Raw genomic sequence first — 57671 nt, 5'->3', positions numbered from 1 at the left:
TCCTCTAGATGCGAGGCCTGTTATGCCACAAGCGAGTAAGTTGAACCGTGTTCGTGATGATTACAATGTCCATTATTGGAGCCAAGGCTTCTATGGCATTGATGATAATGGTGAAGTGGTTGTTTCTCCCCGCAGTGATAAAGCGCATTCAGTAGCATTAAGCGCGATCGTAAAGCAACTGGAGCAGCGCCAGTTAAACCTTCCCTTGTTGGTGCGTTTCCCGCAAATATTACACCAAAGGGTGCATAACTTATGCGATGCGTTCAATCAGGCAATCAACGAATGTGATTACCCAAACAACTATTTATTGGTATACCCGATAAAAGTGAACCAGCAAAAAGAAGTGGTAGAAGAGGTACTGGCAAGCCAAGCCAAACTGGAAACCAAGCAGTTGGGGTTAGAAGCAGGCAGTAAACCTGAGTTGTTAGCTGTACTGGCGTTAGCGCAGCAAGCAAGCTCTGTCATCGTGTGTAACGGTTATAAAGACAGAGAGTACATACGCCTCGCCCTTATTGGTGAAAAGCTGGGCCATTCGGTGTTTATCGTGTTAGAAAAACTGTCGGAGCTGGATTTAGTATTGGCGCAAGCTAAAAGCTTGGGAGTGAAGCCACGTATCGGTTTACGCATTCGTCTTGCTTCTCAGGGGGCCGGGAAATGGCAAGCGAGTGGCGGGGAAAAATCTAAGTTTGGCTTATCTGCGGCGCAAGTTTTAACCGTCATCGACAAGCTGAAGCAGGTAGACCAACTGGATGCATTGCAGTTAGTACACTTTCATTTAGGCTCACAAATGGCCAACATTCGTGACGTACGTAATGGTGTCAACGAAGCGGCTAGATTTTATTGTGAATTGCGTGATATTGGCGCAGGGATCAAATATTTTGATGTTGGCGGCGGCTTAGCGGTAGATTATGACGGTACGCGAAGTCAGTCATCCAACTCAATGAACTATGGCATGATTGAATACGCGCGCAACATTGTCAGCACCTTGAGTGACGTTTGTGAACATTATGGCCAACCTATGCCGGTGATCATTTCTGAATCAGGGCGCTCTACCACGGCCCATCACGCGGTACTGATCACCAACGTGATTGGCACCGAGACGTATTTACCAGAAGAGATCAGCGCGGTGGGTGACAGCGAGCCCATGCTATTGCAAAACATGTGGCGTAACTGGGAAAGTTTGTTGCAAGGCTCTGACGCTAGAGCGCTCATTGAAATTTATAACGATACCCAAAGTGACTTATCTGAAGCTCATGCTCAGTTTTCAACAGGGGTGTTGAATTTACAACAAAGGGCGTGGGTAGAGCAGCTAAGCTTGCGGATTTATCATGAGTTGAGTTTGAAAATGAGTAATAAAAACCGTTTTCATCGACCCATTTTGGATGAATTAAATAGCCGTTTAGCGGACAAGTTTTTCGTGAACTTTTCGTTGTTTCAATCACTGCCTGATGCTTGGGGGATTGAGCAAGTATTTCCGGTGTTGCCTTTGTCTGGCCTTGAGAAAATGGAAGACAGAAGGGCTGTGATGCTCGATATCACTTGTGACTCAGATGGGGTGATTGACCAATACGTTGAAGGGCAGGGCATTGAAACAACCTTACCTGTGCCAGCTTGGAATGCCAATGAACCTTACTTAATGGGTTTTTTCCTGGTGGGTGCTTACCAAGAAATTTTAGGCGCAATGCACAACCTGTTTGGTGATACTCACAGCGCCGTGGTGAACGTGAACGATGCGGGTGATATTGATATTGTCGCGACGAACCAAGGCGACAGCGTGGCGGATATGATGCGTTATGTGCACCTTGACGTGGACGTTATTCGCAGCAACTACCGCCAATTAGTGGAACAACAAGTATCACATGATGAGCAAAGCCAGGTACTGGCCGAATTAGAGCAAGGCTTAGACGGCTATACTTATTTAGAGGATTTTTAGATGAATGATTTGTTTACAAAAAAAGATAACTCTTTGTATTCAAATGCGATGACATTTATGCGATGCCCGCTGGTGACAGATCCTGTGACTAGCAAGGCTGATGTCGCCGTACTCGGGGTGCCATTTGATATGGCGACTTCTGGTCGTTCTGGCGCGCGAATGGGACCTGATGCTATTCGCCGTGCTTCGGTTAACTTGGCATGGGAAGAGAAAAAGTACCCGTGGTCGTTCAGTCTGTTTGAGCACCATAGTGTGATCGACGCCGGCGATCTAGTGTTTGACGCTGGTGATGCCGAAGACTTGTGTCAACGCTTACAAAGCGCAGCAGAGGCGGTTATTGGCAGTGGTAAAACCCTCCTTAGTCTTGGCGGTGATCACTTTATCACTTTGCCTGTATTACGGGCACATGCTAAGCATCACGGTGAAATGGCGTTGGTACATTTTGATGCGCATACCGACACTTATTCGCAAGGCAGCCGATATGACCATGGCACCATGTTTTATCACGCACCTAACGAGGGCCTTATTAGCCTTGAACATTCGATTCAGGTTGGCATTCGCACCGAATATGAGCGAGAAAATCATGGCTTTGAAGTGATTGATGGTACCTTAGGTAATGCCCTGAATGCAGCGCAAATTGCGGCCCAAATCAAAGCCAGGGTGAAAGATAAACCCGTTTACCTGACGTTTGACATTGATTGCCTAGATCCAGCTTTTGCGCCGGGCACAGGTACACCTGTGTGCGGAGGCTTAGACAGCAATAAAATATTAAATATCATTCGTGAACTAAAAGGCCTCAATATGGTGGGCATGGATGTAGTAGAGGTGGCTCCCGCTTATGACAGCGGTGAAGTTACCGCTTTGGCTGGCGCGACGATTGCACTGGAGCTACTGTATTTATGGAGTGAGCGGAATCAAAACTGAGCTAAAAGCAAAAAAACTCAGCCGAGGCTGAGTTTTTTGTCTGCAAACCTTGAGTCTATCAACTAGTGCTCGCATTTGCCGTTCATGCAACGGCCATAAAGATATAAACTGTGGTTGGTCAGTTGAATACCATGGGCTTCTGCAATTTCAATTTGCTTGGCTTCGATTAAGTCATCTGTAAATTCAATCACTTTACCGCAATCCAAACATACAAGGTGGTCATGATGCTCTTGGGTTGACAGTTCAAATACAGATTTTCCGCCTTCAAAATGGTGACGAGTAACGATGCCGGCGTCATCAAATTGGTTGAGTACGCGGTAAACCGTGGCAAGGCCAATTTCTTCGCCTAAGTCGATGAGCTTTTTGTATAAGTCTTCAGCGCTGATATGTTGGCTATCAGGTTGTCTAAGTAGCTCTAGGATTTTGATTCTTGGGAGCGTAACTTTAAGACCTGCTTGTTTTAATGCTTTGTTATTATCGGCCATGGTCGCGGTGATATCCTGAAATTCTTATTTGAGAAACGGCGTAACTACACCGTATTATATAAGCAAATAGCTTACATTGCTTTCCTTAGCAGGCGCAATAGGGATTGTTAACAAAAGTAACATTCCCTTGTGAAAATGTTACAGACAATTCCTATCTATGGCGCAGCAATGACTGAGAAGATTAATCCTCTAGTTCAGCCAGACACATTTCTTCGTAGATTTGCTTAACCCAAGTTTCTACACGCTCTGAGGTAAGTTCGGGTTGACGGTCCTCATCGATCCCTAGGCCCACAAAGTGCTCGTCGTCTACCAAGGCTTTAGAGGCTTCAAACTCGTAACCTTCAGTTGGCCAGTTACCAATAATGGTCGCGCCTTTCGCTTCGATGATGTCTGCTAAGGTGCCCATGGCATCAAGAAAGTACTCAGCGTAATCTTCTTGGTCACCGCAACCAAAAATGGCAACTAATTTCTCACTAAAGTCGATTTCTTCGAGATCAGGAAAAAAGTCATCCCAGTCACATTGGGCTTCACCGTAATACCAAGTGGGAATACCCAATAGTAGAAGGCTAAACTCGTCGATTTCTTCTTTGCTACTTTTAGCGATATCTTTCACTTCAACCAGGTTTTTACCGAGTTGTTTTTGGATCATTTTAGCGACAGCTTCAGTATTGCCTGTGTCACTTCCAAAAAATATCCCTACACTTGCCATATTGAAATTACCTATCTTATATAAATTATTACTGTAAGAGCTGTTGCTCTAACATGGAAACTATGAGTTCGCTACGGCTGACGTTTCGTTTGTCCGCCAATTGATTTAAATGTTCGAACAAATCTTGCTCAACTTTTAATTCAACGCGTCTTAACCCTTTGGCTTTATCTCGTTTAATCTGGTTGCGCTTATTTATTTTAAGCTGCTGCTCACGAGAAAGCGGGTTTGTTTTTGGTCTTCCCGGCCTTTTGTCTTCTGCGAAGAGGTCGCCAGTGGTTCTGTCTGTTAGCTCTTTTGCCATTGTACTGTTTGCCAGTCTGTTAACCCAGTCCGTTGGACTCCCAAAATACTTCAATAATGCCTTTCGACACAAAACCGGCACAGCCTAAGAACAACACCAACCAGACAATGGCGCGGCCAAATGTTGGTACATTGCTGCGTTTTAATACATCTTGAATAGATAATCCGATCAGTAAAAATATGATGACATAAAAGCCATACAAACCCAGGGTTTCTATTTCTTCAACGTATTCGCTTAACATAAACTCTTCTTGCGCCGTATTTTAAACCGCCGGAATATAACACATACGGACCAAACGTGTTAACACCTAGTGTTATAAAAAGTCACTGACTAGCTTGTTAAAAATGGCGGGTTTCTCGGCATGAAGCCAATGCCCCGTGTTGTTGATTATTTTCATTCTCGCGTTAGGAAATTGACGTATGACGGTATCGGTGTACTCAGTGATCAAATAATCAGAGCGCTCGCCTTTAATGAATAAGGTTGGCCCTTGATAACTTTCGTCACTGAACGGCCACTGACTGATGATGTCATACTGCTGCATTAACCCGTGTAAGTTAAATCGCCATTGAAAGCCGGCTTCACTGCGGTACAAAGACTTTAATAAAAATTGCTGCACGCCGACTTCTTCTATACCTTGAGCCAAGATCATGTTCGCTTCATTACGAGAGTTAATCCCGGGCACCGGCACCTTATTTAACGCTGTAAAAACACCTTGATGGCGAGATGGGTAAGTAACTGGCGCCATATCGGCAATAATCAGTTTATCTATATATTGCGGCGCTTGCATGGCGGTTGCCATGGCAATTTTTCCGCCCATTGAATGGCCCACAAGACTGAAGCGCTTAAACCCTAAGCGTGCGGCTAATTGAATGATGTCATTTGCCATCTCGGCGTAAGACATGCTGTCACAATGAGGCGATTCACCGTGGTTTCTGACGTCAACACTGACCACAGTATGGTCGGTTTGCAAATGTTTATGCAGCAGACCAAAATTCGATAAGCTACCAAATAAACCGTGGATCAGGAACACAGCAGGGCCTTGGCCCGTCTTGTTATAATTTAACTGCATTATTACTTTCACTTTGTGTAGGATTTTTACCACTGACGGGCTTTTTTACTTTTAAGTCTAACCTGACTATTGCCTAAAGTCATTGGAGAGTCGGCCTAACTCTGGTTATAATCTGTCGCACGTTTGGTCGAGACTGTTTGTAAAATATGAAAAAAATTGAGTTAGATGATGAGTTGTACCAGTACATAGCGGGACAAACTCAAGATATTGGTGAAAGCGCCTCGCAAATTTTGCGTCGATTATTAAATTTTCCTGCTCAAGGCAGTTCTAACGCCAACCCTGCTCCTTCTTCCAGTGCCAGCTCCGCGATAACGTCAGAGTCAGAGGCATTAGAGACCTCTGCTGTTAATGATAGCGAGGATGATGCTCATATTGCTGACACAAATCTTGATTACGATGACTTACTGGCATTTCTGAACAGTGAGCAATTAGCGAACACTGAGCTATCCGTAGAGCGCTTTTTGCTGATTTTATCACGCATGTATCAAGACAGCAGCGAGCAATTTGCCACCGCTTCTGAAACGGTAAAAGGCCGCAAGCGTTTGTATTTAGCTGACTCTGAAGCAGCGTTAGAAGAGGGCGGTAAGACCTGTAAACCCAGGGCGATTCCTAACAGTCCATTCTGGGTTATCACCAACGCAAACACTGGACGTAAACGTATTATTATCGCCCAATTGATGGCAAGTATGGGGTATGCTCATCAAGTGATAGAAAAAGCCTGTGAAAAAATTTAAAAATTAGATAAGGACACTTATGGCCGTTCATCCTCGTGCTGGGCAAGTCGCTCAGCCGCAAGACTTAGACAACATCCCAGCATTAGTTTCAGCTTATTACACTCTGGCGCCAGACGTCAGTATTCGAGAACAACAGGTGGCGTTTGGCACTTCTGGCCATCGGGGCTGTTCCCTCGACCAAGCTTTCAATGAAGATCATATTTTGGCTATCAGCCAAGCGATTGCTGAATATCGCGCCGAACAAGGTTATGAAGGCCCCTTGTTTATTGGTAAAGATACCCATGCGCTCTCTGAGCCGGCTTTTGCTAGCGCGGTAGAAGTGTTGGTTGCCAATGGCGTTCCTGTCGTCGTGCAAGAAGGGCTAGGTTATACCCCAACACCGGTTATTTCCCATGCGATTTTACGGTTTAACTCCGACTCAGCAGCGCCGCGTGCAGACGGCATAGTGATTACGCCTTCTCACAACCCACCGCGCGATGGCGGTTTCAAATACAACCCGCCAAATGGTGGCCCAGCGGATGGCAATGTCACTAAAATCATTCAAGATAGAGCCAATGAGATTTTGGCCGATGACTTGGTTGATGTAAAACGCATGGATTACCAAACCGCACTGGATTTGGCTCAGCACCATGATTACATCAAACCTTATGTGTCTGACCTAGACCAAGTCATTGACATGAAAGCCATTGCCGATGCAGGTGTGAAAATCGGTGTTGATACACTGGGTGGCTCGGGCGTTGCTTATTGGGCAGTTATTGCCGAGCACTATGGGCTGAATATCGAAGTGGTGAACGATACCGTTGACCCCACCTTCTCATTTATGACGTTAGATAAAGACGGCAAAATTCGCATGGATTGTTCGTCTCCTTTCGCCATGGCGGGGTTAATTGACCTGAAGGATAAATTTGACGTAGCAGTGGGTAATGACCCTGATTATGATCGCCATGGCATCGTGACCCCGTCTGCCGGTTTGATGAATCCAAACCATTATTTAGCAGTGGCTATCCAATACTTGTTCACCCACAGACCGCAGTGGCCTGCTGACGCTAAATTGGGTAAAACGCTGGTATCGAGTTCAATGATTGACCGCGTCGCAGAAAAGCTGGGTAAAGATTTATGCGAAGTACCCGTTGGTTTTAAATGGTTTGTTGACGGCCTGTTTAACGGTGGTTTTGGCTTCGGCGGTGAAGAAAGTGCTGGCGCGTCTTTCCTACGCCATGACGGCAGCGTCTGGAGCACCGACAAAGACGGTATTATTTTAGCGCTGCTTGCGGCTGAAATTATCGCAGTGACCAAGAAAGACCCGGGCGAACATTACCAAGCGCTAGAAGCAGAGTTTGGCCAACCGGTTTATCAGCGCATTGACGCGCCGGCTTCTCCCGAACAAAAAGCGGTGTTGGCAGGCTTAAGCCCTGAACTTGTAGAGGCGGACACGTTAGCAGGCGAGACGATTGTTGCCAAACTTACCAACGCGCCAGGTAACGATGCGGCTATCGGTGGCCTTAAAGTGGTAACTGAAAACGGCTGGTTTGCGGCGAGACCATCTGGCACCGAGAATATTTACAAGATTTATGCGGAGTCTTTTAAAGGCGACAGTCACCTTGCCCAAGTACAAGCAGAGGCAAAAGAGATTGTCTCAGCCGCTTTTGCCAAGGCTGGTTTGTAGACCTCTAGCTCAAAAACCTAACAGATTTTTCAAAAGGAGCCTTCAGGCTCCTTTTTTTGTTAAACATTTCATAAAATTGACATCAAAAACAGCGATATTGTTATCTATTAAGTGGTAAATCAACAAGCTATGGTTTACTTTTATCTCAGCCTATTTATTTGTTTGATAATCTCCAGTTGTGATATTCAAATTTCACTGACTCGTTAAGGAACATGCCATGGCGGCCAAAAAGAAACCTGCTAAGCCTTTCAACCTGACTTCAACCGAACTAAAAAAGAAAATAATCCATCATTTACACACCACTCTAGGTACCCACGAAGATAAAGCGAATGATAAAGCTTGGTGGAATGCAACCTGTGCGGCGGTGAATGAATTAGTGTTTGACCAACTCACTAATACGCAGAAAACGCACGCTAAAAAAGACACGCGAGCGGTCAATTACTTGTCCCTTGAGTTTTTGATGGGACGTTTGTTATCTAACAATTTACATAACTTAGAGTTATTTAAAGAGGCGCAATCTGCGCTTAAGTCGCTCGGTAAAGATATTTACGAGGTCTGTGAAGAAGAGCCAGATATGGCGCTGGGCAATGGCGGCCTTGGCCGACTTGCCGCGTGCTTTATCGACTCGTTAGCCACGCTGGATTACCCTGCGATAGGTTACGGCATTCACTATGAACACGGTTTGTTCCGTCAAGAGTTCAAAGACGGTCATCAAATTGAGCGCCCTGACAGCTGGCGTGAATACGGCAATCCGTGGGAAATCTGTCGTCCAGAGTCGGTACAAGAAGTGCCACTATACGGTTACGTAGAAACCGTGATTGATGATGACGGCTCCATGCGTAAAGTTTGGCACCCAAGTCGTAAGTTGAAAGGGGTTCCTTGGGATATTCCTATCGTGGGTTACGGCGCAAAACTGGTCAACGTACTGCGTCTATGGGAAAGTAAACCGGGTGAAGCATTTGACTGGGACGTATTTAATGCCGGCGGTTATGTGGATGCCCAAGCAGAAAAAGCCCAAGCTGAAACCGTTTCTAAAGTACTTTACCCGAACGACTCTACGCCGCAAGGTAAAGAGTTGCGCTTGATCCAGCAGTATTTCTTTTGCGCTTGTTCGGTGAAAGATATTATTCGCCGCTTTAAACGCGCAAACCAAGATTGGTCTGTGTTCCCGGACAAAGTAGCCATTCAGTTAAATGATACTCACCCAGCCGTTGCCGTGCCAGAACTGATGCGCATCCTAATGGATGAAGAAGGCATGAACTGGCAACAAGCGTGGGAAATCTCCTCTCAGACATTTGCTTACACCAACCATACCTTATTGCCAGAAGCCCTCGAAAACTGGCCTGTGGCGATGTTTGAACACGTTCTACCGCGTCACCTTGAAATCATTTACGAAATAAACCGCCGTTTCTTAGAAAATGAAGTGGAAGCAAAATGGCCTGGTGATGATGCCATGAAGCGTAAGCTTTCTATCATTCAAGAAGGTGACGAGCGCATGGTGCGCATGGCGTATTTAAGCGTGGTTTCCTCATACAAGGTAAACGGTGTGGCAGCCATTCACACGCGCTTAGTGAAAAAAGACCTGTTCCCAGAGTTTAATGACCTATACCCAGAAAAGATTGTTAACGTGACGAACGGGGTAACCCCACGCAGATGGTTAAAAGCGGCGAACCCAGAGCTGGCAGCCTTGTACGATGATACGGTAGGGGTAGATTGGCCAACTAATTTGCACAAGTTAAAAGACGCGTTACCGTTGGCCGATGACGCTAAGTTCCAAAAGAAATTCATGAGTATTAAGCGCAAAAATAAAGAGAAATTGGTAACAGAAATTGCCAAGTTGACCGGTGTTGAAGTCAGCGCTGATGCGATCTTTGACATTCAAATCAAGCGTTTACACGAGTATAAACGGCAACAACTTAACCTTATCCATATTTTGACCTTGTACCGCCGTTTGTTGGAAAATCCTGATTTAGACATGGTTCCTCGGGTATTTATCTTTGGCGCGAAGGCTGCTCCAGGTTACCACATGGCTAAGCAAATTATCTTCGCACTCAACAAGATTGCCGATAAGGTGAACAACGACAATCGTATTCAAGACAAGCTGAAAGTGGTATTTATGCCTAACTATCGTGTGTCTTTGGCTGAAAAACTGATCCCAGCAGCGGATGTGTCGGAACAAATTTCTACGGCTGGTTTAGAAGCTTCTGGTACAGGTAACATGAAGTTGGCGCTAAACGGAGCCCTGACCGTAGGTACTCTAGACGGTGCTAACATAGAAATTGCCGAAGAAGTGGGTGATGATAACATCTTTATCTTTGGCCTTGATGTTGACCAAGTGGAAGCCGTTAAAACCAACGGTTACAACCCGTTTGACTATTACTATTCAAACCCTGAGCTTAAAGCGGTGCTAGATTGGTTAGACACTGACTTCTTTACGCCTGGTCAGCCAGGTGCGCTGTCAGACATTAAGAAGAGCCTGCTAGATTGGGGCGATCAGTACTTATGCTTGGCTGACTACCAAAGTTATTGTGATGCTCAAAATGAAGTGGATGTGACCTATCGTGATAAGAAATTGTGGGCTAAAAAGGCCATCATCAACTCTGCCACTATGGGCAAGTTCAATTCAGACCGCTCAATCCAAGATTATGTGGATACCATTTGGCACCTTGAGAAGTGTCCTGTGAAAGGTTAAACCGGTTAAGCGCTCGCTCGCACTTTGTTAAAGGTCGAGCTGGCGTACCTTGCTATAGTTAAAGGAAGCGCTGTGCTTCCTTTTTTTATGGGCGAGTATCGATACGGGTTGCTGTGCTCTGCTGTTTAGATGGCTTGCCTATCTGATAAACTTTTATGTGCAAATGGCGATGGTGGGGTATAAAACATGAAGCCCATTGATCTAGACCGACTCGCGTTAGAGGTGAAGGTGTCTAACGCATACCGACAAGGTTGGTGCCAAGTGTGGCAGCCGGGTATCTTTTATTTTCAACCCCGCATTAGAGTGGCTGACGCGGCTTTGGTTATCTCTGCCGGCGTTCATGGCGATGAGATAACTCCCATTGCGTTAGCGGGCGCTTTATTACACTGTTGGCTAAAGCAGCCACCACGCCAAGCGTGTTTACTGATATTTGCCCACCCTGCAGCCATTCAAGCGCAGCGGCGCTATATACAAACCAACCTCAATCGATTATTTACCGCTGAGCCGCGTCCAACTCAGGCAAGCCAAGAGCAGGTAAGAGCCATTGAAATTGAAACGGCGCTGGATCATTTTTATCACTTGCACCCAACTAAGCAATATCACCTTGATTTTCATTCAAGTATTCGACCATCTGTGTACCCCAGCTTTGCCTTAGTGCCACATTGTCCGCAACAAGATGAAATTCATCAACTAGAGCCCTGGCTCGGCAGCCTCGGGGTGGAAGCCATTGTTTATACCCACTACATCAATCACACCTTAAGTTATGGCAGCTCATTGCGAGGGGCGTTAGCCATTACCGTTGAACTAGGTCATAACTTGCCTTGGCAAGATGTCGATATGGCCGCTTTATTGCCGTGGCAAAAAGCCATTTTACAATGGTCACAAACGGGAGACATTGAAACATTGACTCCCCAACCTTTGGCAATTAAACGGTTTGATGTTTTGCGGCAAATTTATAAGAGGGATAACGGCTTTCGTTTATCGTCTTTTGCTTGTGGTGCCAATTTCAGCTGTGCGCAACAAGGGCAAATATTGGCTTACACAAAAGATAATCTTATCAAAGTGAACGCGGAGCAAGAGTGGTTGTTGTTTGCCAATGACAAAGTAGAGCTGGGTGCGAGGGCCTTAGTGTGTTTAACGGCCCATAACAAGTGATAAGGGCCGTACATTAAGCGTTGCTTAAGCGTGTGAGTTGGGTTTAGCGGCTTTCTCTGCTGGCTTTAGCTAAATCTCTCAAAAGCAGCTCTGTGTCTTGCCAGTTGATACATGCATCAGTGATGCTCTTACCAAACACTAATTCTTTACCGTCTTCTACCGCTTGATTTCCTTCTTCGATAAAGCTTTCAATCATTACTCCGGCAATCGATTTACTGCCTGCACGCATTTGCGCCATGATGTCGTTGGCGACGTCCAGCTGTTTTTTATACTGCTTTAAGCTGTTGCCATGGCTAAAGTCCACTACCAGTCTAGGTGTCAAGCCGACATCGCTCAGCTGCTGCTCAGCTTGAGCTATATGCTTGGCGCTGTAATTGGGGCTTTTGCCGCCCCGTAAGATGATATGGCCATAAGGGTTTCCCGCCGTTTTGTATATGGTCATGCGACCAATCTTGTCTGGTGAATAAAAAATATGGCGGGCTTTGGCGGCTCGAACGGCATCTAGCGCAATTTGTAAGTTACCGTCGGTACCATTTTTAAAGCCCACAGGGCAAGACAGTGCCGAGGCCATTTCCCGGTGGATTTGACTCTCTGTGGTACGGGCGCCTATCGCTCCCCAAGTAATTAAGTCCGCGACGTATTGCCCTGTTACCATATCGAGAAACTCGGTCGCGGTGGCCAAACCCAGTTCATTGATATCGAGTAATAAATTGCGGGCAAGGGTAATGCCTTTATTGACGTTATTGCTACCATCAAGATCAGGATCGTTGATTAACCCTTTCCAGCCGACTACCGTGCGTGGCTTTTCAAAATAAGTGCGCATGACAATGCACAAGTCATCAGATAGTTCATCTTTCAGTTTAACTAAACGTTTGGCATAGGCCAGTCCCGCTTCTGGATCGTGAATAGAGCAGGGGCCAACAATGACCAATAAACGTTTATCTTCGCCAGACAAAATCGCTTCTGTTTCGCGTCTCGCTCTGGTCACAACACCGGCAGCGGCGTCGGTCAATGGACGATGCTCAGCCAGCTCAGCAGGGGTAATGAGGTAATCGAGTTTTTCCGTTCTCAGTTCATCTGTTTTTAAAGGCATAATATGGGTCATAAATAACTTTAGATGAAGTCACCATAGCGAAAAAGCCGGCAACAGAAAAGTAAAACCCTCATTTAATCTCGTGTTGCTAACAAGCATTAGTAAATATGACTAAAATGTAAAACCCGCAGGTTTTAGCCCTTTTGTACTGGTGAAAATATACGGGGGAGGTAGAATGCTCAACCACGGAGCCGGCGTATTATGGCTGGCTTTAAATAACTAACGGCCATTTTGTATTCTAGGTATTATTTCATTGCATCAGTACACTGACCTTATTCGTATTTTCAATGATTGTTTTTTAGCGTCCCACAATACGATGCTTGTCGCGGGAGAGAGCGAACCCATCTACTTGCCTGCAGACGGCGATTGTAAGGTGCACAGGATTATTTTTGCTCATGGTTTTTTTACCAGTGCGTTGCATGAAATTGCGCATTGGTGCGTAGCGGGCCCGCAGCGGCGGTTGATCGAAGACTATGGCTATTGGTATGCCCCCGATGGCCGTGATGCCGAGCAGCAAAAAGCGTTTGAAAGCGTCGAAGTCAGGCCGCAGGCGTATGAGTGGATATTAAGTCAAAGCTGCGGCCTTGGGTTTAATGTTAGCGCTGATAACCTTTCCGGCATTGCGATAGACAGATTAGCATTTCAGCACCGGGTTCATGATGAAGTCAGCCAAATACTGATTGCGGGCTTAAACCCAAGAATGGCGCAATTGAGTCAAGTCCTCAGACAATTTTATCAGCAGCCCGCGCTGCAATTTTCCCAATTTCAGTACTCAGGAATGTATTTTAACCTGAACTCGGGATAAGCAGCGCCTCACAACACAGCTATTTGGGTCCCTTTCTGCGTTGTCGCCACTGCCAATAGCGGGCTATTGGACATGTGGCTCCGCCTTGACAGGAACCAAACTATCAGTATTGTGGCAAAATTAGGTTATTTCGAGAGTGGTAAGTTTGTACTTAATTAAAGTTTTATTATTTATCATATGATTACGACACTCATCATCCCGAGTTCAGGTTATTTTAAGGAGTCACAGCATGCATGATTTTTATCACGCGATTGAGCAGGTTATCGGCGACATTTTAGACCAAGGTGACGACGACGAGTTATTTGCATCGGGTTACTTATCGGGTCACTTGAGCGTTGCCTTAGCAAAATGTGAGGAGCAAGAGTTGGAAGCCAAGCAAGACTTTATTTCGGAAATGAGCAAGAGCCTACAACAAGCTTATCACGCTAAAGAGCTAGCCCCGCCGGATCAAGCTTTGGTAGAGCAAATGTGGCTAAGGTTACAAAGTGCGGGCGAGCAGTAACAGCCTGCTGGAGGCATTGACGATATTGCAAACCATTTAAGGCGCCAAGCCAAAGCTTAGCGCTTAGTTTAGATTATTTTGCCATGCAAACTTGGTTGCGGCCCGTTTCTTTGGCCTTGTATAAGGCTTGGTCGGCAGCTTCAAGCCACTCCTTGTGGGTTTTCATTGTTTTATTTACTTCTGCTACGCCTAAACTGACCGTGAAGTTAATGGCGGTACCATCATGATGCACCACTAACTGTTCAATGCCTTGGCGTAATCTTTCAGCAAACACCTTGGCATGATCAGCTTGGGTGTCGACCAGGTATACGGTAAATTCTTCTCCGCCATAACGCCCAGCAACGTCAGATTCGCGAAGGTTATCACGCACACATTGAGACACCGCTTGAATAACTTTGTCTCCAGCCTGATGGCCATAAGTATCATTGACCTTTTTAAAGTGGTCGATATCAAATATGACCAAGCTGGTTGCTTGTTCGGTACGCTTGTAGCGGATAAATTCTTGGCTAAATTGGGACTCCCAGTGGCCACGATTAAACAGCTGTGTCAGCGCGTCAATTCGGCTTAAATCTTTTAGCTGATCATTAACGTCTTTAAGTTGCAGTTTATTCACCGCGCTATCGGTTACATCATAGATAATCAAGCTGACGTGAGACACTTCACCGTTGAGGTTAAGCAGCGGTATAATGGTCATGTTTTGATACATGAACTCAGCCGTGCCAGTAATAGGGCGATAGTTTTTAAACTTAAAGATGTGCGGACGCTGTTCCCAAGTGGTAAACGCACGGTTTTTGAGCATAAACACAGATTGAATTTTATGCATCATCCAGTCTGCGGGTAGCTCTTCAAAAGCATCAAACATATTGGCATTTTGAACCTTACTAGCGCCTTTGCCGCTGTGGTTCTCCATAAAGCCATTCCATGCTTGAATTTTATATTCTCGGTCTAATACCACTAAGCCAACATCAATGGTTTGTACCATCTCGACCATCCAGTGGAACTCTTTTAAATCAAATCCAGTATTCATGGCTAGTTCAACAAATAAGTTAGTTTATTATTTAAGGTGGTGATGGAGTCTTCGGTAAACAGCATTAGTAAGTCACAATGAATATTATGGCTCTCAATTAAGTAATTTACCTCAATCGCTAAGGTCTGCTGCCAACGATTGGCGTTTTCACTCATCAACTCCGAGATTTGGCAATGCTGGCCAAGCACTACAGGGTGACCTTGGCTAAAACTCATGTCCAGTTGTTCGGCAAACCCTTTTAAGAAGGCACCAATAAGAATGTTGGATATGTCCATCATGACTTCAATTTCTGAATGGCGATTAAGCGTGCCTTTAAAGCCCATCAAATCTGCCATGTCTTGAAAGCTCGAATCATGGAACAGAATCAATGCTTCCCCAGCGATGCCAGCACCGATATAACCCTGGCAAACCGCTGAAATGGTGTCTTCTTCTTCGGCCGAGGCCAATGCCATAGTAAGTTCGCTGACTTCCAATAAGTTGACGTTGGGAATAGGCAAAGAGATAAAAGCTTCCAACAGCTGACCTAATAGGTCGCCGGCTTGGCCCATCGCAACGTTCGCGACTTCTTGGTAAGCATCGCGAATATTGTTTTCTAACACTATCTTTGGCCCGGTGTAAGGGCTTTCTTTAAATCCAGCTAGATCTGGCTTCGCAGTGCTAATCTCAGGTACCGCTTTTGCCGCTTCCTGAACGGGCGCATCGTTAGCCTCTGGCTTTTCAGTTGGCTGAGGTGTCGCTGCAACGGGTTCATCGGGTGATGTTTGAGAAGTGAGAGGGGGCAGCAAGTCTTTCTCTTGCACAATGCCGTACTTCACTAGTATATCAGCGATTTTTTCTTTGCTTACAGGCTTTTTGATAAAATCGAGAGCCCCAAAACCCATTACCTTTTCATGGGCTTTAGGTTGTACATCGCCGGACACAACAATCACCATGGCCGGTAGATCTTCTTTGCATATCGCTTCTAGCACTTCATAACCGTCCATCACTGGCATATTCAAGTCGAGAAATACCACATCGCCTTTGCCGGCGCGGATCGCTTCGATACCTTCGCCGCCATGAGTCGCAAATGTTATGTCCACATCCCAGTGATCGGGTAAGCTTCGAGCCATTTGTTTGCGAGCAAGGGAGGAGTCGTCGCAAATTAAAATTGGTAAAGACATAGTTTATCCTTAAAACACTTTCGATCATGATAAAAGAGATAACGTCTTAATACTCAGTATGAGTTCAAATTCTCTTTATATATGATTATTTTTTCACTAAAAGCTCTGTTTTTATTTGGCAAAACCTATAATAACTGGTGGAAATATCTAGCGTGCCTATCACTCTGTCTTCATACTTTTGCCATGCTTTCAGGCTTTTGATTCTGGGACAATAACAAAATTGGTATTTTTGCTTTGTCATTACTCAAAACTTTGAACTGCGAACTTGCTCATTTAGGCGCTGAATGTTAGCTTGAGTCCGTTTGAAATATGGGTCTGAATTTAATTCATTTGTGGTCATTCACAGGGAAAATCTTTAATTAAAATGAAACGCTTAACATTGCTCTCATTGTTGTTTTGTAGCTTGTCTTTAGGCTTATCTAATGCGACAGCAAATAGCTGGGAACCGTCCCCAAAACTAAAACAACTTGCTCCAAATGTGAATGTGAACTTTAGGTTTTATGATATTGAAGCTGAAAGTTTATATGAGTTATTCCAAAAAGTTAGACTAGTTGGCCCAGCCGGTCAAGCAGGTAACAAAGCGGCGGGTAAGGCTAGCTACCACATGAACTGGCAGCTGTTATTTGAGAAAAAAACCAATATGTGCCGGATTGGTAACGCCACGGTTGACATTGACATTGAAATTGTTGTGCCGCGTTGGTTAAACGTCGATGACCAGTCAGAGAAGTCGCAGCAAAACTGGCAAATATACTTAGGTGCATTGCTTGATCATGAAACGGGTCATAAAGACATCGTGATTGATGCCGCTGACGAACTGATTGCGGATATTCAACAAGCCGCTGCCAAAGGCAGTTGTGATACTATTCAAAAAGCCATTGACAAACGTGGTTTTAATTTACTTACAAAAGCGCGCAAAGTAAGCGACGAATATGACAGAAAGCGCAAGCTGACTTTCCAATAAGCCAGCTATAATTGCGAAACCTTTAATGACGCGTAAAAAGGAAGACCTAAAAAGGCCTTCCTTTTTTTATGCTCCTCACCCAGTATCGGTTCGGGTTAAGGTTGAACAAACCGTCGAGCCCCACCGGTAAGGGCTCAGCAGTTAATTCAGAGGCCATTAGCTCGGCTAAGAGTGGGGCTGTGCATATTCCGCGTGAGCCTAATGCCGTAAAGGCAAATACATGCTGATAACTCAATGCTTCCGGTATACTTACTTCCTTTTTGTTACTGTTTAATGCCGAAGTAAGGTAGGCCGGTTTATTTGGCAGTTTGCCGACAAAGGGGAGGTTATCGCGGGTGCCACAGCGAACACTCACGCGCCCTTTTAAGGTCGACACATCTACTGTATTTGGCCAGTCTTGTTGTGAAAAAGACGTGACAATTTTTTGTTTGTTTTCTTGCTGCTCTGCTTCACTGAATGCAGTGTCATCTTTGTTTCGGCCATAACTTGCGCCAATACAATGTTGGCCATTGTGCGCAGGGGTTAAGTATCCTTGGTAGCAAAGTACCCGCTTAAGCGGCGCCAGTACTGTATTTGTATCAATATGACTGACTTGACCTCTTACTGGAAAAAGTGGCAACTCGGCGGCCTGCTCAAACTGCAGGATATTGGCGCCATTAGCCAATATGATTGCGCTAGCCTGATAGTTTTTTTGCTCTTGGTCGGTAATGCTCACCCCTTGTTTACTTTCTGAAAAGGCAATGATCTGGCTGTTGAGATGCAAGGTTAACAGCCCACTTTTTTGCGCATCCTCCAGTAATGCTTGTGTTAACTGACGCGGGCTTAACCACGCGCCATCAGGATAACAAAGCCCGGGCAAGTCTATTTCGACGCCTGCAAGTTCTTCACTTTGCTTTGCAGAAGTGTTGTAAACCAGGGCCTTGGGGTATTCGGCAGCCATTACCTTATCGCGCTTGGCGATGGCTTTATCGCGATAGGCTAACTCAAGCACACCGCAAAAATCGTGGTCAACGACTGCTTTGAATGCTTCAATTTGTTGTTGGCTAAATTGAAATGCATGACAATAAAAGTGGCTGTTGGTTGCGTTATCGGGGGTTAATAGCGGATATAAAGCGCCTTGACGATTACCCGACGCGCCTTGGGCTGGCTTGTGATCTTGGCAGTGTAAATGAACTTTAACCCCTTTATTGACCAAAGCAAAAGCCAAACTCGCACTGGCTAAACCGCCGCCGATAATGCAGACATCTTGATAAGGAGCGGTGACCGCTCGCTCGGTGAAATCCCTTTGCAATGGATGGGTATCGCGCTCGAAGCGACCCACGAGCATTTCCCGTTTGTAGCCATAACCTTTGCGCTTAGCCATGGTGAAGCCTGCGTCAATGAGGCCACGGCGAACAAAGCCTGCGGCAGTAAAGGTGGCCAATGTCGCATCATGTTTGGCCAGTCGCGCCATTTGTGAAAATAACTCAGGTGACCACATATCTGGGTTTTTACTTGGCGCAAAGCCATCTAAAAACCATGCGTCTACCAGTCCTTGTGGTGGTACAAACATATTGGGTAAGCTGTCATGAATGTCCCCAAGCCATAAATCAAGAACCACTCGGCCATTGTCGAACATGAGGCGGTGACAACCCGGCGTTGCGTAGGGGTACTTGGCAATTAACTGGGCCGCATATTGTTGTAATTGTGGCCATTGCTGTAATGCTTGTTGCAAATCGCTTTGGCTCAAAGGGTATTTCTCAAAGCTGATAAAATACAATCGCTGCAGTGGCGATTCTTGATCCCCTTGGCGAACTTTAAATTCGTCAAATGCCTGCCAGCTGTTTAAAAAATTCAGCCCAGTACCAAAGCCTGTTTCGGCAATGACAAAATGGCGATGGGAGTGGACTTGCCACCGCTCAGAGAGCTGATTCCCCGCTAAAAATACGTACTGACTTTCTTGCTGGCCATTATTGTTGGAGAAATATACATCATCAAATTGAGTCGATGTGGGTGTCCCTTCTTGGTTCCAACTTAAGTCGGCCTGCTGGAGTTTTTGATTTAACAAAGCAAAAAATTCTTAGTTATGGCATGATGTCACCGATTTTACCTTAAATTGTCGAAATCCGACCAGTTGTCATAAACTAAATGCTATTATGGTCGGCAACAAGAGAACCACAGGGTCTATAAATGAGAAGAGCAGTCATTACAGGTATCGGTGTTATTTCTAGTATTGGTAACAATAAAGAAGAAGTACTCGAATCACTACAACAAGGCAAATCCGGTATCCGTTTTTCTGAGCAGTTTGCTGAAGTAAATATGCGCAGCCACGTATGGGGCGCATTGGGTGTGACCCCAAAAGATCATATTGACCGTAAAGTGATGCGCTTTATGGGTGACGCGGCAGGTTTTGCTTACCTCGCAATGCAGCAAGCCATTGATGATTCCAAGCTAACCGATGAGCAAGTGTCAAATGAACGTACGGGTCTAGTGGTAGGCTCTGGTGGTGGTTCATCAGAAAACCAAGTTGCAGCTGCGGATATCCTTCGCGCAAAAGGCGTTAAACGTGTAGGCCCTTACATGGTGCCAAGAACAATGGCCAGTACTACTTCGGCTTGTTTGGCAACGCCGTTCAAGATTAAAGGCGTGAACTATTCTATTAGTTCGGCGTGTGCGACCAGTGCTCACTGTATTGGTAATGCCCTTGAACTTATTCAACTGGGTAAGCAAGACGTGGTGTTTGCCGGTGGTGGTGAAGAGCTTCACTGGACACTAGCGATGGAATTTGACGCCATGGGCGCACTTTCTACTAAATATAACGAAACTCCAGAAAAAGCATCTCGTACTTACGATGCCAATCGCGACGGCTTTGTTATCTCTGGTGGCGGCGGCATGGTTGTTGTTGAAGAGCTTGAGCATGCACTGGCTCGCGGCGCCAAAATTTACGGTGAAGTAGTCGGTTATGGAGCAACGTCAGATGGCTATGACATGGTTGCGCCTTCTGGTGAAGGTGCCGTGCGCTGTATGAAACAAGCAATGGCTACGGTAGACAGCAAAATTGACTACCTAAACACTCATGGTACTTCGACGCCTGTAGGCGATGTGCGTGAATTAGAAGCTATTCAAGAAGTATTCGGTGGCGATGCACCAAAAATCAGTGCCACTAAATCAATGACGGGTCATGCCTTAGGTGCTGCCGGTGTGCACGAAGCCATATACAGTCTATTAATGGTTGAACACGGTTTTATTGCGCCGAGCATCAACATTGATGAAGCTGACGAAAAGGCTGAAGGTTTGCCAATTGTTAAAAACCAATCTGAGAAAGCAGAACTGACTACGGTCATGTCTAACAGTTTCGGTTTTGGTGGCACTAACGCGACCTTAGTTTTCAAAAAAGTATAACCTTTTCTTAAAGTGACAAAAGCAGAGCATGATGCTCTGCTTTTTTTGTTCCAAATTTCCACACCACCTTGTTGACGACATTGAATGAAAATTTACCTTGATTCAAATATACCGTACGCTGAGAAAATGTTTGCTGGCCTCGGTGAGATAGTCTTGTTTGAGGGCCGTAGCGTGACCGCTGACGACCTGGTTGATGCCGACGTGCTTCTGGTTCGCTCTATCACTAAAGTGAACCAAGCATTACTTTCAAAAAACGAACGTTTACAGTTTGTTGGCACTGCCACCATAGGCACAGATCATGTGGATCAAGCATACCTTGCAGACCGCGGGATTAAGTTTACCAGTGCACCTGGTTGCAATAAAAAGTCAGTGGCCCAGTATGTGGTCAGCGCCGTTCTGGTGCATGCTGAAAAACACCTAATTAACCTTCAAGGTAAATCCGTGGGCATTGTTGGCGCAGGTAATACCGGCAGCGCAGTGTTTCATAAACTCACGGCTTTAGGCATGAAGTGTCATTTATGTGATCCGATTTTGGCTAATACTGACGACCCTCGCACCTTTGTTGATTTGAATAAGATCATGGAATGCGATTTTATATCTTTGCACGTACCCTTAACTCGTGACGGTGAATACCCAACGCACCACTTGTTTGATCAACAACGATTACGCCAACTCAGCCAAGATCAGGTTTTGATCAACACGGCCCGTGGTGAAGTCATCGATAACCAAGCTTTACTGCAACGTGTTGAGTCAGGCTCGCAGCCGAGCTTAATTTTAGACGTATGGGAAAACGAGCCTAATATCGAGATGGCACTTTTACCGTATACTGAAATTGCTACCCCGCATATTGCAGGATACAGTTTAGAGGGTAAAGCCAATGGCACAGAAGTGCTTTACCGAGCGTTATGCCAGCATTTAGGCAAAGAAGCTAAACTTAAAGTGAGCAGTCTTCTGCCACAAGCTGTGGTGGATAATATTCGGGTTAATTCACCCTTAAACCAAAGCTTGGTCAAGTCTTTAGTGCACTTGGTGTATGACGTAAGGCGAGACGACCATATTTTCCGGATGGGCATCGCCTCACCGGACGGCTTTGACAACATGCGCAAGCATTATCGGGAAAGAAGAGAATTCTCAACGTTGACGGTGAGTTTAGACCTACAGCAAAATGATCATCTATTAGCCGCACTGGGCTTTTCAATAAAACATTAGGAGTAAAAATGGAGCGAGTATTTAACGTCGCTGTGTTGGGCGCTACCGGCATGGTAGGAAAAACGGTTGTTGAACTATTGGAACAACGTGAATTCCCTGTAGGCGATATTTTTCTGCTTGCAAGCAGTAACAGTGCGGGTGAACAGATTAAATTTAAGGGCAAACGCGTGACCGTTAAAGATGTTAACGATTTTGACTGGTCGCAAGCACAAATTGCCATCTTCTCGGCCGGTTCGGAAGCGGCAAAAGAATGGGCGCCAATTGCTGGCGATAACGGTTGTGTGGTGATTGATAACAGTTCTGCATTTCGTGAAGACCTAGACGTACCGCTAGTGGTACCTGAGGTTAACCCTCACGCCATCAGTCAATACAGCAGTCGTAACATTATTGCTAACCCTAATTGCTCGACCATCCAAATGCTGGTGGCACTAAAACCATTACAAGAAGAAGTTGGCATTGCGCGTATTAACGTAGCGACCTATCAGTCTGTTTCTGGCTCAGGTAACAAAGGAATTAAAGAGCTAGCAGGGCAAACCGCTAAGTTACTCAATGGCCAGCCCATTGATCCAGAAGCGTATTCTCAGCAAATTGCATTCAACGTGTTACCGCAAATCGACGAAATGCTTGATAACGGTTATAGCCGAGAAGAAATGAAAATGGTAAATGAAACGCGCAAGATATTTGAAGATGAAAGTATTATGGTGAACCCCACCACTGTGCGTGTCCCTGTGTTTTACGGTCACGCGGAAGCAATCCATGTAGAAACGCGTTATCCATTGGCAATAGACGAAGTTAAAAGCTTGATGAATCATGCTCAAGGAGTTGAGTTTATTGCAGACACTGGTCAGTGCCACACCCCTGTTGCCGACGCTGTCGGTCAAGATAACGTGTTTGTCAGTCGTTTGCGCAAGGACATAAGCTGCGAAAATGGCATAAATATGTGGGTGGTTGCTGATAATGTCAGAAAGGGCGCAGCGACCAACGCAGTGCAGATAGCGGAATTGTTAATACGTGATTATTTCTAATTTTTAAATCACTTACTCACCAAAATACGGGGCTGTGTCTCAATTCCAGCCCCTGCTCTGATGCCAGTTTATTTTGATGCTAGATTAGCCTTGCGAGCTAGTTTATAGTTATCAGTCATTAAGAAGTATATGTGTGAAAGTTGCGCATGTATGATGAGTTTTTGAGCGATTCAAAAAAATAAAGGATGGAACATGGGACGTTATTTTTCCCGCGCAGTTGTAGCATTACCCCTTGTGCTGGCGACAGGTAGCATTATTGCAGAAGAAGATGTATTCAAAGATGCCCCTGGGTTTTATGTTGAGCTAACCGGTCCCGAAGGGGAAACCAAAAGCCAAGTCACCACTGTAAAACCTAAAATCGTTAGTTCAAGAAAAGCGGGAACTTACGGCCCACTAAAAAGCTCTGATACCCTCTGGTCGATTTCTAATCGCGTGAGACCAAATAAATCAGTTTCTGTTTACCAAACCATGACGGCCATTTTTAACAAAAACCCACACGCTTTTGTTAACAATGACATTAACCGCTTAGTAGCGGGTGCTGTCTTAGCCATTCCAACAGAATCTGAAATTCGTGGCGTTAATAGCCAGTCAGCACAATCAGACTTTGTAGCTAAAAGTACTCAAAACAAAACCACTGCACCTGCGACTAAGCCTGCAGCGACTCCTGCGCCTAGCGTAGAAGCCGCGAAGCCTGCAGAAGTAGCCAAGCCAGCTGCAAAACCGGTAGTGGTCACGCCTGAGCCTGAAGCGGTTGCTCAAGCAACGCCGGCTCCTGTCGAGAATGTGGATCAAGGTACAGAAGCAGAAACCGTTGCAGCGATTCCTGAAGCGGCTGAGAAAGAAATCAACGAGCTTAAAACTCAGCTAGATGATTCTAACTCGCAGCTTATGCAGGTGACGGAATCAAACCAACGCCTAAAAACTAAAATTGAGTCGCTGACTCAAGATATTAGTGGTCTAAAAACCAAGTTAGAAGAAGACGCCAAAGTTCAAGCTGAGATTAAAGCCATGTTGGCTCAGCAAATGGCTGAGAAAGAAGCGCAGCAAGCAGCCGAAGCAGAAAAAGAGGCCAGTTTACTTCATACAATTGGTTCTAGCTGGTTATACCTGTTAGGCGTTATCTTGTTCCCAGTGTTGCTAGTCGTGCTTATCTTCACTTTCTGGTTAAGAGCGCGCACTAAGCAAGAGCTTGACGAGCAAGAGAAAGAAATGGCGGAGTCAACGTCGACTCTGATGGAAGAAGAAAATAGTGAGTTTGACGATCTGCTAACCAGCGACGTTGCAGACCAAGACGCGACAGCTTCGGAAGATGACTTGTCAACCGACGGTTTAAATAATGCCGACCTAGAGTCAGCCGATGATTTAGATCTGCTACAAGAAATCGATTTAGATGGCGAAACGTCAGATGAGCTTGACTTAGAGTCACCAACGAATGACTTGTTTGAAGACCAGCCAAGTAATGACGTTGAAGAAGTGACTGATTTCTCATTTGACCCTGAGCCGGCGGCTGAAGCGGATGATGCTAACTCTTTAGAGCTAGACATTGAAGACGAGCTTGTAGCGGAACAAGCCACGATTGAGCCTGAGATTGATTTTAGTGGCGACTTCGAGCCTGAATTGAGTGAGCCTGTTGCAGAAACCGCTACAGAAGTTGCACTAGAGTCTGAAGTTACCCCTGAACCAGAAGTTGAAGCTAGCCCAGATGCAGACCTTGCGGCTGATTGGGAAAAAGAATTATCTGAATCTGCGGATGACGAAATTAGCTTTGAAAGTGATTTAAGCCTCGATAACGAAGTAGATCTTGAGCAAGAATTAGGCTTAGAGGACGAAGTTGATATCACTGGCCTTGAAGGACTTGATTTAGACCAACCTGTATCAGTGGAAGATGCGCTGGCGGCAATGGACGCAGAGGCAGCACCAGAATCATCAGCTCAGGACACAAATGAAGAAGAACTGTTAGCGTTTGACGCGGCTGATTCTATTGAGCCCGAAGCAAGCGAAAGCAATGATTTAGCGTTTTCACTTGAAGATGAACTACAAGACCCAAGTGCTGAAATTGCAGCAGAGTCTGAAGCTGAGATTAGCTTAGAGCTAGACACAGATGATAACGAGCTTGAGCTTGAAACACTCGAGCCAGCTGCTGCTGAATCTACGGATGAAACGGTATTAGACTTCAGTAATGAGCTGAGCTTAGAAGATGAACTCAGCCTTGAGCCAACGGAACAAAAAGCTGACGAAGTGAGCATTGATGCTGAGTTAGATTTATCTGACGAGTTAGCCTTAGAGCCAGAAGCGTCAATTGAGCCTGAACTTGCCCTCGAGCCAGAGCTAAGCTTAGAGCCAGAACTAGTTGAACCTGCAGTTGAAGCAACACCAGAAGTTGCTGAGCCTGTTGCTGAAGAAGTTGTGGTTGAAGAGCCTATTATCGAAGAGCCAGTGGCAGAGCAAGCTGAAGCCGCGACTAACACGCCTTCAGACAACAAAATCTTGTCAGAGTTAGACTTATCTAACATTGAGTTTGAAGAAGCGGATGAGTCTATCTTTGACCTAGAAGCTGATGAAGACACCCTTATCCAAGATGACGAGATGATTGTCGAATTGGATGAGGTAGAAGATTTACTTGCTGAAACCCCCGCGCCTGCGCAGCAACCCGTTCAAGCGGCGGCACCTGTTTCAGCTGAGCCAATGGAGTTTAATTCTCCAGAGCCTGCTGCCGATGAACTGGCGATGGACTTTGATTTCAGCGAGGCTGAAGTCAAACCAGAGCCAGTAGCAGCTGAGCCAGAGGTAAAAGTTGACGCTCCTGTTGCTGATACCAATGAACTAGAATGGGACTTTGCTGAAGTTGAAAGTATTGACGCAGTGAAGGATGAATCTGCTGCTGATGTAGAAGCTGCAGACATGCTAGCGTCGCAACTTGGTGAAGTGGCGTTTAATGAAAGCGCAGAAGTTCCACTGGTTGATGACGTGGAAGATGACTTCATTGATATCAATAAACTGTTGGAAGACAGTGATGGTGGTAACGGCGATGATGAGCCTTATCAAGCGGCGAGCCTAGACGTCGGCCTGGATGAATTCCCTGAAATTCTACCAGACAGTGACGGCATTGACGTCGATGACGATGAGGGTGGCATTGGCCAAAAACTTGACTTAGCCCGTGCTTACTTGGAAATTGACGACAAAGAAGGTGCGAAAAGCATTTTGGAAGAAATCCAAGGTTTAGGCAGTGTTGAGCAAATCAGTGAAGTTGAAAAGTTACTCGACAGATTGAGTTAAACTGCTTCAATATTGAACGCAAAACAAGACTAAGGGATGCATTTTAATGGCATCCCTTTTTTTTTGTTTTATAATCCCTGTTTTTTCAATAGGTAGACCTGCATGCGAGTCGCTTTAGGCATTGAATATGATGGTGCCAACTATTATGGTTGGCAAAAACAACTCGAGGTAGACACGGTGCAAGCGCGTCTTGAAGCGGCCCTAACTTTAGTGGCCAATGAAACCATCGAAGTGCAATGTGCAGGACGCACAGATGCGGGAGTGCATGCTACCGGCCAACTCGTACATTTCGACACTCATGCCACTCGAAATGAACGAGCTTGGACCTTGGGCATTAATGCTAACTTACCCAAAGATATTGCGGTGACTTGGGCCAAACAAGTCGACAGTGAATTCCATGCCCGTTTCTCGGCTACCGCGCGCCGCTATCGTTACATTATTTATAATGCGCCACTGCGCAGCGGGATCTTAGGCGGCGGACTCAGCCATTATTTCGAGCCCCTTGATGCCAATAAAATGCATCAAGCAGCGCAATACCTGTTAGGGGAACAAGACTTCACCTCGTTTCGAGCCGCGCATTGTCAATCCAATACACCTTTTCGTAATATCCATCACGTCAATGTCAAACGTTTTGGCCCTTACATTGTCATCGATATTAAAGCCAACGCTTTTTTGCATCACATGGTGCGTAATATCACCGGCAGCCTAATCGAAGTGGGTAAAGGCAAACAAGATATCGACTGGCTCAAGCATTTACTTACATTAAAAGATCGAGGCCAAGCAGCAGCTACGGCAAAAGCAAATGGCTTGTATTTAGTTGACGTTGATTACCCTAGCGAATTTAATTTACCACGCCATCATATTGGCCCGCTGTTTTTACCGAATGAACAATTATAAGGCGATATTCAATGAACAACTTGCCTCAAACTTTAGCGCAATGGCTCACACACTTAGAGCGGTTACACCCAAGTGAGATTGAACTTGGATTAGATCGCGTCAGACAGGTAGCGCAGCGTTTAAACCTTATTCATTTTGATGCCAAGCTGGTGCTGGTAGGCGGAACAAATGGTAAGGGCACCACTTGTGCCATGCTCGAATCCATCTTATTGCAAGCGGGTTATAAAGTAGGGGTATATTGCTCGCCCCATTTAATTCGTTATACCGAGCGAGTGAGGATTAATCGTCAAGAATTGACAGAGCAAGCACATTGCCAATCTTTTCTAGACATTGAAAAGGGCAGGGGCGACATTGCTTTAACGTATTTTGAGTTCGGCACTTTATCAGCGCTTAACTTACTCAAACAAGCTAATCTTGATGTAGTGTTGTTAGAAGTAGGTTTAGGTGGACGCTTAGATGCGACAAATATTGTTGAACCGGATGTATCTGTGGTCACAACGGTCGATATTGATCATGTTGATTGGCTGGGAGATAACCGTGAAGACGTGGGCTTTGAAAAAGCGGGCATATACCGTAAGGGAAAACCGGCTATTTGCGGCGATCTGACGCCGCCTCAGTCGCTAATCAAGCATGTCAGTGATATCGGTGCAAATTTGGTTTTAGCCAAACAAGATTATACGTTTGAGCTAGCATCGGATAGCTGGCAGTGGCAAAACTCAGAGCAAAAATTCGCGGCTTTACCCCTGATTAATATGCCGATTCAAAATGCCGCCACGGCATTAGCTTGTTTACACGCTTTGCAGTTGAATGCGCCAGAGGATGCCATTGTTAAAGGTTTAGCCGATGCGCAGCTAGCAGGGCGTATGCAAGTGTGGCAAACGTCGCCTAAAGTGATATTAGACGTAGCGCATAACCCCCAATCGGCGCAATACCTGGCGCAGCAGTTAGTACAATATCGAGCTCAGGGTATCAAGTGCTTGGCGGTGGTTGGCATGTTAAAAGATAAAGACATCGCCGCGACGATGGCGCATTTTTGCGATACTTTCAGTCATTGGTATCTAGCTGACTTACAGGGGCCACGCGGCGCAAAAGCTGAAGAGCTTAAACAGCATTTACCCGCTCAAGCGAACGTCAACGAGTATGGCAGCGTGGTCGAAGCATATCAGCAGGCTTTGACAGACAGTGAGAGCAAGTCGGTGGTAATTGTTTTCGGCTCGTTTTACACTGTAGCCGATATTATTGCATTGGATAATAAGGGTTAATTTGTGGCCAGCCAATTTCAGAATCGTTTAGTCGGTACTATTATCGTTGTTGCTTCTGCTGTGTTGTTTTTACCAAGTTTATTAGACGGACAAAAAGAAGAGTACCGCGACGAGTTTGTGGCTATCCCTATTCAACCTGAGCAGCCTACGCCAAAGCCTAAACAGCCCTTAAGTACAGAAACTACCTTGGTCGCGAGTAATGAAGAGTTTAACCTAGAACAGCTTCCCGAAGCCGTTGTAGTGGCACAAACGGGCGCTAAAGGGGACATCGAAATAGTTGAAGTGGAAGAGGTGACCGTTCTGCCTGAACTCAAACAACTTGACCAAACTAAGGTTGTAAAAAGGCCAAAGCCTACTCCCGCGACGCCTAAGCCCACGCCTAAAGTCAAGCCACAAGCGACGCCTGCGCCTAAAGCTGTGGTTAAAGTGACTCCTAAACCCAAACCTAAGCCAACAGTGAAACCAAAAAGTAATCCGGCTCCTGACTTCAAAGGCGCAGCTTGGGTGGTGCAATTAGGTGCATTTAGAAACGCAGGTAACGTGAATGCGTTAGTTAAAAAGTTAAAAAAAGCAGGTTATACCGTACATACGGTGCCTGCAACCGTGACCCAAGATGTGATTAACAAGGTTTATGTTGGCCCTGATGTATCAGCCCAAAAGCTCGAGAAATCATTGCCTAAGCTAAAACAATTAACCGGATTACAAGGCAAAGTGGTGCCTTATAGCCCGCTGCGTTAATGATGTTTAATACCAAGTTTTACAAGCAATTTAGATTTAAGGGTGTTAAAATCGCCGCGTTTTTTAGCAAGGGCTGATTCATGGTTTGGATTGACTACGCCATTTTAGGCATTATCGCGCTTTCTTCGATTATTAGTTTGATCAGAGGTTTTGTAAAAGAGGCATTTTCATTAGCCAGTTGGTTCGCCGCTTTTTTCATTGCCAGTCAGTTTTACCCTGACGTCGCCACGCTATTTACCAATATTGAAGATCCTATGATCAAAAACGCAGCGGCCATTGCCGCTTTGTTTATCAGTACCTTGATCGTAGGTGGACTAGTAAATTATGTGATCAGTCAGCTGGTCAGTAAAACGGGACTTTCAGGAACCGATCGCACCTTAGGTATATGCTTTGGTGCAATACGAGGCGCGCTGATTGTCAGTGCATTGTTGTTCTTTATGGACTCGTTTACCGCGTTTCCAAGTACACAATGGTGGCAAGCGTCTACCCTGATCCCTGAGTTTGGCATTGTCATTGAATGGTTCTTTGAGTATGTCAAAACATCATCCAGTTTTTTAACACCAAGCCCCTAAAATTACGAGGACAAGATACATGTGTGGTATTGTCGGCATCGTTGGATCCAACCCTGTTAATCAAAGCATTTATGACGCCCTGACGGTTTTACAACACCGTGGTCAAGATGCAGCTGGCATCGTGACCATCTCCGAAGGTAATTTTAAGCAGCGCAAGGCCAATGGGCTTGTCAAAGATGTGTTTGAATCTAAACACATGCAAAGGCTTAAAGGGAACATCGGTATCGGCCACGTGCGCTACCCTACTGCGGGTAGCTCGAGCGCAGCAGAAGCACAACCGTTTTATGTTAACTTTCCATATGGCATGGCTATGGCGCATAACGGTAACCTAACCAATGCACCTGAGTTATCTGATATCTCTGCCAATAGCTTGCGCCACATTAATACAACCTCAGACTCTGAGACCTTGTTGAATGTGTTAGCGACTGAACTTGCGCATTTTAATAAGGCAACGTTAGACCCGAGTGACGTATTTGCAGCGGTGGCTAAAGTTCATCAACAAGCACGCGGTGCATACGCGGTAGTGACCTTGGTGAATGGTTTAGGCTTGATTGCGTTCCGTGATCCTAATGGCATACGTCCATTAGCTTTGGGTAAACGTGAAGAAAATGGTCAAACCGAATACATGGTTGCGTCTGAGAGCGTGGCGATTGAAGCTATTGACTTTGAGTTTGTTCGCGATGTGACGCCCGGTGAAGCGGTGCTAATCACTGAATCTGGCGAGCTGTTCACGCAGCAGTGTGCGGAAAATCCAAACTACTGTCCTTGCGTGTTTGAACACGTTTACTTCGCGCGCCCAGATTCAATGATAGATAACATTTCTGTCTACGGTGCACGCTTAGAAATGGGTAAAACCTTGGGCGATAAGATCAAACGTGAATGGGATGATTTAGACATTGATGTTGTCATCCCGATCCCGGAAACGTCATGTGACGTGGCATTACAAATTGCGCTGCACTTGGACTTGCCATACCGCCAAGGTTTTGTGAAAAACCGTTATATTGGCCGTACTTTTATTATGCCGGGTCAGACTCAGCGTCGTAAATCGGTTCGCCGTAAACTTAACGCCATTGGCGCAGAGTTTAAAGGTAAAAATGTACTCCTAGTTGACGACTCAATTGTACGTGGCACCACGTCTGAGCAAATCGTTGAAATGGCAAGAGACGCTGGCGCAAATAAAGTGTACTTTGCTTCTGCTGCACCAGAAATTCGTTTCCCGAATGTTTACGGTATTGATATGCCGACCGCCAATGAGCTTATTGCCCATGGGCGAGAAGTTGAAGAAATCTGTCAAAGTATCGGCGCAGATGGCTTGATTTATCAAGATTTGGCTGATTTAGTGAAAGCCGTAGCCGTTCAAAACCCTGATATTAAGCAGTTTGAAACTTCAGTGTTTAATGGTGAGTACGTTACTGGCGACGTCGATCAAAACTATTTAGACTACCTAAACTCTTTACGCAGCGATGATGCTAAGGCGATCCGCGAGCAAAAGGAAGAGATAGCTAACTTAGAAATGCACAACGAAGGTGCTTAGTCCTCCGCATTGCTTGCTAAGTTAGACACAAAAAAGGCTACCGCAAGGTAGCCTTTTTTATTGCTTTATTATTGTCATACGAAGCTTGGGCCAAATCCAATAGACCAAAGAATGACTGAGCTTGCCAATATCGCAACCAGCAGCACTAAACCCACAGTGACCACAGAGCTTGCGTAGATAAAACCTTGGTCTTCTGGAATGTGCATTAAAATGGGGACGCCGGTATAGAGTAAGTAAATCGACCAAGCAAGTCCGACAAACCCGACCATCATAATAAACCACGGGGAAGGGTAGAGGGCTGCAAACCCTACCATAAACAAGGGGGTTGCTGTATATGCCGCTAATTCAAGTGAGTGGGTATAGTTATGCTCAGCACCAAAGGTGAGAGACATCCAATTAGCTAAATATGCTAGAGCAAACACGCCCATGACTAAGGCAAAGTATGTGGCAACAGACATTGCAGCGGCGCTTTCCATTGATAAATAGATAGGATCACCAGCGCCTATTGACCAACCTGTGAAAACGGTCGAGTAAAACATGCAGACACTGGGCACCAATGCAATAAGTAATATGTGGCTGATGCTCATAGAGATGTTTTCGTGGCTTCTGTCAATCGTGTGCCACTCAGATTTTGGATGGGTATACAGACCCCAAATATGATTTAGTACCATGTTATTTCCCCTCTTCCTTTTTATAGGCCACCAAAAGACGCGGCCAAAAGTTAAATAAATGTACGAAATTAACATTTATTTAACTTTAGCGCAGAGTGGGAAAGAACACCAGATCTGTTTAAAACTTAACCACTAAGTAGCTAGGAAAGGTTGCTCAATCAATTGCTTACTTTCAGCTGAAACCACTAGCATGCTGCCTTGCTCGTACCAATCACCCAGTACAATACGGGTTTTTGCTTGTCCATCTAGGGTGAAACGGTGCACGTTTGGGCGGTGGGTATGGCCGTGGATCATGGTGTCGACCTGAAAATGTAACAGCTCTTGTTCCACTTCCGGTTGATACACATCCATAATTTGTTTGCGATATTGTTGCTTCTGTTTGCTTTGGGCTTTGCTATTACTGCGTATTTTATTACCGATATGACCGCGGATAAACTTAGGCATGGCCAAAAACAGCCAACGTAACCAAGGCTTATAAACCCAGCGGCGATAGTTTTGATAGGCTTCGTCTTCCGTGCACAGCGTATCGCCGTGGAGCAGTAACACGGTTTCACCGTATAAATCCACGCAATGCTTTTCAGGTAATATGATCATGTTTGCTTTTGACGAGTACTGCTGACCGATCATAAAATCGCGATTGCCATGAATGTAATAACAGGGCACGCCACTGTCTGCTAAAGCTTTAATCGCTGTCGCTACATCATTGGTCAACGCGGAGTCTATGTCGTCACCAAGCCAAATTTCGAATAAGTCACCCAATATATACAAAGCGTCGGCGTCGCGTGCATCATGGGCAAGAAAATGCAAAAACAGCGCCGTGATTTCAGGGCGCTGCTCAGACAGATGTAAATCTGCAATAAAGTATGTAAATCCCAAGTTGATTACTCGGCGATAACGGCTTTCTCGATGACAACTTCATCTAGAGGCACGTCTTGGTGCATGCCATAGTTACCTGTTGATACGCCTTTGATCGCTTCAACCACGTCCATGCCTTCTACGACTTTACCAAACACACAATAACCCCAGCCTGAAGTAGACTCACTTTTGTGGTTGAGGAACGTATTATTGGCTACGTTGATGAAAAACTGCGCTGAAGCAGAATGAGGTTCCATCGTGCGCGCCATGGCTAAAGTGCCTTTTTCATTTGAAAGTCCATTGTTGGCTTCATTTTGAATAGGATCACGCGTCGCTTTTTCATCCATACCCGAAGCAAAACCACCGCCTTGGATCATAAAGCCGTCAATCACGCGGTGAAAAATGGTACCGTCATAGTGGCCTTCTTTCACATACTGGGCAAAGTTCTCAGCCGTTTTTGGTGCTTTGTCGTAATCAAGTTCGATTTTGATGTCGCCGTGGTTGGTTGTCAAAGTGATCATATTATTACCTTTAGTATTAATTCGGCGCTTATTTTAGCCTAAGGCTGGGGTGAGGGAAAACCGTTTACCGATATTAGGATAAGAAAAAAGCGCCCAAAGGGCATTTGCACCTTGAATTGTCCAATGCAAAGGATGAATTTCACTGCGCTGCAAGGTAAAATGCCTGTTTTGTCATGCCATTTAAGTATTGAGGAACAAATGCTCAAAATATACAACACATTAACGCGTCAAAAAGAAGAGTTTAAGCCGTTGGTCGAAGGCAAAGTTGGCATGTATGTGTGTGGGGTGACCATTTACGATTACTGTCACATCGGTCATGGTCGCACTTTTGTGGCATTTGATTTAGTGGCGCGCTATTTGCGTTACGCCGGATACGATTTGACTTTTGTTCGAAATATTACCGACGTTGACGACAAAATAATTAAACGCGCCAACGAAAATGGTGAAAGTTGCGACGATTTAACTGCACGATACACCGCTGCTATGCATCAAGACTTTGCCGCGCTAAACATGATCGAGCCAGATTTTGAGCCGCGAGCCACCGAGCACATGGCCGAAATTATTGTCATGGTAGAAAAGTTGATTGCCAAAGAGCATGCCTACGTCGCTGACAATGGCGATGTATTGTTTGCGGTGAGCTCATTTGCAGATTACGGTAAGCTGAGTCAACAAAATTTAGACATGTTACAAGCCGGTGCCCGTGTAGAAGTCGAACAAACTAAGCGCGATCCTCTGGATTTTGTATTATGGAAAATGTCTAAGCCGGGAGAGCCAAGCTGGTCTTCTCCTTGGGGTGAAGGACGTCCGGGGTGGCACATTGAATGTAGTGCGATGAACAACAAAATCTTGGGTGAAGTATTTGATATTCACGGTGGCGGCTCTGATTTAGCGTTTCCTCATCATGAGAATGAAATAGCGCAATCATGCTGTGCTCATCAAGGCAAATATGTTAACACCTGGATGCACTCAGGCATGGTGCAAGTCGACAAAGTGAAAATGTCGAAGTCGTTGAACAACTTTTTCACCATCCGTGACGTGTTAGAACAATATGACGCTGAGAGCGTGCGTTATTTCTTGTTATCTGGCCATTACCGTAGCCAGCTTAACTATTCAGAAGATAACTTAAAACAAGCTCGTTCCGCCTTAGAACGTCTTTATACTGCGTTACGTGGGGTGGTGCCTAGCCAGGCGGCCACCGACTCGGAATATGCTGCCCAGTTTAAAAAAGCCATGAACGATGACTTTAATACGCCAGAAGCCTTGCCGGTTTTGTTTGAACTGGCCAAAGCCATTAACAAGGTGAAAGAGACGGATATGGTCAAAGCGCAGGCGTTAGCTGCGGAGCTCAAAGTGTATGCCGAAGTACTAGGCTTATTGCAACAAGCGCCAGAAACCTTTTTGCAAGGTGCTAGCGGTGATGACGACGAAGCAGCAGAGATTGAAGCCCTCATCAAACAGCGCAACGATGCAAGAGCCGCGAAAGATTGGGCAAAAGCCGACGAAGCCCGTGATAAGCTAAATGCGCTTAATGTGATTCTAGAAGACAGCGCAGCCGGCACAACGTGGCGCAAAGCCTAATTATGTCATTGCTTTAAATTATAAGCCGGTATATTTACCGGCTTTTTTGTGCCCAGTAAAAGCGCAGCGCCAAGACGTTGAGAGTTGAGAGCTAAACGCTAGTTATAAAAAAACCTGCATAAAGCAGGTTTTTTTGGTTAGCGGCGTAATCTTGTTGCTTTACGCGCTGTGGAACTCATCACAAGCCTGGAGCGTATTTTCTATCAAGGTGGCCACTGTCATTGGACCAACGCCGCCAGGAACAGGAGTAATGAACTCGGCATTTTGTTTAGCGACTTCAAACTCAACGTCACCCACAAGTTTGCCATTTTCAAGGCGGTTTATACCCACATCAATAACGGTTGCGCCTTGCTTAACCCACTTACCAGGAATAAAGTTCGGTTTACCCACGCCCACGACTAAAATGTCTGCTTGACGCACATGATGTTCAAGATCTTCCGTAAAACGATGACAACAGGTTACGGTGCAACCTGCCAGCAGAAGCTCAAGCATCATAGGGCGACCCACAATGTTTGACGCTCCCACAATCACAGCATGCTTACCGTGAGGTTTTTGGCCCGTTGAAGCGAACAAGGTCATAATGCCTTTTGGCGTACAAGGGCGCAGCATTGGGATACGCTGCGCGAGGCGGCCAACATTATAAGGGTGGAAGCCGTCCACGTCTTTGTGAGGAACAATCCGTTCAATCACTTGGGTTGAGTCTAAACCTTCAGGCAACGGCAGCTGTACTAAAATGCCATCTACCGAATCATCAGCGTTTAATTCATCAATTAAATTGAGTAGTGTCTCTTGGTTAGTATCTGCTTCTAGATCGTATGACTTAGAGACAAAGCCCACTTCTTCACACGCGCGGCGTTTGCTGCCTACGTAAACCTGTGAAGCAGGATCCAGCCCTACTAGTACCACGGCCAATCCTGGCGCTCTTTTTCCTTGGGCTAAACGCTGTTCTACTTTAGTGGCGACATTTTCACGAATTTGTTTAGCGATGGCACTGCCGTCGATGATTTGCGCAGACATTGATATTGCTACTCTTTTGTTAACATTAAAACTGCCTATATTGTGTCAGAGAAGGGCAAGTTTGTCAGCCAATTCGTATAGGTGCTAAACAGTATGATTAACAATTGAACGAACGTTGTTTTTTTTAAAGAAAGTCGTTGACCAAGGGCGTTAGACTGGGTAACATGCCGCTCCGTTGTTTAGGGGAACAGATGTCATGCTCCTGCAAACAACCAATGTGCGCCCTTAGCTCAGCTGGATAGAGCAACGGCCTTCTAAGCCGTAGGTCGAAGGTTCGAATCCTTCAGGGTGCGCCATTTCATTTTGAATCCCGATTCAAAATGAAATAGAAAACAGTGGCGGATGTAGCTCAGTTGGTAGAGCCCCGGATTGTGATTCCGGTTGTCGCGAGTTCAATCCTCGTCATTCGCCCCATTCTTCCTAGGAAGAATACAAGATGCGGAAGTGGTGAAATTGGTAGACACGCTAGATTTAGGTTCTAGTGCCGCAAGGTGTGAGAGTTCAAGTCTCTCCTTCCGCACCATTTAACGTTATATGTAATGGACAGACGTTAGCTTACTCAACAAGTAAGTCTCCATGTAAATTTCGGTGAACCGCGCAGCCTGGTAGCGCATCGTCGCGAAGCTCTTTAGAGAGTGGGACCAGAGGGTATAGACCTTCTAGAATGTACCAGCGCAAAGTTTAAGTTCGGTGATTAGCGCAGCCTGGTAGCGCATCGTCGCGAAGCTCTTAGAGAGTGGGACCAGAGGGTATAGACCTTCTAGAATGTACCAGCGCAAAGTTTAAGTTCGGTGATTAGCGCAGCCTGGTAGCGCATCGTCGCGAAGCTCTTAGAGAGTGGGACCAGAGGGTATAGACCTTCTAGAATGTACCAGCGCAAAGTTTAAGTTCGGTGATTAGCGCAGCCTGGTAGCGCATCGTCGCGAAGCTCTTAGAGAGTGGGACCAGAGGGTATAGACCTTCTAGAATGTACCAGCGCAAAGTTTAAGTTCGGTGATTAGCGCAGCCTGGTAGCGCATCTGGTTTGGGACCAGAGGGTCGGGAGTTCGAATCTCTCATCACCGACCAATATTTAAGTTTGGCTATTTAGCGAAACTAATGCCAAATAAACCTGATTAAGCGGGTAATTGGTAAAAATTCAGTGGCGGATGTAGCTCAGTTGGTAGAGCCCCGGATTGTGATTCCGGTTGTCGCGAGTTCAATCCTCGTCATTCGCCCCATTATTTTAAAATATAATGATCCATTTTTAATAACGGTTCGTTATATAGAGTAACAGCAAGGCATTGGTGATTAGCGCAGCCTGGTAGCGCATCGTCGCGAAGCCCATAAAGAGCGGGTCTAGACGGTTTCGACCTTCCATAATACGCCAGCACAAAGTTTAAGTTCGGTGATTAGCGCAGCCTAGTAGCGCATCGTCGCGAAGCTCATAAAGAGTGGGACCAGAGGGTTATGGCCCTCTACAATATACTAGAGCATAGTTTTAGTTCGGTGATTAGCGCAGCCTGGTAGCGCATCTGGTTTGGGACCAGAGGGTCGGGAGTTCGAATCTCTCATCACCGACCACATTCAAAAGCCACTCAATCGAGTGGCTTTTTTTATTCTCATCCATAATTATCAATAACTTTTTCTGAATGTGAATTTTCGTTACATCAACATCGGAGGACTAATATAGCGAATCTCGCTAACTTCTCCGGTGTTAAGGTTATAATGAAAGTGATAACCAAATCGGATTTGGGAGTCTGTGTCGAACAAAAAGGCAATTTCCACGCTGTTTTGATCAATTTCCGCAATGTAGTAAGCTCGCTCCATAATGGCGAATGGGCCATGCGTCAGGTCAATATCCTCCTTAAAATGTTTATCATGAAGCTTGGGTTTAAAGTGTTCAATTGAGTTACGTAATTCAGTCAGTTGGCTTTCAAAATAGGCAATGCCAGGGTAGGGGCTCAGTTGAACCGGTTTTTCAGTTACCTGCGACTGTGGGTATGCAAACGGGTCTTTTTGCCATTCTGTATTATCGTAATACTCTGTGTCCGACTGTGTTTGGGGTGGTGAAGTGATTTGCCGGCGCAGGTTAGAAGAGGACTTTTCTTGCACTATTGCTATGCCATTTTCAGTGCGTGTCATAGTGAGTTTAAAGCTGCGCAAAAAATCGCTATTAAGTGGCAGATACACTAGGCCATAATAACTTATCGTACCTGTCACTTCGGGTGTGTATTTATCAATGTAAAAGCCAGTTTCACTGTCTGAGTTTTCAAAATCATAACCTTGATGAAAGCCGTGACGGCTTAGCTCGGTTAAGAAATGCTGTTGAAGCAGATAACGGTATTCTTCTAGCTCCATGTCTTGCTCTCCTCCATGGCTGAGCCTAGGGTGCGTGAGGCAAAGCAGAATAAACAGCATTATTATGGTGATTGAGTGCTGCGATTTTTGCTGTGATAGCCAAAGACTGATCATTATTTACCTCCTTGTTGATGGGCATACTTGTTAACACATGCATTGTGATAAAGGGTTAGCGATCTTTTTAAGAGAAATTAAATAGCGCAATTAGTCACCAATGTTGGTTTTCAAAGTACATGGTTATTCATATCTGGCTTTTTCTATTTCTTGGATAATAACCTATGGGTATAAGTCTAATGATTTGTCAACGCTTTACCCTCTGGCCATACTGCTTCGTACACCTAGCGGATAAAGCTATATCGAAAAGCACTGAATGCGGAGAGTTGCCATGTTTAAAAAAATAATGCTATTCACAGTTACCTTATTCACTGGCTCCATGGCTTATGCTCAAAGTCCAGACCAAGTGTGCAAAGCGCATGAAAATGATATTCGAAAAGCCAGCACTACTTATGAAAATGTGCGTTTAAATGATGCTTGGGCTTCTGAGCCTACCGATATTCACGGCAATGCCATTAACGACGACAACGCGTTTAATACTCACTGTAACATGACATTTTATTCAAAAGAGCGCAGAAGAGGCATGGTCAATACCACTAAGGTTGTGGTGATTTACCCCGACGGCGGTTGGAGAAGTCCATTCTTATAAGAAAAGCCTCAATGCTGTGCAGTTACCTGACTTGTTTAAGCACAATCTAAACAAGTCAGGGCCAAACAGGCATTATTGTTACTGTTTAGCTAAACGGTAAATATTCCCGCTATCTGTACTGAAAAATATCTCGCCTAACGGGGTTACTTCTATGTCCCTAACTCGTTCATTTAAGTTTTCAAACAGCCTCACTTCTTCACTTGCTTGGTTATTACCATCAAGGCTAATCACATTAATGTGCTGAAGTTTAAGCGCACCTGTTAATAGCTTACCTTTTAAGCTGGCAAACTTATCGCCTTGATACATCACCAAGCCACTGGGGGCGATAGAAGGGACGTAAACTTTTACAGGGGAAATAATGCCCGCTTTATGCTCAGCTTCGCCTACGGCTAGTGGTCCCCAGTATTCTTTACCATGGGAAGTAACGGGCCAACCGTAATTGCCGCCAGGCTTTATCAAGTTAATTTCATCGCCGCCACGAGGTCCGTGCTCAATGGCCCAAAGCTGACTTTTTATCGCGTCGAAATACAAACCTTGTGGGTTACGATGGCCGTAACTCCAAATTTCGTCGAGCACGGTTGCATCTTCTAAATAAGGGTTGTCTTTGGGCACTTTGCCATTAGGCGTGACACGAATGATAGTACCCGCATGGTTTTGAGTATTTTGGCCATTTTCACGCACCCCGCGATCACCAACCGACACGTATATATTGTGCTGGTCAAAAGCAATTCGACTGCCAAAGTGACGGCCTGAGTCGCTGGCAGAGCGAGTCACAAACACGTCTTGCCATTGCGAGAGTTGGTTGTCTTTGTAGTGCGCCTTGGCCAGTGTTGTGACACCTTTACCGTCGACATGCTTGCTGTAAGTGAAATATAAAGTATTCGCTGCGAAAGGCGATACCGCAATGTCTAACAGCCCGCCTTGTCCCTGATGCCAAACGTCTGGCACCTTAAACAAGGTGGTGTGCTCACCACTGCGAACGTCTAAGTGAATGATTTCACCACTGCGTGTTGTGATCAACAAGCTAGTGGGATCCCAATAGGCTATTCCCCAAGGAATACCCAGGCCTGTTGCGACTTGCTCTGCTTGCCATGCATGCGCCAATGGGGTATGTAAAAATAGCGTTAAGATGACGGTGCGTATGAGGTTTTTTATCGTTATCATAAGGTGTCTAATCAGCTTTAAACGGCGTTGATTGATTAAGTGTAACCGCAAATACAGTAAAGTTAAGTGCAAGTGCGTTTAATGGGCTAGTGCGGCTGCGTGTTTGTGGCGGTAGTTGCCTTTGTCCTAGGCTCTGCACTGGCAAAAAAAGTGTATAATGTTGTTTTAACCTTTATCATCAAAGCGATAAATATGAACCCGATTATCTCAACCCTTAAAGAACATAACGTCAGTGACGAACAAATTGCGTCTATCTTTCAAGAGTTAACTGAAAACCCTTTACAAGCCATGACGACCATTAGCCAACTTGGCATCCCACAAGAAAAGTTGCAGCCACTGATCATGTCGGTGATGGCTAACCCTGGGTTAATTCAACAAGCCGTTGAAGAGCTGGGGTTAGACTTTTCAAAAGTCGAAGCGGCAAAACAAAAGCTGGACCAAGCCAAGGGCAATTAGCGCTTACTGAGCATGATTGCTTTCATGTTAACCCTGCCGGTGCTGTCGGGGTTAACATTTGCTTTTATAAATTTCCTCTCACAAATTGCCTTTCACAAAAATTCTTTCACTCATACTAGGTTACTTAAGCTCACCTTAGGTGACATTTTCATCTAGCTTGCTAATCGCGGCCTCTGGGTCTTGATTTTCAGCCAACGTCAGCGTCATTTCATCTCTGGCAATCGTGATATTATCTGGCAGCGATGGAGTATGCTGCATTAAATAGGCGTCCAGATCGTGGCCAATATGGGTCAACAACCAATGGCTTTTTGGCATAGCCTTAGCCATGGCCAGTACTTGAGTCAGATTATTGTGATTATGGTCTACTGTGCCCGGAGCAAAGCTGCAATCGATCGCTATGTATTGTGGACTGGCCTTATGCAGGGCTTGCCACGTTGCTTTAGGCAGCTCACAAGTATCTGTTAAATAAGCTAGTGTTGCGTTGCTGTAGTTAAAAAGGTAACCATTACAAGGCTTAGAGTGATTCAGTGCCAAGGCTGTAATGCGTAAATCAGGTAAGCTGGGCAAACAAAACTCACGACCCATTTCATTGGCTGGCTGGAACGCTAAAATACCAGGATGTTTAAATAAATCATCGCAACCTTTGTCATCATTTGGCTGGTAAACAGGAATGGGGGCCACTTTGCTCCAGCGCAGCTGAAATAAGCTTTGAACATGATCCATATGATAATGCGTCAGTAAGATAGCGCTGATGCTATTGGCTGCAAAACGCTCACACAAGTCGCTGCGGTTGGCGTCAATTAATAGCGTATGGCCTGCTACTTGCAACATGGCGGAGCATAACCGGCGGCGATATTTAGGCTCGCACCGGGCACGTTCACAAGCGTTACATAAGCAGCCGTATACCGGGCTGCCTTGTACGTTGCCTGTGCCGAGTAAAGTGAGTGTTATCATTTTATTTCTTCTGCTCGGCTTTTGTAGGCCGAGCTTGGTAAGGAAGTGAATAAGTATTGCCGAAGCTGGTGTACCGCTTGCGCGAAATCCCCGCTATTATCTATCAGCCAGCTGCCATCAGGCAGGCGGCTTTCAAACTCATGATTACGCTCTAAACGCGCCGCTATTTTTGCTTGGCACTCTCTTGCTCTTTGCGTTAAACGCTGAGCTAAAATATCTTGCTGAACCGACAGCGCAATCACTTGCAGTTTATCACCATAGTGCGCTTGTACTGTCGGTAAATAGGCGCGAGAGCCATTCACTAACACACTCTTGCCTTGCTGCAGCAGGTTTATACTTTGTTGGCTAATACCGTACATACAATCGTTGGCTTGCCAATACATGGCGAAAAAACCTTGTTCGAGGCGTTGAGTAAACTCTTGCGGGGTTAAATGGATGTGGCCTTCTTCGCCCACACCTTGCTCTCGGGTGATATAACGCCTAGCAAAAGCCAGTCTCGCGTTAATGTCAGTTTGCTGCTTTAAGGCGTTGATCAAGCTATCTTTGCCTGAGCCAGAAGGTCCCACCAAATAATACAGCTTAGGGGTAGGGCAGTGCTGAGTGCGGCAATCGTGATGGTTGTTTTCCTGCCCAATATTCAAAATACTCGCGCTCCTTGGCGCCAAACCTGCATTATTCTGAGCCTTTCATCTGTTGGCTTGGCCAGCACTAAATCCGCTCTTTTACCTTCTGCAATACAGCCTCGATCATTAAGGCCTATGGCGTTGGCTGGTGTGGCGCTAACCATCTTAATAGCTTGGCATAAATCGTACTGATTAGTAGGGCTTAGCGCGACTTGATACGCCGCATCAAGCAAACTGGCAGGGTAATAATCAGAAGATAATATATCCAGCACGCCGGCGTCAGCCAAGGTCGCGGCTGCTACATTGCCTGAGTGCGATCCGCCGCGAATAATATTCGGCGCGCCCATCATGACTTTTAACCCTGCTTGATGGGAGGCGCTCGCCGCTTCCTCCGTCGTGGGGAACTCGGCTATGGCGCAGCCCAAAGCTACTGACTCATTGGCGTGAGCCAAGGTGGCGTCATCATGGCTTGCTAATGGCAAGTGTTTCGCTCTGGCTAAGGCCGCAATGGCTTGGCGGTTTGGCGTCGACCATTGTACAGCGGCGGCTGTTTGCTCAGCTTCAAATTGGGCCATTTCTTGTTCATTGAGCCCATATTTGCCCATGTAATAGGTTCGATACTTTTCACTATCAACAAATTGACGTTGTCCTGGGGTGTGGTCCATCAAGGACACCATGGCAATGGGGGCTTGTTGCACCAGGGTTTCAAACATGTCCACGGTATCAGGGTTTGGCAATTCGCAGCGCAAATGCAGCATATGCTCAGCGCGGTTTACGCCAGCTTGTTGGCTGCTGGTAATGGCGTCCACCATGCGTTGTAAATTCGCTAAGCGGGCACCGTGGTCGTTAATATAACCAACGGCAATGGCATCAAGCACTGTAGTAATGCCACTGGCTATCATCAAGGCATCATGGCTGGCCATGGCCGAAGCACTGGGCCAGCTTACTTTTGGCCTAGGCGTGAAAAATTTTTCAAGGTTGTCGGTATGCAGCTCAACCAAACCGGGCAGTAGATAAGCGCCATCTCCATTTATGGCAGCGCTGAGCTGACTTTGGGTATCAGACAAGGCGATAATATTTCCTTCTCTTACCTCTAATGAGCCGAGCACTACTTCATCCTCAAGCACAATATTGACATTGGTAATGATCATAGACGGAGTCCTTTTTAATGAGGTGCAGACAAAGCTGACATAGGGTGAAGGCGATCAGCGACCTGCTCTCTAACCCAAGGGTCATGGAAGATGCCCACAATGGCTGCGCCTCGTTGCTTGGCTTGTTGAATAAGCGATATCACTTGCTCACAATTAGTTTTGTCCAATGAGGCGGTGGGCTCATCCAGCAATAATATGGGGTAATCCAAGGCAAAACCTTTGGCAATATTGACCCTTTGTTGTTCGCCTCCAGAAAAAGTGGCTGGCGCTAAAGACCAGAGTTTTTCTGGCACATTTAGTTGGCTTAACAAGCGCTCCGCGGTGGCTTTGGCCACGGCAGGGGAGATGCCAATATCGAGTTGCGGCTGCATCACGATATCGCGAGCTGACAGTCGAGGAATAACCCGTAAAAACTGGCTTACCCAACCCAAAGTATGTTGGCGTAACTGTATTATCTGGCGTGAGTCAGCGTTGACGAGGTTTAGCCACTGCGCTTGTTGGCGGATAAGTATTTCACCTTGGTTAACATGATAGTTGCCATATAAGGCTCTCAATAAGCTGGATTTACCGCTGCCAGAATGGCCGTGTAATACGAGGCATTCACCCTTATGCAGGCTTAAATGTTGATTTTCCAGTACGGGCAACTGAGTGCAACCTTGATTATGCAAAACAAAGGTCTTATGAATATCTTTGGCAATTAATACGGGCTCCATGGCCGTTCCCTCTGTGATTGATGTGGTCATAAGGCGGACTATTGCTGTAATACCGAAGCCACTAAAAGTTGGGTATAGGCGTGTTGTGGATCATCTAATACGCGGTCGGTAAGGCCGGTTTCCACCACCTGTCCTTGACGCATCACCATGATCCTGTGAGCTAATAACCTGGCGACGGCTAAGTCGTGGGTGACGATGATAACGGCCAGGTTGAGGCGTTTAACCAATTGGCGAATTAAGTCCAGTAATTTAGCTTGTACCGAAACGTCAAGGCCGCCGGTAGGCTCGTCCATAAACACTACTTTGGGATGGGTCACTAGGTTTCGCGCAATTTGCAATCTTTGCTGCATGCCGCCAGAGAAATGAATCGGTAAATCGTCAATGCGGCAAGGGTCGATTTCAACCGCATTGAGCCATTGGCTGGCTTGTTCTCGAATATCGCCAAAGTGGCGATTGCCTGAGGCCATCAGCGGCTCACCTATGTTGCCGCCAGCAGAAATATAAGGCCTTAAACCGTCAAGTGGGTGTTGATGCACTATGCCAAATTCAGTGCGGCTCAGTTGACGCAGTTTTGCTTCACTGCTGTCATACAGGCTGATGATATCCTGCTCATCACTGGCGTAGATGACTTGTCCTGTTTGTGGTGGTAATCGTCCTGATAACGCCTTTAGCAGCGTGGTTTTGCCGGAGCCAGACTCACCCACCACTGCTAATACTTCTCCAGGATAAAGGTCGATATCCAAACAATGAAAGCCTTGGTTCTCGCCGTAAAGTTTACTGATTTGAGTGGCCTGTAAAACCGGTGTTACCGGCGCCGGGTTAAGCTGAACATTCATGTTGTTTTTCCTGTTGGCGCTGGCAATAGTCGGTGTCTGAGCAGACAAACATCCGCCCGCCTTGATCGTCGAGTAGCACCTCGTCTAAAAAGCTGTCTTGGCTGCCGCACAATTTGCAGGGCTGCGACCACTGCTGCACTGCAAACGGGTGATCCTCAAAATCCAAACTCACCACTTGGGTGTAAGGTGGTACACAATAAATGCGCTTTTCACGACCCGCAGCAAATAACATCAACGCCGGATTGCGATTGAGCTTAGGGTTGTCAAACTTGGGTATGGGAGAAGGGTCCATCAAATACCTGTGATTCACCCGCACTGGGTAGGCGTAACTGGTGGCGATATAGCCATATTGCACAATGTCTTCATAAAGTTTCACGTGCATGGCGCCGTATTCCTCTAGGCCATGCATTTTTTGAGTTTCGGTTTCTCTGGGCTCGATAAAGCGTAAAGGCTCAGGAATGGGCACTTGATATACCATAATTTGGCCATGGCGCAGGGGCTGCTCTGGGATCCGGTGCCGGGTTTGAATCACGCTGGCTTTTGCTGTTTGAGTGGTGGTTTCTAGTTGGCACATTTGCTGAAAAAAAGCCCGAATAGAGACCGCATTGGTGGTGTCATCAGCGCCTTGGTCAATTACTTTAAAAACGTCTTGCTGGCCAAGAATTGCTGCGCTTAACATAATGCCGCCTGTGCCCCAGCCATATGGCATTGGCATTTCGCGGCCACCAAAAGCAACTTGGTAACCCGGGATACATACTCCTTTGATGATAGCGCGGCGGATCATGCGTTTGCTTTGTTCATCTAGGTAGCCAAAATTGTAATGGCTGGGTTGCTTGGCTTGTGCCAGGCAAGCACTGAAATTAGACATGTTCGTCACTGGCGCCCCCTTGATTGGCCTGCATTTTCCGAAGCAGTTCGAGTTCTGATTGAAAGTCAACGTAGTGGGGCAGTTTCAAGTGTGAAACAAAGCCAGCCGCGGCCACATTGTCGGCGTGTGACAATACAAATTCTTCGTCTTGTGCGGGGCTAGATACGGCTTCACCATACTGCTTACCTTGTAGCGCTCTATCGACAATGGCCATGGCCATGGCTTTACGCTCACTCATGCCAAAAGCTAAGCCATAGCCCCGAGTAAAATGAGGTGAAGCGGTGTCGTCTTGAGTAAAACTATTTACCATCTCGCATTCAGTGACCAATACACTGCCAATTTCGATGCTAAAGCCCAGCTCTGGCGGGGTCATACATAAGGTCACTTCACCACTGCGGATTTCACCCGCAAAAGGATGATTTCGGCCATAACCTCGCTGAGTAGAATAAGCCAGGGCGAGTAAATAACCTTCGTCACCGCGGCAAAGCTGTTGTAATCGCGCTGACCTATCACTGGGATAACGCACCGCTTGCGCGGTAATGTCCGCCGGTTTTTTTCCTGAGTCTTGCTCGGGTTTGGCTAAAGCTTGTTGCTCCAGCTGAGCAAATACCCGGCTAAAGGTTTGCCGGCTTTCATCGCCGTTGGCGTTGCCATCTTGACCATGATGCTGACTGCGATTAGCCTGCTTGGTTTTTTGTTCTGGAGTCAGTAAAGTAAAATCCAACAAGCGATGGCTGTAGTCATAAGTGGGGCCGAGTTGTTGACCGCCAGGAAGATCTTTATAGATGGCGGAAATGCGCCTGTGAACCAACATCTCGCTGGTGTTAAGCGGAGCGCATTGGCCAAGCAAAGGCAAGGTGGTGCGGTATGCTCGCAGTAAGAAAATAGCCTCTACTTGGTCGCCACTGGCTTGTTTGATTGCCAGCGCGGCTAATTCACGATCGTAAATGCCGCCTTCTGTCATCACCCGCTCTACCGCCAAGCTCAGCTGCTCGGCAATTTGTTCAACAGTCAGCTCCGCCACTTTAGGAGAGCCGCGGCGTCGTTTGGCTTGAAGTTGATGGGCATGAGCAATGGCTTGCTCGCCACCTTTTACAGCAACGTACATTAACTTAACTCCACTTTAGTGGTTCGGGGAATGGCAATGATGTCTTCACCGGCGCAAAAGATAAGGTCTAAGCCGAGGGGGAATGCCTGCTTAGGAGCGATTAAATGCTCGGTAATGGTTGGGCTCAGGTAGCCAAGTTGCACATGTTTGTGGTGTTCTATGCCTGGCCCGGTTAGTCGATATAACGGCCCGTGATGAAACCCATTGGTTTGAATCACTAAGGTACAATTGGTTTCTGGCAATAAATGAGTGCCGGCCTTAAAGCTTGACATGGCCACCTCTTCTTGGCCATCCACGACGGCAAAATCGGCCTGCTCAGCAACCACTAATGGGGCTTGGCAATGAAATGCAAGGTTATCTGTCAGTGCCGCTAGCTCAGCTTCATTGGCAAGGTTTGCACTGAGGTAAATGCCAGTATCTTGGTCACACAAAGTCAGCAAAACTTGGCTGGTGGCGGCATGTAATGGCATAAAACCCGGATGCTTATTAAGTTGGCACACTGTGCCTGGCTCACTCATCGCTGTCAGGATATGACGAAAGCAAAATTGGCTGTCAGCTACCCCTTGAGCGAAGCCTGATGTGATGGCCTGCATTTAATCTTCTCCTCTGACCAATGTGAAAAAGTCGACTTTGCTGCTGGCCATCTCTTTTGCCGTATTGGCTTTAGCTAATTGCTGAAGTTCGGCTAATGGTTGGATCAAATGGGTTTGCAGCCGTAGATGAAACTCCGTTTGTTGTAATAATGCGTCGGCAATCGCAACCAACATGGCTTTGTGCTTGTCGCGTCCTTGGATAAAGCCATAACCTAAGGTGCCATCTGCTAAACGTATGACGGTTCTTGTAACTGTGGTGTCGGCAAAATTAAAAACGTCACCGGTACCGCCCATGCGGCCTTGTAAGCGCGTTAGCCCCACTTCTGGTTGGCGTATCACTTCACATTCAGGATCTATTTCAAGCTGTTGCCAAAAGCGCAACAAATCTTCACTGCGGCTGTGGGCTAACGTCGCTAGCCACTGTTGGCGAGCAGCAATATCAATGGACATCTCAGTGCTCCATAGTTAATTCAACGAACTCAGCGCGGATCAGCGCAATCGAGCATTCAAATGGTTTTTTTTTATCGTCGACATTGGTGGTAAACAAACGCAGCAAAGGGGCTGAACAAGGCATTTGCAAACATAAACACTCATCTTCAGTGGCCATTTGAGCGCTAATTAAAGTACGCTGACGCTGCAACGCTAACGCGCCCTGTTGAGCCAGAAAATGATGCACAGAGCCACTGCGATATTGACGTAAAATATTATCGTGTGAACTCGGCACAAAGTGATGCAACACCACACTCACCGCCACCTCATCAATAAACCTAAGGGTTTTCAGTCGCCATATTTTGGTGCCTGGAGCTAACTCAAGGGCGCGGCTGACTTCAGCGCTCGCCAAGACTTGTTGTTTCGCTAATAGGCGAGTGGTGGGACTGGCACCAATATTGGCGACGTTGTCGGAGAATTTGGCTCCAGAGTGCAGGGGATAACGTACGGGTTGATTTAACACCAATACTCCCTTGCCTTGTTGGCGCATAAGCCAACCTTTGCTCACTAGCTCGTCAATGGCACGTCGTAAGGTGTGGCGATTAACCCGGTATTCACTGGCAAGGTGCTGCTCTGGCGGTAAATACTGGCCAGGTTGGTAAGTCTGGCCAATCGCCGCTTCTAAACTTAAGGCTATTTCTTGATATCGAGCCATGACCTAGTCCTAAATAAAGCGTTTGCGAATGCGCTGGGAAACGAAGTCGAGCAAACTGACGGTGGCGATGATGATGATCATGACGGCGCAAGTTTGGGTAAACATAAAACCGCGAATACTTTCCCATAAAATCACGCCGATGCCACCTGCGCCAACCATGCCAACCACAGTGGCAGAGCGCACGTTAGACTCAAACCGATACAAAGAAAACGATATCCACAAAGGCATGACTTGGGGCAAAACGCCGTAGATGATCTCTTCTATTTTATTGGCGCCGGTGGCGCGCACGCCCTCTACTTGGCCAGGATCTATGGCCTCTACCGCTTCAGAAAATAACTTGGCCAAGACTCCCGTGGTGTGAATAAACAGCGCCATCACACCGGCAAACGGCCCTAGACCAACGGTAACCACAAACAACATGGCGAACACCATTTCGTTAATCGCTCTGGCGGCATCCATGAGCCTTCTCATGGGCTGGTAAACCCAAGGGGGAACCATGTTTTCGGCGCACATTAACCCTAATGGCACAGACACAACAATGGCGAATAATGTGCCCCATAAAGCAATGTGCAGGGTAATGAGCATTTCTTCGAGGTAGTAATCGAGCTGGGTAAAATCGGGAGGGAAAAAATCGGCGCCAAGTTCAACCATGTTGCCGGCATCTTGCATCAACTGCAAAGGCGCAATCTCTGCTCCTTGCCAAGACCAAGACAACAACATAATGACCAATAGCCAAGTGACCAAATTAAGCCAATGGGACGACTTTACAAAAAGTGCGTCTGACGGGGTGTGAGATTCCATATCTAAGCCTTAATCAAACTTATCTTGGGGCCAATATCCTTGCGGATATTGGCCCACTGGCTTATTGCTGAGCCATGGCCAATAAAGCATTTTGTTGGCGGCTTAACGCTTTAAGCTGCTCTTCAATGCGCGCCAATTGCTGGGCTTTTTCTTCTGCTTTAAGAGCCGTGTTTTGCTCAATCTTCAGCTTGTTCTTAAACAAGACCAATTGACGTATTGGCAGAAGCTGTAAATCACTTGAAGCTTTAAACGGGGCCCATTGCAGCGCTTCTAAAATGGCTAACTCTTTTGGATCTTGGTTGGAACCGTACTCCATGAAAAAGTCGTACACTTTGTTTTTTACCTTAGCAGGTAAATTTTTACGCCATACAATGGGGTCTGATGGGATCAAAGGCGATTTCCAAATCACTTTTAGTTGGGCATGTTTGTCAGGTGCTGTTTGCTTTAAACGGTCCATGTTTTCGGTATTGCCTGTGGCCACATCTACTTGTTTAGCGGCAGCAGCCAGTGCATTGGCTTCGTGGCTGGCGTTTAATGAACGTTTGAAATCTGATACTGCGACATTGTTTTTCGCAAAAACGTAATAAGATGGTACCAAAAATCCGGAAGTCGAATTAGGATCGCCATTACCAAATACCAGTTGTTGGCGCTTATCTAACACGTCTTGCAGGTTATTCAACGCGCTGTCTTTGTGGGTGACTAAAACGCTCCAATAGCCTGGGTTGCCTGTAACATCCACGGTTTGAGCAAAAATTTCACCGCCGGCGCGATCGATCGCTTCCATTGCAGACTTATTGCCATACCACGCCACGTCTACTTTATTAAAGCGCATGCCTTGAATGATGCCGGCATAATCGGGCGCAAAAAACGCTTTCACTTTGTAACCTGTTTTTTGTTCCATCGCTTGCAAAAATGGTTGCCAAGTGGTTTTTAAGTTTTGTTGTGATTCGGTAGAGATGATGCCGAAATTCAAGGTATCCATGGCTTTTTCATTTGCCATGGCGAAGGTGCTTGTGGCCGCACTTGCCAAAAAGGCGGTGGCGACAACCGTGTGTTTAATTGCTGTTAACATGTTGTTTTCCTTGTCGTGGTTAAGCGGTTTGAGCCAGCAGCGAAGCGGGAGTACAAGTGACCGACTCCTTTTCCGCTGTTGAGGTAGAATAAAGTTGCGATAAGGTATGCTCTGTTAGCGCGGCGCTGGCACCGTCGTAAAAGACTTTGCCTTGTTTTAGCGCGATAACGCGCGGGCAATACTGGGTGGCGTAATCGACTTGATGCAAGCTCACGAGCACGGTAATGCCTTCTTGCTGATTAATGGTTTGCAGTAAGTCCATCACCACTCGCGATGACTCTGGATCCAGCGAAGCAATTGGCTCATCGGCAAGGATCACCTTAGCCTGCTGCATTAATGCGCGGGCAATCGCCACACGTTGTTGCTGGCCACCGGATAATGTTGAGACTCTTTGCTGCGCCACAAAGGGGTGTGGTTAAGCGCGCCAATTAATACATTTTGTAAAACGCTTAGACGCGAAACCAAGTTAAATTGCTGGAAAATATAACCCGCTTGACTGCGGCATTGACGGACCTTGGCGCCAAAGCGGCCATTTTTTTGCACTGGTAACCCGATTAACCGAACCTCTGAAGCTTGGCTTTTATCTGCCGACATTAAGCCATTGAGATGGCGCAGCAAGGTTGACTTTCCTGAGCCTGAAGGCCCCAATAGTGCGACCATTTCACCGGCGTCGACCGAGAAGCCGATATCTTGTAACACATGGTGTTGGTCAAAATGTTTGTTGAGGTTTTTCGCTGCAATCATTGGCTGACTCATCTTACGACTCCTTGTTCGCGTTGATGTTAAATTAGCCAGTGAATATGACAGTTCACTTATCTAGACATGTCAGTTGAGTGACGCTTTGATGGAGTCTCAATGACAGCCTATAAAAATATCAATAAGAAATGTTTGCCTTGATAAAAGCAAAAAAATGTTCAATAGAGGCGGTATTTAGCCTGAGGAGGTGGCGAAAGCATTATGCTAGCGGCAAGCTGTTTTTGTGTTTAGTAAGCGATGGGTTGAATGAGGTTGGTGGGTAGCCAAAACTATATTACAGCGCCAAAAATGCTCATCCGTTGAGCGAGTTTCCTTCATGTTTGTTATTTGCGGTTAAAGTAGCCAGGTGAAGGTTTAATCCAGTTCACACTGCACCAAAGCACCTTGTAGTTTCTCAGGGTTAGCGGCAATCACCTTTTCAGCGGCTTGTTGGCACTGACTGACGGTGTGAAACTGCATATTTTCAATTTCAAGCTCTTGGGTCAAAGTACCGTTAGGAGTGAGCAAAGAAACAATAAGTGCTAATTCGTACATGATGAATAACCTGCGTTGAAAGTGTGCGCAGATAATACTTATGCCGAGCAATATGTGCTAATGACTTGCTTGCATGATAAGTATGCAGCCTGTGCATACCGTACTTGGTGCCGGAATGAGCAACGTCGGTGGTGCAACTGAACAAACAAAAGCCAATTGCGCGTTAGCGCGTGTTTGTTATGAACAGAAAAAAGCGCGATTGTTTGATTTCATCAATAAAGCGGCGCGGGATCCCGATTATGCACTTGATGCGTTTTTTATGGCTTGGCAATACCATGCCAAGCAGGAGAGCACAAAGATGCTGCTCAGTGGTAGCAAGAATACAATAACGCAAGCCACCGGCTACGTTTAGTGTGGCAAACATCGTCGACTTATCGGAAGATGACCGCTTTCGACCACTGAAAAACGATGATGAACAAGCGCAGCAGCTGCTTAAACTTATTCGACATCACCGTCTCGTTAAACGCGCCTTCGTGGCCGAATAAGTGGTGCCGCATGCTCAACATTTGGCACAGAAGCTATTCGCTTTGGCCAGCAAGCAAAATAACCTTCGATTTGCCACGCCTTACTTGCTGTTTTGTAAAGTATTTCTAGCTAGGATACCGAAAGTGTCAGCACTTTCAACCCTAGTGAACCTTCCACTCACTGGTTTTGTCCACAGCACAAGATAATCACAATATGAAACATGTTTAATATGAGGTGTATCACGGTGTGGCAATTAATGACTGCTCAAGTGTTATTAGAATTGGCAAACTGATGTAAAAACGCATGTAGGAAATATTAAATGAAATGGGTATGGGTACTGAGTGGAGCATTGTTTCTTAGCGCTTGTGGTGGTAATGGTAATACCAGCGATAGCGAAACATCATTACCTGTTACAGGGCCAACATCAGCTCCGTTCCCCTCTGGGGGGCCAAGTGAGTCTGACGGAGAAGGGTTTAAAATTAATATACACTTGGCGCCAACTTCAGGTGGCTCAGTAACGCTCATTCCGCACCAAGAGTACTATCAAGCCGGCGAGCAAGTGTATGTTAAAGTTGAGGTAAACCCAGGTTATCACTTTATTGGTTGGAGCGGCGCCGAAGAAATCGTAAGTCCCTTAGTCGTAGACCGACCACTTAACTTAACCGCTGAGTTTATTGAGACTGAAAAAACCATTATTACGGTGGCCAATAATAATGAACTTCACCAAGGTTTCGTCACTGCGAAACAACTAGGTGGCCACACAACCTTGTTACTGCAAGACGGCGACTATCAGTTAAATCGCACTCAAGTAATAGACACTGAACACATTACCCTCAGAAGTCAATCGGGAGACCGTGACAAGGTCCGTATTTGGGGGCCAGATAATTACAATATGTTTTTGGTCAGAGCTAGCCATTTCACCATTGACGGTGTGACGATGGGGGGCGCGCGGGGCCGACCATCTGGCTTTGTACAATGGCATGTGGTGCAAATTCAAGGAGAACAAAACGCTGACCATTTTCGCTTAACGAATAGCAAGGTCGTCGATGCTGAGGAGCAGCTGATAAAAGTTTCAAGTAATGGTGATACTCCTGACATTTCGGCAGATTTTGGCCACATAGAAAATAATATTTTTGAATTCTCGACAGGCCAAGCGTTTGGCTGGTATACCGGTGGTATTGATGCGCATCGCGCTCACCATTGGGTAATAAGAGGGAATCTATTTCGCAATATTCACAATAACAATCCCCAACCAGGATCCAATCCTGCTTTGACAGAAGGCGCCATTCATTTCTGGTCAGAGTCTGTTGGTAGTTTGATTGAAAATAATATCATAGTGCAGTGTGACAGAGGAATCATGCTTGGTTTAGACAGTAGTGGCCATCAGCACGGTATTATCCGCAATAATTTTATTGTGACCAATAAAGATGTCGGCATCTATTTAGCCCATGCCAGTGATACGCAGGTATATAACAATACGGTGTGGTTAGACAGTGATTACGTTAATGCGATTGAATATAGGTTTGAACGGTCAATCAATAACGTCATCGTAAACAATTTGACTAACGGCCTGATTCGACAAAGAAACGGTGGCCAAGCCGAGCTTGAGGCCAATATTACCGAAGCTCAGGCAGGTTGGTTTGTGGATTATAAAGTCGGAGATTTACACCTTCGTCAAGAGATTGAATCTGTCGTGGATCAAGGCATTTATATTGAAGGATTGTGGCATGACATTGATGGCCAGCAGCGTCCTGTCAACGGCATAGATATTGGTGCTGATGAACGATAGCGCTTTGATAACCTTGGCATCTTGTATCAGTCATGGTGAGTATTAGTTTTAAAAAGACGAGTCAAGTAGGTTTATGACTCGTCTTCATGCTCTCGCTTTTTCATCATTACACCTTGGTAACGGATAAGCTTACTAAGGTACTAATACTGAAAAGCATGGCTTATTGGCCAGTCAAAAAACCACCCGCATAAATCCCAAACTGCAGTGGTTCGCCTTGCCAACCAGTGCCGTCATTCGGTTTTAAATCGTTTTTTATCTATTAAACCCGGTTAAAAGCGTACCGTTAACTGAGTGGGTTTTATGACTCAATCGATAATGGTTAATAGAGAGCATTACCCTCACGTTTGGCATGTTTGACCGTCACTCGTTTTATAAATCAATAGGCCGGCAGATGTGCGCTTGGTTACAATATTTAACCACCACAGTTGGCATGTTGTTTGTATTGGATTTGCTTGGTGCTAATTGCTCCGCCATCTTATTACGCTGCCCGCTATTTGTGTTGGCTGGTGGAGGTGAAGCTTTGGAGTCAGGGCTGGGCGGCGTGGGTACTGGAGTTGGCTCTAAAGTACCGTGGCTTTGTTGGTAGGTATAAGAATATCCCGTGAGGTATTCAACCTCGTGGAACACTCCACCAAGCAAGGCATTACAAGCATCTTGGCCGCTGCACGTTTGGTCTTGGATCCTAGCATCAAAAGACCTTACGGTGACCGTTTCATCATGTTCAATAATAACGTAATCAAATAGTACTTCATTGGTTACTTCATCTGCCATATTAAGCGCATTTAGACCATTGCTTTCCCAGTAATAGCCATCAAAATCAGAAGGTGGCCTGGCGCAACTATAACCGGAGCGAACAAATTGAGTATTTAATAGCTTCTCAGTGCCTGGGTTAAGACGCCAAGCGCCGGATTGCACTGGCTTTTGGTCTTGGTTCCAATACTCCGCAAGGTAAATATGTCCCTGGTAAAGCACGCTGTCACCTTGTTGATAAGCTGAATTTGGGGACCAGGTTTGATTCATTTGAATCAGAGTTTGCCAGCTTACCCATGTTGGCCCAGGTGTTTCATTTTGTGTCCACCAGCGTGCTTGATAGACCGTTTGCTGGTAGCTGACTTGATCACCTTTGTGATAAATAGCGTTTGCTTGCCATGGTGGTGCGGATACATTTATCGCTGGCTGTTCCACTAGCAAAAATGCATTGTCGTTATTGACAGGTGAAGCAGGATTGAGCATGCAAGTTGCATTGGCATGAGCTGTAACGAGCCCTGCTAATAAGCTCATTGAGAGAGAGAGTTTCATGGTTTTTCCTTAAACACATATGAATAATAACAAGCGTAATGACCTTGCTTGCCAATCAATTATAGGTATAGAAAATATCAACAAAACTGTAGATGCAAAATTTGCGAAATAACCCTAGTTTTTATAGGTAAATAACTGAGGAGTATCGCTAATATAGCTAACTGAAGTGGCAAGCAACAAGGGGGGAGGGTCTCATACAGGCTTAAGTGTGGACTGTTTTGAATTGTTGCCAAGCAAAGAAACTACAGAATGCCAGCATTTGCAATACCGGCAGCTGTATTGCAAATGCCGCAAAGAAATAAACCTTGTTATTCAACCAAACAGGCCAATAATTGAGCTTCAAGAGCCGGATCGAGCTGCTCGGCAATACACTCAAGACGGCTTTCATCGGTTTGTGTTAATGGTATTTCGGTCAAGGTATCTGCTGTGAGGTTATAGCCAACGACCCCTTCGTCAGTCACAAATACCGCTTTAACGCGCTCTGCTGCAAGCCCAGTGAGCAGTAAGGATAAACTTTCACGGCTAAACACTTTATTGGCCGCAAAACGCCAGCCAATACTGTGGAAACCTTCACCCTGATTCTCGGCTTTAATATAGCCACAGGCAGGAATGTCAGCTTCAGCAGCAAGTGTTTTACTGTGGTTATGGCCATGGTGGTGGTGATGGTTTGCCGCAGGTAAGCTTACACCTGAGCGGCCAGTTAAAATATCTGGCGAAATTTCGCCATATTGGCAAAAAATGACTTCTGCACTTGGCTGGCCGTGTTCATGTACGTAATCTTGTAAGCGTTGCTTATCTTCACTTTGGTATAAGTCGGTTTTATTGCCAATGACTGTGTCGGCAATGGCAATTTGCTGATTAAAGGTGGCATGATTGGTATACCTTTCATCAGACAGCTTGCGGGCATCGACCAAGGTGACGGTTTTATGTAAATCTAACACCTCGCGGTAATGGTCAGAGCTAAGCACTTGCAGCACTTCTTTTGGGTGGCCAAGCCCGGTTGGCTCAATCAATAATCTGTCTGGTTTGGCTTTGGCTAACAGTTGGTTTAAGGCCACCTGCATAGGTACCCCCGCTGCGCAGCACATACAGCCGCCAGGCACCTCACGAATATATACTTGCTGGTCACTGTAAGGTTGCCCTTGCATTAGGCTGCCATCAATGCCTATTTCACCAAATTCATTCACCAAAATTGCCCAGCGTTCGTGCTGAGGTTTGTGTTTCATTAACTGGATAATGGTAGACGTTTTTCCAACGCCTAAGAAACCGGTAATAATGTTGGTCGCTACTGCGGTTAATTTCTCAGTTCCATGCATGTTGCGTTACTTCTCTGTCATTGTTGGCATTGGGCGCCAATGTATACGGTTAGGCACGCTTAAGTGAGCGTATCCTAGAAGGCATAAAGCATAACAAATTAATTGTTATAATATAACGGATTCTGTTTTTAAGCCTGAAGTAAATAGCGTAGCGGGTGCGAGCGGCAAAATTATATGGGCGCACTCAACCTAGGCGGCGTAAAATCAGCTATGATAGCTGACATGTGGATAGCTGACATGTGGATAGCTTACGGAGGAGCTCCGTGACATTTTAAAAGAAGAAGTGGCCGAGAGAAAAATTAAAAAGTGACAAATAAAACAAGGGAAGTAGACTTCCCTTGTTTTATTACAAAAAAGTTAGTTGCTTATAACCGTACTTTCGATTAACAGAATATCTTTGCCGTTGATATCCCAACGTTTAATTACGCTGATATCCCAACGTTTAATTACGCTGGTAGAGCCGCCGCTATTTGAACATGTAAAACCGATCACTAACTCATCGCCACTATGGCTAGTAATAGTGTTATTTAGAGCAAAATAGTCACTGTAGAAGTTCGTTTTACTCGGTTGGCCATTAAATAGGTTAATAGGTGCAATATTTTGAGCCGTGATGGTACAACGACCTTCGCTCGTTTTATTGTTGATGCTAGCAAAGCCAGTGCTCTTTAATTGCGCGTAACGGCCATTGGTAAATTCACCTACGCCTTTCACATTAAGCTGCCAATTAACATCAGGTGCACCAGGTATTTTATGTTGAATAATTTGTACTGAACCATCTTGTTGGTCAGGGCGGGATCGCACTTTTTCAACGAATATGATCTAATAGGCTCAAACCCGTAAATCGATACGAATTTTGAGCCTGATAGAACACCTTTCTGTTGTCGAAGATACTCGTTCAGACATCAACCAAAAGCATGATTTAATTGATATTGTTTTCCTCGTTATTAGCGCCATCTGTGCTGGTAGTGAGGGATGGCAAGACATTGAAACATATGGCGAACACAAGCTTGAATGGTTGAGAAAATATCGCCCATTCACTCATGGTATCCCTCGTCGACACACTATCGCGAGAATATTGCGTTCAGTCGTCGCCGAATCTTTACTCGAAGCTCTGGCATTATGGATAAATGAGCAAAGACAGAATCAGTGTAAACCCGTTATTGCTTTCGATGGCAAAGTGCTTCGCGGCTCTTACCGCTCCGACCCAAAAACCGCACTACAACTGGTCACCGCC

General features: G+C 45.9%; 56 protein-coding genes, 6 tRNA genes and 1 pseudogene. 31 read left to right on the top strand and 32 right to left on the bottom strand.

What is annotated here, in order from left to right:
• The first annotated feature begins 22 nt into the window (after positions 1-22).
• On the top strand, positions 23-1933 hold the full coding sequence (speA, locus tag D1Z90_RS09970; protein ID WP_119910603.1) for an arginine decarboxylase: 1911 nt from the start codon (positions 23-25) through the stop codon (positions 1931-1933).
• Entirely contained in the window at positions 1934-2857 is a 924-nt protein-coding gene (gene speB, locus D1Z90_RS09965) for an agmatinase (protein ID WP_119910602.1), read from the top strand.
• Positions 2858-2919: 62 nt separating this feature from the next.
• Here speB and fur read toward each other — a convergent pair whose 3' ends face one another.
• From fur to D1Z90_RS09940, 5 genes are all read right to left on the bottom strand, one after another.
• A complete protein-coding gene (gene fur / locus D1Z90_RS09960; RefSeq protein ID WP_119910601.1) occupies positions 2920-3342 on the bottom strand; it encodes a ferric iron uptake transcriptional regulator in 423 nt (140 codons plus the stop codon).
• Positions 3343-3523: 181 nt separating this feature from the next.
• On the bottom strand, positions 3524-4051 hold the full coding sequence (fldA, locus tag D1Z90_RS09955) for a flavodoxin FldA (RefSeq protein WP_119910600.1): 528 nt from the start codon (positions 4049-4051) through the stop codon (positions 3524-3526).
• A gap of 28 nt (positions 4052-4079) precedes the next feature.
• Entirely contained in the window at positions 4080-4352 is a 273-nt protein-coding gene (gene ybfE, locus D1Z90_RS09950) for a LexA regulated protein (RefSeq protein ID WP_119910599.1), read from the bottom strand.
• A gap of 19 nt (positions 4353-4371) precedes the next feature.
• The gene (locus D1Z90_RS09945) at positions 4372-4593 is read right to left on the bottom strand and encodes a DUF2788 domain-containing protein (RefSeq protein WP_119910598.1); all 222 of its coding nucleotides are present in this window, start codon (positions 4591-4593) and stop codon (positions 4372-4374) included.
• Positions 4594-4665: 72 nt separating this feature from the next.
• Complete coding sequence (locus D1Z90_RS09940) at positions 4666-5421, bottom strand: alpha/beta fold hydrolase (RefSeq protein ID WP_119910597.1); 756 nt, start codon at positions 5419-5421, stop codon at positions 4666-4668.
• 146 nt (positions 5422-5567) lie between these two features.
• Here D1Z90_RS09940 and seqA point away from each other — a divergent pair, with 146 nt between their 5' ends.
• The 4 genes from seqA (at position 5568) to D1Z90_RS09920 (ending at position 11668) form a co-directional block, all read left to right on the top strand.
• Positions 5568-6155, top strand: a complete 588-nt coding sequence (gene seqA / locus D1Z90_RS09935; protein WP_119910596.1) for a replication initiation negative regulator SeqA — start codon at positions 5568-5570, stop codon at positions 6153-6155.
• Between the two features lie 19 nt (positions 6156-6174).
• Entirely contained in the window at positions 6175-7821 is a 1647-nt protein-coding gene (pgm, locus tag D1Z90_RS09930; RefSeq protein WP_119910595.1) for a phosphoglucomutase (alpha-D-glucose-1,6-bisphosphate-dependent), read from the top strand.
• Between the two features lie 217 nt (positions 7822-8038).
• The gene (locus D1Z90_RS09925; protein ID WP_119910594.1) at positions 8039-10513 is read left to right on the top strand and encodes a glycogen/starch/alpha-glucan phosphorylase; all 2475 of its coding nucleotides are present in this window, start codon (positions 8039-8041) and stop codon (positions 10511-10513) included.
• 186 nt (positions 10514-10699) lie between these two features.
• Positions 10700-11668 (top strand): succinylglutamate desuccinylase, encoded by a 969-nt coding sequence (locus D1Z90_RS09920; RefSeq protein WP_119910593.1) that lies wholly within the window; start codon positions 10700-10702, stop codon positions 11666-11668.
• Positions 11669-11711: 43 nt separating this feature from the next.
• Here D1Z90_RS09920 and D1Z90_RS09915 read toward each other — a convergent pair whose 3' ends face one another.
• Positions 11712-12761 (bottom strand): 3-deoxy-7-phosphoheptulonate synthase, encoded by a 1050-nt coding sequence (locus D1Z90_RS09915; protein ID WP_119910664.1) that lies wholly within the window; start codon positions 12759-12761, stop codon positions 11712-11714.
• Between the two features lie 253 nt (positions 12762-13014).
• On the opposite strand from D1Z90_RS09915, the gene D1Z90_RS09910 reads away from it, so the two are divergent.
• Both D1Z90_RS09910 and D1Z90_RS09905 read left to right on the top strand, forming a co-directional pair.
• Positions 13015-13566 (top strand): elongation factor P hydroxylase, encoded by a 552-nt coding sequence (locus D1Z90_RS09910; RefSeq protein WP_232525233.1) that lies wholly within the window; start codon positions 13015-13017, stop codon positions 13564-13566.
• Positions 13567-13795: 229 nt separating this feature from the next.
• Positions 13796-14068 (top strand): YfcL family protein, encoded by a 273-nt coding sequence (locus D1Z90_RS09905; RefSeq protein WP_119910591.1) that lies wholly within the window; start codon positions 13796-13798, stop codon positions 14066-14068.
• A 73-nt stretch (positions 14069-14141) separates the two neighbouring features.
• Here D1Z90_RS09905 and D1Z90_RS09900 read toward each other — a convergent pair whose 3' ends face one another.
• Both D1Z90_RS09900 and D1Z90_RS09895 read right to left on the bottom strand, forming a co-directional pair.
• A complete protein-coding gene (locus D1Z90_RS09900; protein WP_119910590.1) occupies positions 14142-15095 on the bottom strand; it encodes a sensor domain-containing diguanylate cyclase in 954 nt (317 codons plus the stop codon).
• 2 nt (positions 15096-15097) lie between these two features.
• Positions 15098-16255, bottom strand: a complete 1158-nt coding sequence (locus D1Z90_RS09895) for a response regulator (protein ID WP_119910589.1) — start codon at positions 16253-16255, stop codon at positions 15098-15100.
• 364 nt (positions 16256-16619) lie between these two features.
• Between D1Z90_RS09895 and D1Z90_RS09890 the strand changes: the two genes are divergently transcribed.
• On the top strand, positions 16620-17216 hold the full coding sequence (locus D1Z90_RS09890) for a DUF922 domain-containing protein (protein WP_119910588.1): 597 nt from the start codon (positions 16620-16622) through the stop codon (positions 17214-17216).
• Between the two features lie 46 nt (positions 17217-17262).
• On the opposite strand, the gene mnmC is transcribed toward D1Z90_RS09890, so the two are convergent.
• A complete protein-coding gene (gene mnmC, locus D1Z90_RS09885; protein ID WP_119910587.1) occupies positions 17263-19263 on the bottom strand; it encodes a bifunctional tRNA (5-methylaminomethyl-2-thiouridine)(34)-methyltransferase MnmC2/FAD-dependent 5-carboxymethylaminomethyl-2-thiouridine(34) oxidoreductase MnmC1 in 2001 nt (666 codons plus the stop codon).
• A 122-nt stretch (positions 19264-19385) separates the two neighbouring features.
• Here mnmC and fabB point away from each other — a divergent pair, with 122 nt between their 5' ends.
• The 9 genes from fabB (at position 19386) to purF (ending at position 31110) form a co-directional block, all read left to right on the top strand.
• A complete protein-coding gene (gene fabB, locus D1Z90_RS09880) occupies positions 19386-20597 on the top strand; it encodes a beta-ketoacyl-ACP synthase I (RefSeq protein ID WP_119910586.1) in 1212 nt (403 codons plus the stop codon).
• An 84-nt stretch (positions 20598-20681) separates the two neighbouring features.
• Positions 20682-21806, top strand: coding sequence for a 4-phosphoerythronate dehydrogenase (locus D1Z90_RS09875; protein ID WP_119910585.1), 1125 nt, complete (start codon positions 20682-20684; stop codon positions 21804-21806).
• Positions 21807-21814: 8 nt separating this feature from the next.
• Positions 21815-22831, top strand: coding sequence for an aspartate-semialdehyde dehydrogenase (locus D1Z90_RS09870; protein WP_119910584.1), 1017 nt, complete (start codon positions 21815-21817; stop codon positions 22829-22831).
• A gap of 192 nt (positions 22832-23023) precedes the next feature.
• Positions 23024-26107, top strand: a complete 3084-nt coding sequence (locus D1Z90_RS21965) for a FimV/HubP family polar landmark protein (RefSeq protein ID WP_119910583.1) — start codon at positions 23024-23026, stop codon at positions 26105-26107.
• A 102-nt stretch (positions 26108-26209) separates the two neighbouring features.
• Positions 26210-27004 carry a tRNA pseudouridine(38-40) synthase TruA gene (gene truA / locus D1Z90_RS09860; protein ID WP_119910582.1) on the top strand — a complete coding sequence of 265 codons (795 nt, stop codon included), beginning with the start codon at positions 26210-26212 and terminating at the stop codon, positions 27002-27004.
• Positions 27005-27015: 11 nt separating this feature from the next.
• Positions 27016-28266: a bifunctional tetrahydrofolate synthase/dihydrofolate synthase gene (gene folC / locus D1Z90_RS09855; protein WP_119910581.1), complete on the top strand. Its 1251-nt coding sequence runs from the start codon at positions 27016-27018 to the stop codon at positions 28264-28266.
• 3 nt (positions 28267-28269) lie between these two features.
• The gene (dedD, locus tag D1Z90_RS09850; RefSeq protein WP_119910580.1) at positions 28270-29004 is read left to right on the top strand and encodes a cell division protein DedD; all 735 of its coding nucleotides are present in this window, start codon (positions 28270-28272) and stop codon (positions 29002-29004) included.
• Positions 29005-29084: 80 nt separating this feature from the next.
• The gene (locus D1Z90_RS09845; RefSeq protein ID WP_119910579.1) at positions 29085-29576 is read left to right on the top strand and encodes a CvpA family protein; all 492 of its coding nucleotides are present in this window, start codon (positions 29085-29087) and stop codon (positions 29574-29576) included.
• Between the two features lie 19 nt (positions 29577-29595).
• The gene (purF, locus tag D1Z90_RS09840; RefSeq protein WP_119910578.1) at positions 29596-31110 is read left to right on the top strand and encodes an amidophosphoribosyltransferase; all 1515 of its coding nucleotides are present in this window, start codon (positions 29596-29598) and stop codon (positions 31108-31110) included.
• Positions 31111-31184: 74 nt separating this feature from the next.
• On the opposite strand, the gene D1Z90_RS09835 is transcribed toward purF, so the two are convergent.
• From D1Z90_RS09835 to D1Z90_RS09825, 3 genes are all read right to left on the bottom strand, one after another.
• A complete protein-coding gene (locus D1Z90_RS09835; protein ID WP_119910577.1) occupies positions 31185-31781 on the bottom strand; it encodes a Yip1 family protein in 597 nt (198 codons plus the stop codon).
• Positions 31782-31913: 132 nt separating this feature from the next.
• A complete protein-coding gene (gene lpxH, locus D1Z90_RS09830) occupies positions 31914-32657 on the bottom strand; it encodes a UDP-2,3-diacylglucosamine diphosphatase (RefSeq protein WP_119910576.1) in 744 nt (247 codons plus the stop codon).
• Between the two features lie 5 nt (positions 32658-32662).
• Complete coding sequence (locus D1Z90_RS09825; RefSeq protein ID WP_119910575.1) at positions 32663-33157, bottom strand: peptidylprolyl isomerase; 495 nt, start codon at positions 33155-33157, stop codon at positions 32663-32665.
• 198 nt (positions 33158-33355) lie between these two features.
• On the opposite strand from D1Z90_RS09825, the gene cysS reads away from it, so the two are divergent.
• Positions 33356-34735 (top strand): cysteine--tRNA ligase, encoded by a 1380-nt coding sequence (cysS, locus tag D1Z90_RS09820; RefSeq protein WP_119910663.1) that lies wholly within the window; start codon positions 33356-33358, stop codon positions 34733-34735.
• A 159-nt stretch (positions 34736-34894) separates the two neighbouring features.
• Here cysS and folD read toward each other — a convergent pair whose 3' ends face one another.
• The gene (gene folD, locus D1Z90_RS09815; protein WP_119910574.1) at positions 34895-35752 is read right to left on the bottom strand and encodes a bifunctional methylenetetrahydrofolate dehydrogenase/methenyltetrahydrofolate cyclohydrolase FolD; all 858 of its coding nucleotides are present in this window, start codon (positions 35750-35752) and stop codon (positions 34895-34897) included.
• A 219-nt stretch (positions 35753-35971) separates the two neighbouring features.
• Between folD and D1Z90_RS09810 the strand changes: the two genes are divergently transcribed.
• The 6 genes from D1Z90_RS09810 (at position 35972) to D1Z90_RS09785 (ending at position 37315) form a co-directional block, all read left to right on the top strand.
• Positions 35972-36048, top strand: a tRNA-Arg gene (locus D1Z90_RS09810).
• 42 nt (positions 36049-36090) lie between these two features.
• Positions 36091-36166: transfer RNA gene (locus tag D1Z90_RS09805), tRNA-His, on the top strand.
• A 24-nt stretch (positions 36167-36190) separates the two neighbouring features.
• Positions 36191-36275: transfer RNA gene (locus D1Z90_RS09800), tRNA-Leu, on the top strand.
• Positions 36276-36743: 468 nt separating this feature from the next.
• A tRNA-Pro gene (locus D1Z90_RS09795) sits at positions 36744-36820 on the top strand.
• Positions 36821-36896: 76 nt separating this feature from the next.
• Positions 36897-36972: transfer RNA gene (locus D1Z90_RS09790), tRNA-His, on the top strand.
• A 266-nt stretch (positions 36973-37238) separates the two neighbouring features.
• Positions 37239-37315 (top strand) — tRNA-Pro (locus tag D1Z90_RS09785).
• Between the two features lie 81 nt (positions 37316-37396).
• Here the strand turns inward: D1Z90_RS09785 and D1Z90_RS09780 are convergent.
• Positions 37397-38206, bottom strand: coding sequence for a hypothetical protein (locus D1Z90_RS09780; RefSeq protein ID WP_119910573.1), 810 nt, complete (start codon positions 38204-38206; stop codon positions 37397-37399).
• A 271-nt stretch (positions 38207-38477) separates the two neighbouring features.
• Between D1Z90_RS09780 and D1Z90_RS09775 the strand changes: the two genes are divergently transcribed.
• Positions 38478-38795 (top strand): hypothetical protein, encoded by a 318-nt coding sequence (locus D1Z90_RS09775; protein WP_119910572.1) that lies wholly within the window; start codon positions 38478-38480, stop codon positions 38793-38795.
• 78 nt (positions 38796-38873) lie between these two features.
• Here D1Z90_RS09775 and D1Z90_RS09770 read toward each other — a convergent pair whose 3' ends face one another.
• The gene (locus D1Z90_RS09770; RefSeq protein ID WP_119910571.1) at positions 38874-39959 is read right to left on the bottom strand and encodes a PQQ-dependent sugar dehydrogenase; all 1086 of its coding nucleotides are present in this window, start codon (positions 39957-39959) and stop codon (positions 38874-38876) included.
• A gap of 192 nt (positions 39960-40151) precedes the next feature.
• Here D1Z90_RS09770 and D1Z90_RS09765 point away from each other — a divergent pair, with 192 nt between their 5' ends.
• The gene (locus tag D1Z90_RS09765; protein ID WP_119910662.1) at positions 40152-40415 is read left to right on the top strand and encodes a DUF2999 family protein; all 264 of its coding nucleotides are present in this window, start codon (positions 40152-40154) and stop codon (positions 40413-40415) included.
• Positions 40416-40550: 135 nt separating this feature from the next.
• Here the strand turns inward: D1Z90_RS09765 and phnP are convergent, their stop codons facing one another.
• From phnP to D1Z90_RS09695, 14 genes and pseudogenes are all read right to left on the bottom strand, one after another.
• Positions 40551-41369 (bottom strand): phosphonate metabolism protein PhnP, encoded by an 819-nt coding sequence (gene phnP / locus D1Z90_RS09760; RefSeq protein ID WP_198419104.1) that lies wholly within the window; start codon positions 41367-41369, stop codon positions 40551-40553.
• Positions 41366-42010: a phosphonate metabolism protein/1,5-bisphosphokinase (PRPP-forming) PhnN gene (phnN, locus tag D1Z90_RS09755; protein ID WP_158587098.1), complete on the bottom strand. Its 645-nt coding sequence runs from the start codon at positions 42008-42010 to the stop codon at positions 41366-41368. The genes phnP and phnN overlap by 4 nt, the downstream gene beginning before the upstream one ends.
• Positions 42007-43143: an alpha-D-ribose 1-methylphosphonate 5-triphosphate diphosphatase gene (phnM, locus tag D1Z90_RS09750; protein WP_119910569.1), complete on the bottom strand. Its 1137-nt coding sequence runs from the start codon at positions 43141-43143 to the stop codon at positions 42007-42009. Before phnM ends, phnN begins: the two co-directional genes overlap by 4 nt.
• A 14-nt stretch (positions 43144-43157) precedes the next feature.
• Positions 43158-43856 carry a phosphonate C-P lyase system protein PhnL gene (phnL, locus tag D1Z90_RS09745; RefSeq protein ID WP_119910568.1) on the bottom strand — a complete coding sequence of 233 codons (699 nt, stop codon included), beginning with the start codon at positions 43854-43856 and terminating at the stop codon, positions 43158-43160.
• Between the two features lie 38 nt (positions 43857-43894).
• Complete coding sequence (gene phnK / locus D1Z90_RS09740; protein ID WP_119910567.1) at positions 43895-44692, bottom strand: phosphonate C-P lyase system protein PhnK; 798 nt, start codon at positions 44690-44692, stop codon at positions 43895-43897.
• Positions 44676-45560, bottom strand: a complete 885-nt coding sequence (locus D1Z90_RS09735) for an alpha-D-ribose 1-methylphosphonate 5-phosphate C-P-lyase PhnJ (protein WP_119910566.1) — start codon at positions 45558-45560, stop codon at positions 44676-44678. The genes phnK and D1Z90_RS09735 overlap by 17 nt, the downstream gene beginning before the upstream one ends.
• Positions 45553-46668 carry a carbon-phosphorus lyase complex subunit gene (locus D1Z90_RS09730; protein WP_119910565.1) on the bottom strand — a complete coding sequence of 372 codons (1116 nt, stop codon included), beginning with the start codon at positions 46666-46668 and terminating at the stop codon, positions 45553-45555. The genes D1Z90_RS09735 and D1Z90_RS09730 overlap by 8 nt, the downstream gene beginning before the upstream one ends.
• Entirely contained in the window at positions 46668-47261 is a 594-nt protein-coding gene (gene phnH / locus D1Z90_RS09725; protein WP_119910564.1) for a phosphonate C-P lyase system protein PhnH, read from the bottom strand. The genes D1Z90_RS09730 and phnH overlap by 1 nt, the downstream gene beginning before the upstream one ends.
• Complete coding sequence (phnG, locus tag D1Z90_RS09720) at positions 47262-47711, bottom strand: phosphonate C-P lyase system protein PhnG (protein ID WP_198419102.1); 450 nt, start codon at positions 47709-47711, stop codon at positions 47262-47264.
• A gap of 1 nt (position 47712) precedes the next feature.
• Positions 47713-48405: a phosphonate metabolism transcriptional regulator PhnF gene (gene phnF / locus D1Z90_RS09715; protein ID WP_119910563.1), complete on the bottom strand. Its 693-nt coding sequence runs from the start codon at positions 48403-48405 to the stop codon at positions 47713-47715.
• Positions 48406-48414: 9 nt separating this feature from the next.
• Positions 48415-49206 (bottom strand): phosphonate ABC transporter, permease protein PhnE, encoded by a 792-nt coding sequence (phnE, locus tag D1Z90_RS09710; RefSeq protein WP_119910562.1) that lies wholly within the window; start codon positions 49204-49206, stop codon positions 48415-48417.
• A gap of 61 nt (positions 49207-49267) precedes the next feature.
• Positions 49268-50278: a phosphonate ABC transporter substrate-binding protein gene (phnD, locus tag D1Z90_RS09705; protein ID WP_119910561.1), complete on the bottom strand. Its 1011-nt coding sequence runs from the start codon at positions 50276-50278 to the stop codon at positions 49268-49270.
• A gap of 19 nt (positions 50279-50297) precedes the next feature.
• A pseudogene (locus tag D1Z90_RS09700) lies at positions 50298-50938 on the bottom strand (phosphonate ABC transporter ATP-binding protein).
• A 450-nt stretch (positions 50939-51388) separates the two neighbouring features.
• Entirely contained in the window at positions 51389-51568 is a 180-nt protein-coding gene (locus tag D1Z90_RS09695; protein ID WP_119910560.1) for a hypothetical protein, read from the bottom strand.
• Between the two features lie 91 nt (positions 51569-51659).
• On the opposite strand from D1Z90_RS09695, the gene D1Z90_RS09690 reads away from it, so the two are divergent.
• The 3 genes from D1Z90_RS09690 to D1Z90_RS09685 all read left to right on the top strand — a co-directional run bounded on the left by D1Z90_RS09690 (position 51660) and on the right by D1Z90_RS09685 (position 53822).
• Positions 51660-51920, top strand: coding sequence for a hypothetical protein (locus D1Z90_RS09690; protein WP_147378753.1), 261 nt, complete (start codon positions 51660-51662; stop codon positions 51918-51920).
• Between the two features lies 1 nt (position 51921).
• The gene (locus D1Z90_RS21960; protein ID WP_269777035.1) at positions 51922-52053 is read left to right on the top strand and encodes a hypothetical protein; all 132 of its coding nucleotides are present in this window, start codon (positions 51922-51924) and stop codon (positions 52051-52053) included.
• A 299-nt stretch (positions 52054-52352) separates the two neighbouring features.
• Entirely contained in the window at positions 52353-53822 is a 1470-nt protein-coding gene (locus D1Z90_RS09685) for a right-handed parallel beta-helix repeat-containing protein (protein ID WP_119910558.1), read from the top strand.
• A 369-nt stretch (positions 53823-54191) separates the two neighbouring features.
• On the opposite strand, the gene D1Z90_RS09680 is transcribed toward D1Z90_RS09685, so the two are convergent.
• The 3 genes from D1Z90_RS09680 to D1Z90_RS09670 form a co-directional block, all read right to left on the bottom strand.
• Positions 54192-55121, bottom strand: coding sequence for a carbohydrate-binding protein (locus D1Z90_RS09680; RefSeq protein ID WP_119910557.1), 930 nt, complete (start codon positions 55119-55121; stop codon positions 54192-54194).
• A gap of 308 nt (positions 55122-55429) precedes the next feature.
• Positions 55430-56437 (bottom strand): CobW family GTP-binding protein, encoded by a 1008-nt coding sequence (locus tag D1Z90_RS09675; protein WP_119910556.1) that lies wholly within the window; start codon positions 56435-56437, stop codon positions 55430-55432.
• A gap of 357 nt (positions 56438-56794) precedes the next feature.
• On the bottom strand, positions 56795-57238 hold the full coding sequence (locus D1Z90_RS09670) for a hypothetical protein (RefSeq protein ID WP_119910555.1): 444 nt from the start codon (positions 57236-57238) through the stop codon (positions 56795-56797).
• Positions 57239-57290: 52 nt separating this feature from the next.
• Between D1Z90_RS09670 and D1Z90_RS09665 the strand changes: the two genes are divergently transcribed.
• A partial coding sequence (locus D1Z90_RS09665; RefSeq protein ID WP_119910554.1) for an ISAs1 family transposase occupies positions 57291-57671 on the top strand: 381 nt, incomplete at its 3' end.

Source organism: Motilimonas pumila (genome assembly GCF_003596335.1).
Lineage (GTDB): Bacteria > Pseudomonadota > Gammaproteobacteria > Enterobacterales > CBDFNC01 > Motilimonas > Motilimonas pumila.
This window is presented reverse-complemented; position numbering and strand designations above follow the sequence as displayed.

Coding starts and splice junctions, on each gene's coding strand:
- D1Z90_RS09765 (WP_119910662.1), top strand. CDS start 40,152: ATGAACCCGATTATCTCAACCCTTAAAGAACATAACGTCAGTGACGAA.
- ybfE (WP_119910599.1), bottom strand. CDS start 4,352: ATGGCAAAAGAGCTAACAGACAGAACCACTGGCGACCTCTTCGCAGAA.
- D1Z90_RS09870 (WP_119910584.1), top strand. CDS start 21,815: ATGGAGCGAGTATTTAACGTCGCTGTGTTGGGCGCTACCGGCATGGTA.
- D1Z90_RS09780 (WP_119910573.1), bottom strand. CDS start 38,206: ATGATCAGTCTTTGGCTATCACAGCAAAAATCGCAGCACTCAATCACC.
- D1Z90_RS09845 (WP_119910579.1), top strand. CDS start 29,085: ATGGTTTGGATTGACTACGCCATTTTAGGCATTATCGCGCTTTCTTCG.
- phnG (WP_198419102.1), bottom strand. CDS start 47,711: ATGTCCATTGATATTGCTGCTCGCCAACAGTGGCTAGCGACGTTAGCC.
- D1Z90_RS09685 (WP_119910558.1), top strand. CDS start 52,353: ATGAAATGGGTATGGGTACTGAGTGGAGCATTGTTTCTTAGCGCTTGT.
- D1Z90_RS09770 (WP_119910571.1), bottom strand. CDS start 39,959: ATGATAACGATAAAAAACCTCATACGCACCGTCATCTTAACGCTATTT.
- D1Z90_RS09945 (WP_119910598.1), bottom strand. CDS start 4,593: ATGTTAAGCGAATACGTTGAAGAAATAGAAACCCTGGGTTTGTATGGC.
- D1Z90_RS09735 (WP_119910566.1), bottom strand. CDS start 45,560: ATGTCTAATTTCAGTGCTTGCCTGGCACAAGCCAAGCAACCCAGCCAT.
- fabB (WP_119910586.1), top strand. CDS start 19,386: ATGAGAAGAGCAGTCATTACAGGTATCGGTGTTATTTCTAGTATTGGT.
- D1Z90_RS09890 (WP_119910588.1), top strand. CDS start 16,620: ATGAAACGCTTAACATTGCTCTCATTGTTGTTTTGTAGCTTGTCTTTA.
- D1Z90_RS09895 (WP_119910589.1), bottom strand. CDS start 16,255: ATGTCTTTACCAATTTTAATTTGCGACGACTCCTCCCTTGCTCGCAAA.
- fur (WP_119910601.1), bottom strand. CDS start 3,342: ATGGCCGATAATAACAAAGCATTAAAACAAGCAGGTCTTAAAGTTACG.
- D1Z90_RS09675 (WP_119910556.1), bottom strand. CDS start 56,437: ATGCATGGAACTGAGAAATTAACCGCAGTAGCGACCAACATTATTACC.
- D1Z90_RS09835 (WP_119910577.1), bottom strand. CDS start 31,781: ATGGTACTAAATCATATTTGGGGTCTGTATACCCATCCAAAATCTGAG.
- speA (WP_119910603.1), top strand. CDS start 23: ATGCCACAAGCGAGTAAGTTGAACCGTGTTCGTGATGATTACAATGTC.
- D1Z90_RS09915 (WP_119910664.1), bottom strand. CDS start 12,761: ATGCCTTTAAAAACAGATGAACTGAGAACGGAAAAACTCGATTACCTC.
- D1Z90_RS09940 (WP_119910597.1), bottom strand. CDS start 5,421: ATGCAGTTAAATTATAACAAGACGGGCCAAGGCCCTGCTGTGTTCCTG.
- phnH (WP_119910564.1), bottom strand. CDS start 47,261: ATGCAGGCCATCACATCAGGCTTCGCTCAAGGGGTAGCTGACAGCCAA.
- phnE (WP_119910562.1), bottom strand. CDS start 49,206: ATGGAATCTCACACCCCGTCAGACGCACTTTTTGTAAAGTCGTCCCAT.
- D1Z90_RS21965 (WP_119910583.1), top strand. CDS start 23,024: ATGGGACGTTATTTTTCCCGCGCAGTTGTAGCATTACCCCTTGTGCTG.
- D1Z90_RS09920 (WP_119910593.1), top strand. CDS start 10,700: ATGAAGCCCATTGATCTAGACCGACTCGCGTTAGAGGTGAAGGTGTCT.
- folD (WP_119910574.1), bottom strand. CDS start 35,752: ATGTCTGCGCAAATCATCGACGGCAGTGCCATCGCTAAACAAATTCGT.
- D1Z90_RS09680 (WP_119910557.1), bottom strand. CDS start 55,121: ATGAAACTCTCTCTCTCAATGAGCTTATTAGCAGGGCTCGTTACAGCT.
- phnL (WP_119910568.1), bottom strand. CDS start 43,856: ATGGAGCCCGTATTAATTGCCAAAGATATTCATAAGACCTTTGTTTTG.
- truA (WP_119910582.1), top strand. CDS start 26,210: ATGCGAGTCGCTTTAGGCATTGAATATGATGGTGCCAACTATTATGGT.
- D1Z90_RS09825 (WP_119910575.1), bottom strand. CDS start 33,157: ATGATCACTTTGACAACCAACCACGGCGACATCAAAATCGAACTTGAT.
- purF (WP_119910578.1), top strand. CDS start 29,596: ATGTGTGGTATTGTCGGCATCGTTGGATCCAACCCTGTTAATCAAAGC.
- seqA (WP_119910596.1), top strand. CDS start 5,568: ATGAAAAAAATTGAGTTAGATGATGAGTTGTACCAGTACATAGCGGGA.
- phnF (WP_119910563.1), bottom strand. CDS start 48,405: ATGGCTCGATATCAAGAAATAGCCTTAAGTTTAGAAGCGGCGATTGGC.
- D1Z90_RS09695 (WP_119910560.1), bottom strand. CDS start 51,568: ATGTACGAATTAGCACTTATTGTTTCTTTGCTCACTCCTAACGGTACT.
- cysS (WP_119910663.1), top strand. CDS start 33,356: ATGCTCAAAATATACAACACATTAACGCGTCAAAAAGAAGAGTTTAAG.
- D1Z90_RS09875 (WP_119910585.1), top strand. CDS start 20,682: ATGAAAATTTACCTTGATTCAAATATACCGTACGCTGAGAAAATGTTT.
- speB (WP_119910602.1), top strand. CDS start 1,934: ATGAATGATTTGTTTACAAAAAAAGATAACTCTTTGTATTCAAATGCG.
- phnK (WP_119910567.1), bottom strand. CDS start 44,692: ATGAATGTTCAGCTTAACCCGGCGCCGGTAACACCGGTTTTACAGGCC.
- phnP (WP_198419104.1), bottom strand. CDS start 41,369: ATGATAACACTCACTTTACTCGGCACAGGCAACGTACAAGGCAGCCCG.
- D1Z90_RS09730 (WP_119910565.1), bottom strand. CDS start 46,668: ATGTACGTTGCTGTAAAAGGTGGCGAGCAAGCCATTGCTCATGCCCAT.
- folC (WP_119910581.1), top strand. CDS start 27,016: ATGAACAACTTGCCTCAAACTTTAGCGCAATGGCTCACACACTTAGAG.
- D1Z90_RS09925 (WP_119910594.1), top strand. CDS start 8,039: ATGGCGGCCAAAAAGAAACCTGCTAAGCCTTTCAACCTGACTTCAACC.
- D1Z90_RS09775 (WP_119910572.1), top strand. CDS start 38,478: ATGTTTAAAAAAATAATGCTATTCACAGTTACCTTATTCACTGGCTCC.
- D1Z90_RS09900 (WP_119910590.1), bottom strand. CDS start 15,095: ATGAATACTGGATTTGATTTAAAAGAGTTCCACTGGATGGTCGAGATG.
- phnD (WP_119910561.1), bottom strand. CDS start 50,278: ATGTTAACAGCAATTAAACACACGGTTGTCGCCACCGCCTTTTTGGCA.
- pgm (WP_119910595.1), top strand. CDS start 6,175: ATGGCCGTTCATCCTCGTGCTGGGCAAGTCGCTCAGCCGCAAGACTTA.
- fldA (WP_119910600.1), bottom strand. CDS start 4,051: ATGGCAAGTGTAGGGATATTTTTTGGAAGTGACACAGGCAATACTGAA.
- phnM (WP_119910569.1), bottom strand. CDS start 43,143: ATGATCATTACCAATGTCAATATTGTGCTTGAGGATGAAGTAGTGCTC.
- D1Z90_RS09905 (WP_119910591.1), top strand. CDS start 13,796: ATGCATGATTTTTATCACGCGATTGAGCAGGTTATCGGCGACATTTTA.